We start from the raw sequence: 53,920 nt of genomic DNA, 5'->3' as shown, positions 1-53,920 counted from the left end.
CGACCCGAAGCTCGCCGCGGCCTTCGAGCCGCTCGCCAAGACCCTGGCGGAGTCCGAGGAGACCATCGTCCGCGAGCTCATCGCGGTCCAGGGCTCCCCGGCCGAGATCGGCGGCTACTACCAGCCCGACCCGGCCAAGGCGGCCGAGATCATGCGTCCCTCCGCGACGCTGAACAAGGCGCTCGGCCTCCTCGGCTGACGCCCCCGCGCTCCACGGCTGCGCCCCGGTCGGCTTCGTGCCCGGCCGGGGCGCGGCCGTGTCCGGGCACGCCCGGGCGGAAACCCGGTTGTGCCGGAGCCGGGACGGCACGTAGGAAGTCCCCGTGATCCAAGGACCCTCGACCGGGCTGCGCGCCCGGCTCCCCGAAGACGTGCCCGTGCTCCACGCGGAGCTCTACGACGACGTCGCCACGCGCTCGCGCGCCGACACCCGGCCCTGGGCCCCGATCGCCGCCGTCGGCGGGAACTCCCCGTACGAGCCGCAGGCGTCGGACGGCGCCGCGGCCTTCTTCTCCGTGGTCGACCGGGCCTCCGGCGAACTCGCGGGCGAAGCCCTGCTGTGGGGCATCGACACCCACAATCGCAACGCCCACCTCGGCCTGTCGCTGCGCCCCGCCTTCCGGGGCCGCGGCTTCGGCACGGAGGTGGTCCAGCTGCTCTGCTCCTACGGGTTCACCGTGCGCGGGCTGCACCGCCTCCAGCTGGAGACCCTCGCGGACAACGCCCCCATGATCGCCGCGGCCCGCCGGGCGGGCTTCGCCCCGGAGGGCACCCTGCGCGGATCGGCCTGGGTGATGGGGGAGTTCCTCGACGAGGTGATCCTCGGACTGCCGGCCGCCGAGTGGAAGCCGGCCGACTGGCAGCGCTGACCGGCAGCGCTGATCGGCCCCCCCCCGCACCCGCCCGGCGTCACCCGGTGCGGGGTCCGGCCGCCACCCGGAAGCCGATGTTGCCCGCCGAGCTGTCCGGGGTGTTGCGGGTGCGGGCGGCCACCCGGTAGCGGTTGCAGTACGAGTCGTGGCACATGTGGGAGCCGCCGCGCATCGACCGCTCGGGGCCGTCCGCCGCGAACCGGTCCGCGCTCCATTCCCACACGTTGCCCACGGCCTGGTAGAGCCCGTAGCCGTTGGGCCTGAAGGACCGGGCGGGTGCGGTGCCCGCGTGGCCGTCGGCGCGCGTGTTGTGCCGGGGGAAGTCCCCGTTCCAGATGTTGCACATGTACCGCCCGCCCGGCCGCAGTTCGTCGCCCCAGGGGTAGCGGCGCTGCTCCAGCCCGCCCCGCGCCGCGTACTCCCACTCGGCCTCCGTGGGCAGCCGGGTCCCGGACCAGGCGCAGTACGCCTGCGCGTCGTTCCAGGACACGTGCACCACGGGATGGTTCTGCCGGGTGCCCAGGGAAGAGGAACCGGGCCCCTCCGGACGGCGCCAGTCGGCGCCGGAGACCGCCCGCCACCAGGGCGTCCCGGCGACCGCCGGTGAGGCGGCGGCGACCTCGGGGGCGAGGAAGCCGCCGAAGACGAAGCTGAAGCCGAAGGACTCCGCCTCCGTGACGTGCCCGGTGGCCTTCACGAAGGAGGCGAACCGGGCGTTGGTGACGGTGGTCGGGGCGATGCGGAACGCCCCGACCACCGTCTCCCGGACCGGCCCCTCCCCGTCCGCCGGGAACCCGTCCGGGTCCTCGGTGCCCATCAGGAAGCGGCCCCCCGGCAGGTCCAGCAGGTCCCGGACGGCCCGCTCCGCCGCCGGGTCCGCCGCCCGCGGGGGCGGGGGAGGCGACAGGGTGAGCGGGGCGGATCCGCGGACGGGCGCGCAGCAGGACTTCGGTGCCATGGGTCTCTCCCGGAGGGGCCGGTGGGCGGATCAGCCGGTACGGTCGGCGGCCAGCCGGGCGGCGAGCGCCGGTATCCCGAGGGCCCGTTCCTGAGCGGGGGTGGCCTGGTACAGCAGGTTCTTCAGCTGGTACGGGTCCTCGACCAGGTCGTAGTACTCGCGGAAGGAGACCTGCCCGGTGCCGGAGACCGCTCCGCTCGCGTCGGTGTGCAGGTCGTAGTACTCCGTATATTGCTTGTCCTTGGCGACGTACGAGGCCCAGGTCTTGGGCCCCCCGCCGCCCGTGCCCTGCTTCCACCACTGGACCAGCAGGTGGTCCCGGTCGGCGGCGCCGAGGAGCGAGTGGCCGTCCTGCCCGGCGGGCTGCCCGACGCCGGCCGCTTCGAGGATGGTCGGCGCGATGTCGATGTTGGCGACGATCCGGTGGTCGGTGGTTCCGGCGGCGAGCCCGCGGGCGGGCCAGGACAGGTAGAACGGCACCTCGTGGGAGGGGGAGTAGGGCACCGACTTCTTCAGCCAGCCGTGGTCGGCCCAGGTGTAGCCGTTGTCCCCGGTGAAGATGACGAGGGTGTTCTCCAACTGGCCCAGCGCCACCAGCTTGTCGCGGATGGCCTGCACCGCGTCGTCGACGGACAGCAGGCTGCGCAGCTGACGGGTGCGCACCTCGCGGGCGTCGTCCAGGGTGGCCGTGGCGTCCTGGATGAAGGGCGGTTTGTCGGAGCGGTCGGCCTCGGGGACGGAAGGGCGCCCGTTCCACGCGGGGACGGGCGTCTCGGAGTACTTGGGCGCGGGGACGTTCGGCGCGTGCGAGGCGTACGGGGTGACGTAGGCGAACCACGGGCGGCTGTCGCCGGCGGCCTTGTCGAGGAAGGCGAGCGTCTTGTTGCGGACGATGTTGGTCGTGTAGCCGTCGATCGTCTGGACGGTCCCGTTCACGTTCCAGCGGGCGTCGTTGTAGGCGGGCTGGAGGAGCGCGAACTCCTCGAAGTGCGGCGGATTGTCCGCCAGGGTCCAGGAGTTGAGGTACTTGCCGAAGAGCCCGGTGCGGTATCCGGCCTCCTTGAGGTACCGCTGCACGGTGGTGGACTGGTCCAGGCTGCGGGAGGCCGCGTTGTTGCGGACGCCGTGGTGGTGCGCGTGGCGGCCGGAGAACACCGAGGAGCGCGAGGGCGCGCACAGCGGGGTCGCGGAGTGCCCGTGGGTGAAGGTGACTCCCTGGCCGCCGAGCCAGTCGACGGTCTTCGGGATGGCCCAGTCGGTGTGCTTGGGCTGGTCGTCGGTGACGATCAGCAGGATGTTGGGGCGTGCTCCGGCGGGGCCGGCGGCGGGCGCCGCCGCCCGGGCGAGGGCCGGGGTCGCGGCCGAGGCCGCGACGGCCGCCGCACCGGCGAGGAAGCCGCGGCGGGCGACCGAGGGTATGCGGGGCGTGCTGTCGTGCTCGCTCACGAGGGTCTCCTGTACGCGCGGGGGAAGGTGACGTACGTACCCGGGCCCGCGACCGGAACGCCAGGGCCGCCGGAACCCGCAGGTCAGACCCTAGGATTCGGGGCTCCCCCACTCAATGACTCCCGTATGGCAGTCGTGTGCCGCGCGTGTGAAGCGGCGGCCGCCGCGCTCAGAGCCGGTGCACCCGCCCCTGTCCCACGGCCAGCGGGTACGCCCCGGCGGCCAGGATCCGCAGGCCGGGCGCGAGGGTGAGCAGGGTGCGCAGCCAGGACAGCGCCGCGGGGCTCAGCCGGTCGCTGTCGTCGAGGACGAGCAGCATGTCCCGTTCCGCCAGCCAGGAGGCGGCGTTCGCCGTGCCGCCGGGCGGGAAGGGCGTGCCGGGTACGCGGCCCAGCGCGGCCACCAGTTCCCCCACGCTGCCGTCCCGGGCGACGGTGACCACCGCCGTCCCGTCGCAGAAGTTGGACGAGAGCCGGCGCGCGATGTCCCGTACGAGCAGGCTCCGCGGTGCGCGGAACCGGCCCGTGACGGTGAGCACCCGGCCCCGGCGCACGGCGGTGAGCAGCATCGACAGCTCGGCGGACGTGGTCGTCAGTGTGGTGGCCGCGCCGGGCGGCCGGGAGTCCCCCATCATCACGATGCCCCCCATTGCATGCGTGACCGAGCGCGGCCACAGGGATTCTTCGAGCCGCGTGACGACGATTATGCGCCAATTCCAGGGTATGACCAGGGGAATGTCGCATTCCGTCCTGCCGGGTCGGCGGGCCGGGCCCCGGCACCGCCGCTCAGCGTTCCCTCCGGGTGATCAGCCGGTACGGCCCACCAGTTCGGCCGCCGCGGCCGGCCCGGGAAGGGCCACGGCCAGGTGCTCCAGCGGGGCATCGGACCCCACGGAGGCCCCCTGCCGGGCCCCTGCCGGGGCGAGCCCGGGCGCCGGAGCGGCCGGGGCGGCGTCCCCCGTGGCCCGGCCGAAGGCGTCCAGCGCTGCCGTCACCCACGGCGCCGCGCCGCCGTGGATCCCGTCCAGCGCGCAGGCGAGACCGAACAGCGCCCCGGGCCCGGGAAGCGGTACGGCCCGACCGGCCGCGTGGCGTGCGGCCCGGGCCCCGCTCAGTTCGATCAGCCGGTCGCAGAGGACGGTGACGGCCTCCGGCCGGCCGGCCGGCGACGAGGCGGACGGCGAGCGCGGCCATCGGGTCGCCCGCGTCGCCCGCCCCGGTTGTCCCGAACACCGACCGGGTCGGAGGGCGACGACGCGCGGCCGGGGCGCGGCCGGTCACCCCCGCGTGCAACAGCGCGGCTGCGCCACCGTCCGCCCGTAGGACGCCGTGCCCGTGCCGTCACCTCCGCACGGCTCGCCGAACTCCAGCTGGACCGCGGCCACCTGGGGCGGGCCTGCGCCACCTGGCACGAACTGCTGGACACCGTGGGCCCGTTGGAGTCGTCCCGGGTCGCCGAGGCCGCGCGCGGACTACGGGCCCGCCTCCGGGCGGCCGGAGGCAACCGCACCACCCGCGCCCTCCTCACCCGCCTGGCCCCCCGTTCAGTGCCGTGACCGTCCAGTGCCGCAGCCGCCCCGTCCCCTGACCGGCCTGTGCCGTGACCGGCAGGCCGCGCCGGGCGACGGCACCGGGGTGGCCGGATCGCCGCAGGTCCGGTGCGCGGGAAGGCCGATGGGGGCGCGCGCCGTCGCGGCCCGCGTCCCCGGGAACGGTTGTCCGCGGGCCGGGAATCCGCTCTACTGCTGTGCAGCCCCGGCCCGGGGCGCGTTCCTGGGAGGGGCTGCGAGATGACGGCGGACGGGCGGTCCCACCGGCGGAAGGACGGCCCTTCGCGGCCCTCGTCCCATCGCCGCCGGCCACGGCCGCTCGGGAAGCGGCCCCTGCTCGCCCTCCTCGTAGCCTTCCTCCTCGCCGGAGCCTGCGTCGCCACCGGCGTGCTCTGGGAGCCCTTCCGGGCCGCCGCCGGCCAGGACCGTGCCGGGCCCGGCACCGGCGCGCCCCGGTCCACCGCCGTGCCCGACGCCCAGGATCCCACCACCCCCACCGCGGGCCCCGGGAGCACGGACCCGGCTCAGGACCCGTCCGCGCCCCCCGCCCCGTACGGGGCCGGGCCGACAGCGGAGGCGCCCGCCCCGCCGGAGCCCTCCCCTTCGACCTGCCCGCACCGGCCGCGCTGCGCACCGGAGCCGCCGCCGGGAAGCTGGTGTTCGCCCACTACTTCACCCCGTACCCGCTCTCCCTGGACAACGCGAGCGCCGACTCCGACTACTACACCCGCAACTACCTCCGGCCCGACGGGGAGAACGGCAAGCACGAGCGGTACGGCGGCCTGCTGCGCGACCGCCCCCTGCCCGTCGCCCCGAAGGACGGCGACTGGGAGTACGCCAACCTCCGCCAGGAGGTGCGCACCGCCCGCGGCGCCGGCATCGACGGCTTCACCCTCGACCTGCTCTCCCTGACCGGCAGGAACCGGGAGCGCGCCGACCTCCTGATGCGGGCGGCCCACGAGGTCGACCCGGCCTTCAAGGTCATGCTGATGCCGGACATGACCTCGCTGGACACCGACGACCCCGCGGTGCTCGCCGACGCCCTCGCCGCCCTGGCCCGGTACCCCGCCGCGCACCGGCTCGGCGACGGCCGCCTCGTCGTGTCCCCGTTCAAGGCGGAGGAGAAGAGCCCGGCCTGGTGGACCCGGATGATGGACACCCTCAGGGACCGGTACGGCGTCCGCACGGCCCTCGTCCCCCTCTTCCTCGACTTCGGCGCCCACAACGAGGCCTACGCGCCGATCAGTTACGGGTTCTCCGAGTGGGGCAGCCGCAGCTACGCCGGCCAGGAGGGCGCCACCGCCGACGTGGACCGGGCGCACGGCCTCGGCAAGATCTGGATGCAGCCGGTGTCCGTCCAGGACGCCCGGCCGAACCAGGGGATCTACGACGAGGCGGGCAACACCGCCACCCTGCGGACCACCTGGACGCACGCCATCGACGACGGGGCCGACTGGGTGCAGCTGACCACCTGGAACGACTACTCGGAGGGCAGCCAGTTCGCGCCCTCCCTGCACAACGGGTACGCGTACCTGGACCTGACCTCGTACTACCTGACCCGTTTCAAGACCGGGCAGTGGCCCCGGATCGTCCGCGACACCCTGTACCTCACCTCCCGCACCCAGTTCGCCGCCTCCGGCCCGACCGGCGGCCAGTCGCTGCTGATGTCGCCGCGCAAGGGCAGCGCCGCTCCCCGGGACACCGTGGAGGTGCTCAGCTTCCTGACGGAGCCGGCCACCGTCCGCACCACCGTCGGCCCCGCCCGGGACGAGCACGCCGCGCCGGCCGGGCCGCACGCCGAACTGCTTCCGCTGAAACCGGGCACCAGCTCCGCCGAGGTGGTGCGCGACGGGAGGACGGCGGCCTCGGTGGAGCTGCCGTACCGCGTCGACGGCACGGTGGCGGTGCAGGACCTCCAGTACTACGCGGCGACCAGCGGCCGGGACGAAGCACCGCGCTGACCTCCCGCGCCCGGCCCGCGGGCGGGCGCAGCGGAGGTAGGCCACTCTGGCGGAATCGGCCCTGTCGGAGGGTGCGGCGGGACTGCATGCTCCGGGGGACACGCCCGCGGGTCCCGTGCCGGGGCCCGGGGGAGACCCGCAGCCCCACCGTGCACCCGGAGGTACCCGTGCCCGAGCCGTCCGTCCCGCCCGTCCCGCCCGTCTTCCCCGGCGGTCCGGCCCTGTTCCGGCTCGCCCCCGACGTCGCCCACCTCAACCACGGCTCCTACGGGGCCGTCCCCCTGCTCGTGAACGAGGCCCAGGAGCTGCTGCGCGCCGAGGCCCACGCCGACCCGGACGCCTTCTTCAGCGCGGTCCCCGCGCGGGTCGCCGCAGCCCGCGGGCGGATCGCCGAACGGCTCGGGGCGGACCCCGACGGCATCGCCTTCATCGCCAACGCCACCGAGGGCGCCAACCTCGCCCTCGACGCCGTGGAACTGGCCGAGGGCGACGAGATCCTCGTCACCGACCACGGCTACGGCACCGTCGTCGCGGCCGCCGCCCGCCGGGCCCCCGTCACCACCGTCGCCCTCGACCCGCACCTGCCCGACGAGGACGCCGTGTGCGAGACCGTGCTGGCCGGGCTCACCCCCCGCACCAAGGTGGCCGTCCTCGACCACGTCAGCTCGCCGACCGCCCGACTGATCGCCGGACCCCGGCTCCTCGCCGAACTGTCCGCGCGCGGGATCACCACCATCGTGGACGGGGCCCACACCCCCGGCATGCTGGCCGAGCCGATCGCCGCCGGCGCCGACTTCTGGTTCGGGAACCTGCACAAGTGGGGGTACGCCCCCTCCGGCAGCGCCCTCCTGGCCGTGGCCCCCGCCCACCGCTCCCGGGTCCGCTCCCTCTCCCCGTCCTGGGAGGACGAGCGGGGCTTCCCGTGGTCCGTCGAGTACCGCGCCACCGCCGACTACACCGGCTGGCTCGCCGCGCCCGAGGGCCTCGATCTCCTCGAACGGCTCGACGCGGCCAAGGTCCGGGCCCACAACAGCGCCCTCGCCGCCTACGGCGCGGCCCTGCTCGCGCGGATCCCCGGGCTCACCCCCCTGCCGTACACCCCGGGCCTGGCGATGCGCTCCCTGCTGCTGCCCCCCGGCACCGTCGAGACCCAGGACGACGCCCGCGCCCTGCGCGAGGAGCTCGCGGCCAGGGCCGGCATCCGGGTCCTGATCTGGCCGAGCCGGGGCGGCGGCGGCATCCGCGTCTGCGGGCAGGTCTACAACCGCGCCGAGGAGTACGAGCGCCTCGCCGAGCTCCTGCCCGCCTTCCTCAAGCGCGCCTGAGCAGGTACGTGTCCATGATCCAGCCCTTGCGGGCCCGGGCCTCGGTACGCAGCTCCTCGATCCGCCCGGCCACCTCCGCCAGCTTCCCCGAGACCAGGATCTCGTCCGGCGTGCCGACGTAGGCACCCCAGTAGATGAAGAGGTCCTGGTCGAGGTGGGCCGTGAAGGCGTGCCGCGCGTCCAGCATCACCACCACGTCGTCCACGTCCTGCGGCCAGCCCTCCGCCAGCCGCCGGCCCGTGGTGATCTGCACCGGGCGCCCGACCCGGTTCAGGTTCGTACGGTGCCGGGCCAGCAGTGCCGAGACGCTGCTGATCCCGGGCACCACCTCGTGCTCGAACTCCACCCGGCCGTGCTCCAGCACCTCGTCGAGGATCGCCAGGGTGGAGTCGTAGAGCGACGGATCGCCCCAGACCAGGAAGGCCCCGGTCTCGCCCTCCGCGAGGTCCTCGGCGATGAACCGCTCGAAGATCTCGGCCCGCGCACTGCGCCAGCCGTCCACCGTCGGCGCGTACTCGGCCGGGGTGCGGTCCCGGTCCGGATCGCGCCCCTCCACCAGCCGGTGGCCCGGCCGGGCGTGCTGCTCCAGCATGGCCCGCCGCAGCCCCGTCAGGTCCGACTTCTCCTCCCCCTTCTCCAGGATGAGGAATGCGTCCGCCGCGCCGATCGCCCGGACCGCCTGGAGGGTCAGGTGGTCCGGGTCGCCCGCGCCTATGCCGATCACTGAGAACTTCTTCACCCGGCTATTCTGCCCGTCATGCGTGCCGCCCTGTTCGTCACCTGCGTCAACGACGCGCTCTACCCGCGCACCGGCATCGCCGTCGTCCGCCTCCTGGAGCGCCTCGGCGTCGAGGTGGACTTCCCGGCGGCCCAGAGCTGCTGCGGACAGCCGCAGTACAACACCGGCTACCGGCACGAGAGCGAACCGCTGCTGCGCCGCACCGCCGAGGCCTTCGCGGGCTACGACCACGTCGTCACCCCCTCCGGATCCTGCGCCGCGATGATCCGCGAGCAGTACCCGCGCATCGGCCGCAAGGCCGCCGAGGAAGGGCGCGGGAGCGCACTCGCCGCACTGGCGGACGATCTCGTACCGCGGGTGCGCGAGCTGACCGAGTTCCTGGTGGACGTACTCGGCGTGACCGACGTCGGCGCGTACTTCCCGCACACCGTCACCTACCACCCCTCCTGCCACGGCCTGCGCTCCCTCGGGCTGGGAGACCGCCCGCGCCGGCTGCTGGCCGCGGTGAAGGGCCTGGAACTGGTCGAACTGCCCGGAGCCGACGAATGCTGCGGATTCGGCGGCACCTTCGCCCTGAAGAACCCGGACGTGTCCGCCGCCATGGGCGCCGACAAGATCCGGGCCGCCCGGGCCACCGGAGCCGAGGTGCTGTGCGGTGCCGACAACTCCTGCCTCGCCCACCTCGAAGGCACCCTGCGCCGCGCGGGCGAGCCACTGCGCACCCTGCACCTCGCCGAGATCCTGGCCGCCACGGAGGAGGAACCGCTGCGATGACCGGCACCGACCTCGGCATGCCCGCCTTCCCGTCGTTCCCCGACGCGGCCCGCGAAGCCGTACGCAACGAGGTGCTGCGCGCCAACCTGCGCCACGCCACCCACACCATCCGCGACAAACGCGCCCGCGCCGTCGCCGAACTCGACGACTGGGACCGGCTGCGCTCCGCGGGGAAGGCCGTCAAGGACCACACGCTCCGCAACCTCGACCGGTACCTCCTTCAACTGGAGGCCGCCGTCACGGCGGCGGGCGGCACCGTCCACTGGGCCGTCGACGCCGCGGAGGCCAACCGGATCGTCACCGGCCTCGTCCTCGCCACCGGCGAACGCGAGGTGGTCAAGGTCAAGTCCATGGCCACCCAGGAGATCGGCCTCAACGAGGCCCTGGAAGCGGCCGGGATCGCCGCCTACGAGACCGACCTCGCCGAACTGATCGTCCAGCTCGGCCACGACCGGCCCTCCCACATCCTCGTCCCCGCCATCCACCGCAACCGAGGCGAGATCCGGGACCTCTTCCGCACCGAGATGGGCCGCTGGGGCCGCCCGGCCCCCCAAGACCTCGGCGACGACCCGCGCGAACTCGCCGAGGCCGCCCGCCTGCACCTGCGCGAGAAGTTCCTGCGCGCCAAGGTCGCCGTCTCCGGCGCCAACTTCATGGTCGCCGAGACCGGCACCATGGTCGTCCTGGAATCCGAGGGCAACGGCCGGATGTGCCTGACCCTGCCCGAGACCCTGATCTCGGTCGTCGGCATCGAGAAGGTGGTCCCGACCTTCCGCGACCTGGAGATCTTCCTCCAGACCCTGCCGCGCTCCTCGACCGCCGAGCGGATGAACCCGTACACCACCATGTGGACCGGTACGGGGCCCTCGAAAGGGGCCGACGGCGACGGCCCCACCGCCTTCCACCTCGTCCTCCTCGACAACGGCCGCACCGACACCCTCGCCGACCCGACCGGCCGCCAGGCCCTGCGCTGCATCCGCTGCTCCGCCTGCCTCAACGTCTGCCCCGTCTACGAACGCGCCGGCGGCCACGCCTACGGCTCCGTCTACCCCGGCCCCATCGGCGCCGTCCTCAGCCCCCAACTGCGCGGCACCGTCGCCCCGATCGACGCCACCCTGCCCTACGCCTCCACCCTCTGCGGAGCCTGCTACGACGTCTGCCCCGTCGCCATCGACATCCCCGAGATCCTCGTCCACCTGCGCGAACGGGTGGTCCAGGGCGGCCCCGTGACCCGCGGCGGCGTCCGCGTCCGGATCCGGCCCGCCCACGGCCACACCGCCGAACGGGCCGCGATGCGCGCCGCCCGCCTCCTCCTCGACCGCCCCGGCGCCCTGCGCGCGGGCGAACGGCTGCTCTCCCGGGCCCGGCGGCTGCGCCCGCGCCGCCTGCCCGGACCCGGCCGGGCCTGGACCGACACCCGCGCACTGCCCGACGTACCGGCGGAGTCCTTCCGCGACTGGTGGGCCCGAGAACGGAAGTCCCCGCAGACGTGAGCAGCAAGGACCGCATCCTCTCCCGCATCCGCCGCGCCGCCACCGGCCCCGACCCCGAGGTCCCCCGCGACTACCTCCGGGCCCACGCCTCCCGCACCCCCGCCGAGCGCGTCGACCTGCTCGCCGCCCACCTCACCGAGTACCGCGCGACCGTCCACCGCACCGACGCCGACGGACTGCCGGTGCTGCTGGCACGACTCCTGTCCGCGCACACCGGCATCCTCGTCCCGCCCGGCCTGCCCCCGTACTGGCTCTCCGCGGCCGACCCGACCCGGATCCACGACCGGGCCGCCTCCACCCCGGCCGACCTGGACCGCGTCGGCGGCGTGATCACCGGTTGCGCCCTGGCCATCGCCGAGACCGGCACGATCGTCCTCGACGGCGGCCCCGACCAGGGACGCCGGCGCATCACCCTGATCCCGGACCACCACGTCTGCGTGGTGCGCGTCCCCGGCCAGGTCGTGGACTCCGTACCGCAGGCACTGGAGCGGCTGGACCCGACCCGCCCCCTGACCTGGATCTCCGGCCCCTCGGCCACCAGCGACATCGAGCTCGACCGGGTGGAGGGCGTCCACGGTCCCCGGGTCCTGGACGTGGTCCTGCTCGACGCACAATGACCGCATGCCATCCCACATCGCCCTCACCGCCCTCGTGGTCAGCGACTACGACGAGGCCATCGACTTCTACACCCGCGCCCTCGGCTTCGACCTCGTCGAGGACACCGCCCGCCCCGACGGCTCCCGCTGGGTCGTGGTCCGCCCGCCCGGCGCCACCGAGTCGGCCCTGCTGCTCGCCCGCGCCAAGGACGACGCCCAGCGCGCCCGCGTCGGTGATCAGACCGGCGGCCGCGTCGGCTTCTTCCTCTACACCGCCGACTTCGCCGCCGACCACGCCCGGATGACCGCCGAGGGCGTCCGCTTCCTGGAGGAGCCCCGCCACGAGGCGTACGGCTCCGTCGCCGTCTTCGAGGACCTCTACGGCAACCGCTGGGACCTGCTACAGCCCGCCGCCGCGTAGCCTCGGGGCCTCCACGGCGGCGTCGACCACGGCGCCGCCCTCCACCCGGCGGGCCAGCTCCCCGGCCCACCGGGCCAGCCCCGGCAGATCCATCCCGTACGCCTCCCGCACCCCGCCCAGCTGCGCCGCACCGCGCCGCAGCAGCCGGGCCCCGCCCACCGCGTTCCCCCGCGCGGCGTGCGTCAGCCCCACCGCCAGCTGCGCCATCCCCCGCCACAGCGGGGCATCGGCCCCCGGCCCCGACTTCCAGGCGTCCTCGAACACCTCGTGCGCGTGGAAGGGCATCCCGGCGTCCAGCAGCCGCTGCGCCTCCTCCACGGTCCCGGCCGGCGTACGCACCACCCCCTCGGGCTGCCGCTCCACGCCCGCGGCCCCGTACGGCAGCGGCCGCCCCAGCCCGTCACGCGGCCGCGCACTGCGCGCCCGCCCCTCACCGTCCCGATCCCGTCCGTTCACCGGGCCATCCTCCCGCGCGCCGATCACCCGTGCACGCGCACCCCTCAACGTGCGGTAATGTTCTGCATGTGCCCGCCGCGAGGGGGAAAACCCCAGGTAGGCGGCACAACGGGACGTGGCGCAGCTTGGTAGCGCACTTGACTGGGGGTCAAGGGGTCGCAGGTTCAAATCCTGTCGTCCCGACCATGCGGAAACGCAGGTCGGAGGTCGTTCTCTCAATCATGAGAGGACGGCCTTTCGTGCGTCCGGGGCCAGGGTGGTCGCAGTGCGGTCGCACGTCCCGGGCGCCAAGGTGAGGCGGATATTGAGGGCGAGCGGCCCGGAACCGGGCCGCTCGCCCTCGCCCTCAGCGGGAGGACCGCGGACGCCGGGAGGCCGCCGCGGGCCCGGGCGTCGGGTGCGTGGCGGTGAGCGCGTCGAGCAGGTGCTCGGCGTCAACCGGCACGGGCAGGGCCCGGTCGCCGAGGTCGGCGGGGGTTTCGGGGTGCGTGGGGTTGACACGTACGAGGCGTGCTCGGGGGAAGCGGCGGACGAGCTGTTCTCCGGGCCACCGGATCACCCCGGGCGTGTTGAATCCGGCGCCGAACTCCAGGACGAGCAGACGGGTGCCCGAGGGGGCCGAGGCCAGCCAGTCCTGGAGCCCGCCGTGTGCGGCGCGGTAGGGGGCGTCGACGAACTCGGGGCCGACGCGGACGTTGATCTCCACCGCGCCGCCGCAGTTCGGGCACCGGGGCAGGGCCCCGGGGTCGGTGACGGCACCGGTGCCCGGGTCGTACGCGGCGAGGAGCCGTGCGACGAGGGGCTCGCTGTCCCAGACGGCGGCGGTGCAGGGGGCGGCGCACTGGTAGCGGCCGTAGTCGCCCTGCGGGGTGAAGATCCGTTCGGGCGCGAAGCCGTTGCGGGCGAAGAGGCCGTCGACGTTGGACGTCATGACCCAGTGGTCCTTGTCACCGACCAGCGTGCGCAACTGCTGGTAGAGGGGGTTGGGGGCGGGCGAGAAGCGGATGTCGCCGATGTGCACGGCCCAGTAGCCCCAGAGCAGTTCGGGCGGCAGGGGTACGCCGACCAGGTAGCGGGAGCGCAGGCCGAGGCCGTGCAGGGCGGGGAAGAGCTCGCGGAATCGGTCCTCGTCGCCGTAGTCGTATCCGGCGGCGGCGCTCAGTCCGGCCCCGGCCGTGATCAGGACGCGGTCGGCCTCGGCGAGCCGGCCGCGCAGCGTCGCGGCGGCGCCTTCCAGGTCGAGGGCGGAGTGGTTCATCGGGGCTGGCTCCCTTCGGTCAGCGCACTGACGTAGGCGGCGCGGTCGTCGTCCGTGTACGCGTTGAAGACCACGCGGTCGAGGCGTGCGGGGTGGCGGTCGAGCCAGTCGGCCACGGCGTCCAGGGCGGTGCGTGCGGCGGGCTCCCGGGGGTAGCCGAAGACGCCGGTGCTGATGCCGCAGAACGCCACGGTGCGCAGGCCGTCCACCTCGGCGGCGAGATCGAGACAGGCTCGGTACGAGGCCGCCAGGGCCTGCTCGTGCCGCGGGAGCAGGGGGCCGTCGACGGTCGGGCCGACGGTGTGCAGGACGTAGCGGGCGGGCAGGTGGTAGCCCCGGGTGATCTTGGCGGTGCCGGTCGGCTCCGGGTGACCCTGCAGGGACATGATCGTGTGGCAGTCGGCGCGCAGGCGGGGGCCGGCCGCGGCGTGGAGGGCGTTGTCGACGCACGGGTGCATCGGGACGAAGCAGCCGAGCAGGGCGCTGTTGGCGGCGTTGACGACGGCGTCCGCCGCGAGGGTGGTGAGGTCGCCCTGCCACAGCGCCGTACGGTCGGCGGCCGGGTACGCGGTGCCGGGAACCGTGTCGCGCAGCGTGGGGAGCGATGCCGCGCCGGTGGTGGCGCCGCGGGCCGGGCGCTCGCCGGCCAGGAGCGCGTCCAGCACCAGGGCGGCCCCGGCGGGCAGCGGGTCCGGCCCCCGTACGGTCAGCACGGCGCGCAGCAGACGCCGGGCGGCGGCGTCGTCGAGCCGGTCCGCCACTCCGGGCCGCAGACCGGCCCGCCCGGCGGTCGGGTCCCCGACCAGCAGGGCGAGTGCCTCGCGGACCGGGTCGGCGGGGCGGCCGGCCGGGGCGTGCCGGGTGGCGGGCCGGAAGGGTTCGGCCAGGGCGATGGCGGTGCCGTAGGCGTCGAGCGGCAGTGCGGTGGTGTGCACGGGGGTCTCCGGGCGGCGCGCCGGCGCGTCGGGGCGGCCGGGGATCGGGATTCGGGGCTCCGGGGGTTCGGTGCTCCGGGGGGTTCGGTGTGGGCCGCGGCGACGAGGCCGCGGCCCACACTGCCGCCGATCTCAGAACAGGCCGTTGGCGTGGGGGAGTTCGGCCGGGATCGGAGCGATGACGTCCCAGTGTTCGACGATCTTGCCGTCGGCCACGCGGAAGAGGTCGTAGTACGCCACCGGGACCCCGAACTCGCCCTCGGACTGCAGCAGGACGAACTCGCCCTCGGCGATGACCCTGTGGACGGTCTTGTAGTGGAGGTTCTTGCCCTGCCCTGCCCAGCTTGCGGCGGCGGCTCCGAAACCGTCCAGGCCGTCGGCGGCCTCCGGGTTGTGCTGGTGGTAGGTCTCGGTCGAGATGTAGTCGGTGAGCACCGAGTAGTCGGCGCCGACGAGGACCTTCTGCGCGAACTCGGCGACCAGGGCGCGGTTCGCCTCGGTCGTCTCCGGCGCGGTGACCTCGGCGGGACCGTCCGTCTGCGAGCGGCCGGAGGCGGTGTGCTCGACCAGCGGGGTCAGGGCGTCCCAGTGCTCGGCGAGCTTGCCGTCGGCGTCGACGCGGAAGACGTCGAAGGCGACCAGCGGCTCGGGGCCGAAGCCGTGGTACGTGCCGTGCAGGGCCACCAGATCGCCGTCGGCGATCACCCGGGCCCCCTCGTAACGGAAACCCTCCGGCAGACCGGAGACCAGTCGGCGCAGGGCCTCGGGGCCGTCGGCGGCCAGGGCGCTGTGCTGCCGGTAGTCGGCGGCGACCCAGCGGTCCACCGTACTCGGGTCCTGCCGGCCGAACAGCTCGCCGGCGGCGGACAGGACGGTGCTCTTGGCGGTGCTCTTGGCGTTGCTCATGGTGGATCGGCTCCCAGCGGGGTCGGGTCTTGGGCGGAGGGTCGGGGGACGGTCGTCTTCGGACGCCGGTCGAGTGCGGCCGCTGTCTGCTCTTGTTGCTTTCCGACATCGTCCGGAGGCCGGACGGGCTGACCTCTCCAACGTAGGGGCTCTCAACTGGTGGAATCGGATAGGCTGGCGACTCGTTATGGTCAAAAAGCGACACGATGTCGATCGCGGCATCTCGGAGATCTCCTTCGCCGCACCCGTCGGCACCCCGGCAGGCGTCGAAGTGCTGCCCCTGGCGGACCTGAGCCGGCGCGTTCCCGCGCAGCGGCTCACCGCTCCCCAGCGGCCGGACTTCCACCACCTGCTCACCCTCACCGGCGGAACCCTGTCGCACACGGTCGACTTCACCGCCTACGCCCTCGACCCCGGCTCGTGGCTCTGGGTGCGCCCCGGTCAGGTCCAGCAGTGGGGCGACCTCACGCACGCCGAAGGCACCCTGGTCCTGTTCCGACCGGACTTCCTCGACCCGGCCACCACCGAAGGCGCCCGCCTGGAAGACCCGCACGCACCGATCCTGCGCCGTCCCCTCCCTGACGACGTCGCGGCCCTGAGGCTGGCCACCGACCACCTCACTGCCGAGTTCCACGCACTCGGACGCCTGCCCCTGGAGGTCCACACCGCGGCCCTGCGCCACCTGCTGGCCGTCCTCGTCCTGCGCCTGGCCCACCTCACCGCGCCCGCCGGCAGTCCCGCACCCGAGCCCGATGCCACCTACCTGCGCTTCCGTGAAGCCGTGGAGAAGGACTTCACCCGCACCCGCCGGGTGGAGGACTACGCCGAGGCGCTCGGCTACTCGGCCCGCACCCTCTCCCGCGCCACCCTCGCCACCGCCGGCCTCGGCGCCAAGGAGTTCATCGACCGTCGCGTCGTCCTCGAAGCCAAGCGGCTCCTGGCCCACAGCGACCGGACGGCCGCCCGCATCGCCGACCACCTCGGCTTCTCCAGCGCGACCCACTTCAGCAAGTACTTCCATCAGCGCACCGGACAGACCCCGATCACCTTCCGCGACACGGTCCGCGGGCACTCCGGGAGCTGAAGCCCCGCCCCCTGGAAGCGGCCGCGTTCCTTCGGGGCCGACCAGGGGTGAAACGGGACTCCCTGACGGGATCCGGTCAGGAGGTTCCCGGCCGTGGTGCGCGGACCTGTTCGGCGATCCATGGTTCCGCGAACCTCGTCCACGCGGCGGCTTGGCCGGCACCCTCGGCCAGGCCGAGGCTGTGGGGGCCGTGGGGGAAGACGTGCACGGTGTGCGGCACTTCGTGCGCGGCCAGCGCCGATGCCAGGCGGTAGGTGTGCTCCGGTGGGACGTAGGCGTCCTCGGCGGTGTGCCAGAGGAAGAAGGGCGGAGCCTCCCTGGCCACCAGTGAGTCGAGGGAGGTTTCGCGGCGCCGGTGCGGTGGGGCGTCTTCGCCGAGCAGGATCAGCCGCGCGGGCCGGTAGGTCTCGGTCTCCATCGAGGTGATCGCGTAGCCGAGGACGGCGAACTGGACGGACTCACGCGGATCGTCGGCGGGTGTGAGTGCGGCGAGGCCCGCGAGATGCCCGCCGGCGGAGAAGCCGACCACGCCGATGCGGTCCGCTCCCCGTTCGCGCCTGCGGCGGATCTCGGCCCGCAGGGCCAGGAGGGGTTGGGGATGCCGAACGTGCAGGGGGTAGCGGAAGACGCTCGCGGACAGCCCCAGCGCGGAGAGCCAGGCAACGATCGGCTCCGCCTCGTGCGGGGCGTGCACGGCGTAGCCACCGCCCGGCAGGACGATGAGATGGGTCGTCGGGGTGTGCACGTGAGCGCTCCTAGAACCAGGCGCCCACGGCGGCGGCGACCGGGTCGGCCCCCGGCTCGCGCAGGGCGTAGATCCTCCTCGCGCCGACCCACAGGAGGGTCTTGCCGTAGGGGAGGCCCGGGTGGCGGTCGATCATCGTGTGGAAGAACTCCGTCGCGGAGGAGCACTCCTTCAGAGCAGCTTCGGCATCGTCGAGGTACCGGCGGGTCTCGGCGATGACGCGGATGGCGTCGTCGTCCAGGTCCTTGTTCTTGTGCCCGGCGACGATGGTGCGGGGCGCGAGGGCCTCGACCGTGCTGATGGCGCCCCGCCAGGCATCCAGGCCGCCTTCGGCCGACTCGCCGATGTACATGTGGGCGCCGTTGTAGAGCGCGTCACCGGCGATCACGAGGCCGAGGTCCGGGACGTGGACGACGCTGGTCTGCTCGGTGTCGGTGTGGCCGACCTCGACGAGGTGCAGGTCGTGCCCTTCGAGGGTGAGGGTGTTGCCGGGGACGGTGACGGCGGTGACCGCGGTGTCGGGGATCTGGCCGGGCCAGAGCTTGTCCCAGGCGAAGGGCCTCGCTTCCACGTTGCCGTGCATGACGGCGATGGTGCCGGCGGTGGCCACGACGGGCGCGTCGAACCGCTGGGCGAACTCCTCGTCGCCGAACCAGTGGTCGCCGTGGCCGTGGGTGGCGATGATCGCGATGATGTTCTTCCCGCTCGCGGCCACCCATGCGGCGACCTCCTCGATCTGGCCCGCGGTGAACGGCGGGTCGACGAGGACGGCGTCCCGCTCGCCGTGGACGAGGGTGGTCGAGATCGGCTGGAAGGTGCGCCGCTCGCCGTTCGGCAGGGGTTCGGTGACGCTGATCGGCATCGGGTCGGATACGTAGACGGAATAGCCGAGAGACTGCGTGTTCATGAGTGTTGACCCTTCTGCTGCGTCGGCGTCGGCGTCGGCGTCGGCGTTGAGCGGGCCGGTGGCCGGGCTCGGGCTGTGGTCGGTGCCGTGGATCGGCCGCCGGAGTCTTCGGTCCGCTGGTCGATCCGGCTGCCGCGGAGCGGCGTCGAGCCGGGCATGGGCGTATGACCGTGTCATGGGGATCTCCCCGCTTGACTCCGTCAAGGTATAGCGATCGCTTTACCTGATGCCGAGATTACGCCCCCCGGGAGTGGAAGTAAAGCGTTCGCTATACTTGAGGGTATGGGGGCAACGGTATCGACGAACGGAACCGCTCGCGGCGGGCGCGGCGCGCGTGAGCGCATCCTGCGGGCAGCGGAAGATCTCTTCTACGCCCGCGGCATCCACGCCACGGGCGTGGCGGCGCTGATCGAGGCCGCGCAGGTTTCGCCCCGCACCTTCTACGTGCATTTTCCGACCAAGAACGCGCTGGTGGAGGAGTACCTGCGCCGGTTCGAGTCGGAGAAGTCGATCGCGGCCGAAGCGGAGCTGGAGCGTGGCGATCTGCCCCCGGCCCAGCGGCTGTTGGCGATCTTCGCCCCCGTTGGCGGGGACCCGGCGCTGATCCGCGGATGCCCCTTCCACAACGCCGTCGTCGAGGGCGCCGGCGAGCTCCCCGAGGTGGCCCGCCTCGCGCAGCGGCACAAGCGGGCCTTCCGAGACCGCCTCGTGGCCACGGCCGCGGAAGCCGGAGCGGCCGACCCGGAAGCCCTCGGCGGGCAACTCGCGGTGCTCTTCGAAGGCGCCAACGCGCTGGCGGCCTCCTGCAACGACGCGCAGGCGTTCACGGACGCCCGGCGGGCCGCCGAGACGCTGCTGGGCGTTGCCCTGGATACCGCGCCCGAAGGATGAACGTCGCGACGAGGGCTGCTACGGCCGGAAGACCTCGGCCTCCGGCTCGGTATCGAACCCGGAGTCCGCGGCGACCCTCACGGGCTGGTGCCGCAGAGCGTGCCTCCTGCCCGTGCTCGGACCTCTAAGACGTCTGGCGGAACTCCGTGATGATCGTGTAGAGCTCGATGACGAGGCCCTGCCGGGTGCGGGCGATGTCCATGCCGCTGACCGCCGGCCGTCGGCCGTCGGCGGGGCCCCACCGGAAGCCGAGGTGGCCGATGTCGTCGAGTTCCGACGCGGGGCCCGCGGGTCGGAAGACCCAGTCCGGCTTCTCGGCGAGCAACTCCGCTGCGCGGTGGACGAATTCGGCGCGCCCGTGGTTGATGCGGTCCGGTTCGTGCCACACCACGTCTTCGGCGTAGTGCTCGGAGATGACCGCGGCCCGGCGGCCGGGGTCGGGTTCGTTGAAGACCTCGAGCAGGTTGATCCGCATCAGATCGGCGGGTGATCTGGTCATGGCGGGTCCGTTCGTAGCGGGGCGAGGGCCGAGGTCCAGGCGATGACCTGGTCGAGCATGGTGTCCAGCGAGCGCAGGTGGTGGTCGCCGGGCTTGAAGACGGTGAAGTCCTCGAAGTCGGTGTGCAGGGAGAGCGCGACCTGTTGCCGTACGTCGGCCATCTGGAGTTCGGCGGCGACCAGGCGCAGTTGTTCGGCGGAGCGCACGCCGCCCGCGGCGCCGTAGGAGACCAGGCCGAGGGCCTTGTTGTTCCATTCGGCGTAGAGGTGGTCCAGGGCGTTCTTCAGGACGCCGGGGATGCCGTGGTTGTACTCGGGGGTGACGATCACGAAGCCGTCGTACGCGGCGATGGTCGCGGCCCAGCGCCTGGTGTGCTCGTGCTGGTACCGCCCGAGGGAGGGCGGCAGCGGCTCGTCGAGGTGGGGGAGGGGGTGCTCGCGCAGGTCGAGCAGGTCGAAGGCGGCGTCGGTGCGGCGCGAGGCGTGGTCGTGGACCCAACGGGCCACCTGGTCGCCCACCCGGTTGGTCCGGGTACTGCCGAGGATGATGCCGATGGCGGACATGAGGGCCTGCCTCTTCGTGGTTCCTTGCGAGCGTGCCGCCCGGAGCGGTTCGTGCGGTTCGGTCAGCTCGGGACGGCGGCCGACGCGCTGACGGCGGAGGCGAAGTCGGGCCGTACACCGAGCTGGGCGAGCATGACGCTCAGGCCGACGTAGCAGTTGAACTCCTTGATCTTGCCGTTCTCGACGTACCAGAAGTCGGCGGTGGGGATGTCGAGCGTGGCGCCGGCGGGCCGGATGGTGCCGGCAGGCGTCTGGAAGGGGCCGGTGACGGTGCCCCGGATCGTCAGCTCGACGGCGACGACGTGGCCGATGACGTGGAAGCGGTGCAGTTCGCGGTGAACGTCGGGGGCGAGTGCCCCCATGAAGGCGACGAGGTCGCCCAGGTGCTCGCCGCGGTAGCTCTCACCGGCGACGACGTTGTTGAAGACGCCGTCCTCGGCGAACAGGTCCACGAAGCCCTGGATGTCCAGGACGCTGCCCTCGGCCGCTCGGTACGCCGCTCGGACCACGGTCTCCGCTTCGGTGCTCATGGTGCCCTCCCGTACGAGAGAATCCATTCAAACCTTTGATTGAAAGTGTGGACAGGTCGTGGCCACCTTGTCAAGCAAGTGATTGAATTCACTGCCGTGCAGTGTCGGCGCGACGTATTCGCCCACGTCAGACGATTAACGGGCTCCTCGGAGGGCGCCGGCCAGCACGGGAAGGAGCATGCGCTCCACCCGGTCGGCGGGCTCCGCGGCCAGCTCGGCCCCGATGGGTGCCAGTGCGAGCCAGTTCAGCATCCCGGCCGCACAGCGGACCCGGAAGTCGAGCTCCCGCTCGTCGATTTCGGGAAGGTTCGCCGCCAGGACCCGCACCGCCGTCCGCCGGGCCCGCTCGAACTTCCCGGCCAGCCTCTCCCACCCTTCGGGAGGGTCGATCCCGACCCGGGCGACGGTCCGTATCACGGCCAGGTCCCGCCCCCCGGCCGCGAGTGAGTCCATCATCGGCCGCGCGAACGCCTCTGCCAGCCCGGTCAGCGTGGCGGCGCCGTCCAGGGCGTCGAGTTCCCGGATCTGTGCGTCCAGGTACCGCTCCAGCGCGTGCTCGATCGCCACCTCGCACAGGGCCTTCAGCGATCCGAAGTGGTAACTCACCGCGGCGACGTTGGCTCCGGCGGACTGGGTGATCTCGCGGAGGGTCACGCCTTCCTGTCCCCGCTGTGCGAGCAGTTCGAGGGCGGCCGCCAGCAGATCGTCACGCGTCCGCTGGCCGGCCTCACGGCGCAGGTCTGTCTTCTCCGGCCTCACAACAGAACTCAAGCGGTTGCTTGACTTCATTGTCAAGCAGCCGCTTGACCGGATCTTCCGGTCCTCGGGCCGGAACCGTCCACGACGGTTGGCCGTTGACCTGCGCCACTGTGGCGGCCGAGCGGCTCCTCCCACACGGATCGCCCGCCCGCCCATGCGTCGGCTCTTCGACGCGCGCCTGCGCCCGGCACGCGAACGCCTCGTTTCACAGTGCGACCGCCCCGACGACGGACGCCGCCACCACGGCGAGCAGGCCCAGGATGTTGTAGACGATGTCCTGCTTGCAGGAACGGCGTTCTGCCGCGGGGTCCGGGCTGAAGACGGCCGGGTCGTCGGGCGCGTAGTGGATCGTGACGTCCCGGCCCCGCGAGCCGGCGGGGTCCGGCAGCCCCGAGTCGCAGTAGGCGGTGACGGCCGTACCGTCGCGGGTGCTGAAGGCCACGACCGGCACCAGGCGGGTGGAGACGTGGCCGTCGTCGTCGGCGACGCTGACGCTCTTGATCACGGCGACGACGCTGCCGGGGACGGTGGCCATGGAGTCCAGCGTGTCGAGACGACTGTTCACCTCGCGTATGTTCCCGGGCAGGTGGTACAGGCCGGAGACGGCCCACAGCCCGCCGAAGCCGAGCAGCGCCCATGGCCAGCCCCGGTCGACCGCGACGACGACCACCGCACCGGCGTAGATGAGGAAGACCGCGAAGTTCGGCCAGCCGAGGCCGTGTCCGCCTTCCCCGGGGCTGCCGGTGAACCGGAACTCCTGGGGGCTCCCGGGCGGGTAGTGGACGCCGATCTCCCGGCCCGTCCAGGCCGCGGTGATCCTGTCGCCCCGCTCACCGTCGTTGGTCACGGTGAATTCCCGTCCGGTGGCCGGGTCGCGGAAGGAGACGACCACCGGTATCCCCAGGCTCGGGGAGCTTCCGTGCTGCGGTTCCCCCACCCGCTCGATCCGCCCGACCGCCCGCACCATCCTCTGGACCCGGGTCATCCCGGCCAGCGACCGCCCGTAACCGATCAGCGCGACCACGCCGAACAGCCCGCACCACAGCGCCAGATATCCGTACCGGCCCATGCGTCTCCCTCCTGTCACCTCGGGGGCGGCCCACGACCACACCGCGAGCACACCGTTGCCGTCCGGGAGGACGCGGTCCCACGTCACCTCAGCTCGCCGGGATGCGCGACACCGCCCAGCCCCCTCCGTCCGCGGCGAGTGGATGCCGAGCGTAGCCGTGACCTCCTTCACCCGGGCGGGTAACGCCCTCGTCGGACACCTTGTCGGTGGTGGTGGAGATCGCCGGGCGGGAGCCCGCGGCGCCATGGACCTCGGCCGGGTGGGCCTGGACCTCGCCGGCCGGATGACCCGCGCCCGGCCGGGGGTTCCCCGGCGGGGTGGGGACCCCGGCCGCAGGTGGTGTCAGCGGGTGGCGCTCGCTCCGGCGAGGTGGAGTTCGTCGCAGGCCTCGACGTGGCGGTGACGCCAGCCGCCGGGCACCCGTTGCGCTCCGTCCAGGTGCGGGTGCCCGGTCTCCAGGCCGGTGTGGGTGTGCGGGGCGTCCTGGGAGTCCCGCGCGGGCCACAGGCGTACGGCGCCCACGGTGGCGATCAGCCCGATCGAGCCGAGGACGACGACGGCGTACAGCAGCCCGGCCTGCGCGCCCACCCACCCGGCCAGGGGGTAGGTGATCAGCCAGGCGGCGTGGGAGAGGGAGAACTGGGCGGCGAAGGCGGGCGCGCGCTCCTCGGGCGGCGCCGAACGGCGGATGAGCCGCCCGGTCGGGGTCAGGACCATCGAGCACGCCGCGCCGAACGCCGCCCACGTCCCCAGGAGCGCGGGCCAGCGCCAGGTACCGCCCGAGGCGGCGGTGATCAGGCCGACGGCCGTGAACACCGCGGGCAGCAGCAGGGCGCCCGACAGCATCACGGTCCGGTCGGCCACCTTGTCGAGGATCCTCGGCAGCAGCAGGGCGACCAGCATCGACCCGGCCCCGTACGCGCCGAGCGCGAAGGCCACATCGCCGACCGGGCGGCCGAGGTGGTTGCGGACGTAGACCACGGTGTTCACCGTGACCAGGGCACTCGCCGAGGCCGCCGCCAGGTTCAGGCACAGCAGGGCGCGCAGACGCGGCACCCGGAAGAACAGACGGCTCCCGGCCGTCGCCTTCGCGTACGCGCCCCCGCTGCGCTCGGGCGCCGGGGCGGCCTTCGGCAGCACCGCGGAGACCACCAGGGCCGCGGAGGCGAGGAAGCCTCCGACGGTGCCGAGGAACAGCCAGTTGTAGCTCATGAAGGTCAGCAGCGCCGCGGCCAGGGCCGGGCTGAACAGGCTCTCCAGGTCATAGGCGAGCCGGGACAGCGACAGCGCCTGCGTGTAGTCACGCTCCTTGGGCAGCACCTCGGGGATGACGGCCTGGAAGGTCGGCGTGAAAGCGGCGGAGGCGGCCTGCAGGGCGAAGATCAGGACGTAGACCTGCCAGACCTGGTCGACGAACGGCAGGGTCAGCGCCACCGCCGCGCGGGTGAGGTCGGAGCCCACCATCAGCGCTCGCCGGGGGATCCGGTGCGCGAACGCGCCGATCACCGGGGCGATGCCCACGTACGCGACCATCTTGATCGCCAGTGCCGTCCCGAGCACCGATCCGGCCCTGGCGCCGGCGAGGTCGTACGCGAGCAGGCCGAGGGCGACGGTGGCCAGGCCGGTGCCGACCAGGGCGATCACCTGGGCGGTGAAGAGGTGCCGGTAGGTGCGGTTGCGCAGCACGGTCAACATGACGACGTCCTTCGCGGGGCGGAGGGGCGAACACCTCCACCATACCTTCATGTGCGCAGCTGCGCACATGAAGGATGGATGCTCTGTGCCCGGAGCCTGACGCCCGGTGGCTGCGGGCGCGCGCCGGCCCCGCACTACCCTGGTCGCATGCCCGTGAGCGAGTCACTCCCAACTGCGACCACCGCGCATCTGCGCGCGCCCGACGATGCGCGCCTGGCCGAGGCCGCCGCGGTCTTCGCGCTCCTCTCCGACGCCACGCGGCTGCACCTGATCTGGCTCCTCGCCCAGGAGGAGTCGGACGTGGGCTCGCTCGCCGACCAGTGCTCCGCCTCCCGCACCGCCGTCAGCCAGCACCTGGCCAAGCTCCGGCTCGCCGGCCTGGTGGAGACCCGCCGGGAGGGGCGGCACGTGTTCTACCGACTGGGTGACGGACACCTGCGGCGGCTCGTGGTGGAGGCGCTCAGCCACGCCGACCACCGGATCACCGGCGAGGCGCCGCACGACTGACCCGGCCCGCCGTCCTGCCACGGCCACTGGGCCGCGAACGGCTCCGTGCTCGTCCAGCACACCAGAGGCGACAGCCGGGACTCTCTGGGATCCTGGCCGTGAAGCGCAGGCCGGGCGTACAGCGAGGAGCCGCAATGTCGGGAGAGTTCGAGGCCAGCGTCGAGGTCGACCGCCCGGTGGAGGAGGTCTTCGCCTACCTCGCCGACGGACGCAACGACCCCGAGTTCAGCCCCCGGGTCCTGGAGATCACGAAGACCCCGGACGGCCCGACCGCCGTCGGGACGGTCTTCCGCAGCACCGTGAAGGACGCCGGGATGAAGACCTCCCGCGAGTTCCGCATCACCGGCCTGGTGGCGCCGCGCACGATCCGCTGGAGCGAGCAGAGCAAGAACCTCATCACGGCCGAGGGCGGCTACGACCTCGAACCGCTGCCGGACGGCCGTACCCGGGTCCGCATCTTCAACGTGCTCGAAGGGCACGGACTCGGCCGAATCCTGCTCGGCCTGGCGCTTCGCGCGGCTCGCAAGGACGCTCCCGACTTCGGTCGCCGGATCAAGGCCGCCGTCGAGCGGTCCTGACCCGGCGGCGGCCCGCTCCTCACGCCTCCTTGGCGAGGACGTCGCCGACGTGGGCCGCGAGTGCGGACCGCAGGTCTTCGGCCGTCATCTTCCGATCGTCGACGAGATACACGACGAGGTCGGCCCTGATGGCGGCCAGCAGGGCGTGGGCGGTGAAGTCCGGGGCCCTGACTCCGGGCACCTGTTCCAGCGCCGAGCGGAGGATTTCGTGCCACCAGCCGTAGTGCTCGGCCTGGTAGGGGCTGCCGAGCCCGGCTTCCTCCGCGGCCGTCATCAGGTTCCGGTTCTCGATCTTGAAGCGCAGCGAGGCGTCGAGGAGGTCCAGCACCCGCTGCCGCGGCGAGGGTGCGGCGGTGTCCTGTGCCTCCTGTACGGCTTGCCGGAGGGGTTCGAGACGGGAGGCGATCACGGCACCGATCAGGCCGGCGCGGTCGCCGAAGCGGCGGAAGAGGGTGCCCTTGCCCACGCCGGCGGCCGCGGCGATGTCGTCCATCGACACGTTCTGGGGACTGCTGCTGGCGGCGAACAGGGCGTCGGCGGCGGCCAGGACCGCCTCCCGGTTGCGCACGGCGTCCGCGCGTTCGGTTCGCTGGGCCACGGGTCCTCCTCGGTCTTCGGCCTGTCCCGGCCCGGGGGAATGATATGCGGTGCGGCTCACCCGGGCGGCGGTTCCCGCCTGCCGCGCCTCGGGCCGGGGCGGAGCCGTGCGGTCTGCGCGACGTGCGGCGGGTCAGCGTGCGGCGGGTCGGAGTGCCGCGGGACCGGCCGTGTCGCCGAGCCGGTCGAACGACACCTCCCGTTCGACGAAGGCGCGGAAGGTGCCCGGCGGGCGGCCCGTGAGGCGCTCGACGGTGTCCGTGGTGCGGTCTTCGGCTCCTTCGGCGATGGCGCGGTCCATGTCGGCCAGCATGGTGGCGAACTCCATCGGGATCTCGGCCGCCCAGCGGTCGCGCAACTGCTCGAAGGTCAGCTGCCGGTGCACCACGGGCCGCCCGGTGGCCTCGCCGATGATCGCCGCGACCTCGCCGTAGCTGAGGGTCTGCGGTCCGGTCAGGACGAGGTCGGTGTCGGGGGCCCGGGTGTCGGTCAGAGCGCGTACGGCGACGGCGGCGATGTCCTCGGCGTCGATGAACCCGACGCGGCCCTCTCCCGAGGCCGACATGATGGCGCCCTCGTCGCGGATGCTGCGCGCGTGGGGGGTGGAGGCGGCGAAGTTCTGCATGAACCAGGAGGGCCGCAACACCGCCCACTGCTCGAACAGGCCGGGCAGGGCCTGGTGGACCTGGCCCACGGCCGGACCGCCCGCGGGGATCGCCGAGGAACTGAGCAACACCGCGCGGCGCACGCCTGAAGCGCGGGCCCGGCGGAGGAAGGGCAGCATGACCGAGGCCGGGTCCGAGGAGCCGATGGGCGGGACGAGGTAGGTGCGGTCGACGCCCTCCAGGGCCGCGTCCCAGGTCGCGGGCTCGTTCCAGTCGAAGCGGACGGCCTCGGCGCCCGTCACCGGGGTGGCGGTCCGGCCGGCGGCCTTGGCGTGGTGCCCCGCGGCGATCAGACCGGCGGTGACACGGCGGCCGGTGGTGCCGGTGGCCCCGATGACCAGGGTGGCGTTCGCGGCGTTCATCGGTCTGCTCCTACGAAGTCGGCGCCGGGCTGGGACGCGGCGAGGGGGTTCCAGTAGTCGCGGTAGGAAGTGATGAGCTCGTCCTTGACGGTGACCACCGCGATGTAACGCATGTCGTAGGGGGTATCGGTCTCCACCAGGCGGCCGACCCCGCGCATCTCCACCACGATCGTTTCGGGGTCGATGACCTGATGGATCGTCACCTCGGGGAAGTCGTGCAGGTCGACGTGGTCGGGGTAGTGGCGCATGTACGCGCCGACCGCCGCCTTGCCCTCCAGTCGCGCGGGCCAGCCCTCGGGTGCGAAGGGGAACTCCAGGACGCCGTCCTCGTGCCACAGCTCCACCCAGCCGGGGATGTCCTTCTTCACCAGCAGGTGCAGGCCGTGGCGGTACAGCTCCGCGGGTGTCATGGGCGTTGTCATGATGAGTGCTTCCGTTCCGCTCGGGGACGTGACGATCCCGGGCCGCCGGGTACGCCCGCTCGGCGCGGGCGCCCGGATGTAAACGGACCGTCGGTCCGTATGGATACGAGAATACGGACCATCGGTCCGCTTCGCAAGCCTCGGCAGGGCGCTACGGCCATCGCCCCGCCCGCGTGCGCCCGGCTGGACCTGCCGAGGCGGGGCGGGCTCGCAGGCCCCCGGCGGGTATCGCGATATCGGGAGCGGTCGCGCCGCGAGGGTCGGATACCGGTCGGCGGCATGGCGGAGGGTGAGGGCGTACGCCGACGCCCCCGTGGGCACTCGGGCTCGACGGGGGCGGCTGGGTGTGGGGGCTGCCGCGCGGGGTCGACGTGTGGGCGGACTCCGCGGGAACGTGCGCCGGACCGCCCCCCGTGCCGGTGGCCACGCGCCCGCGGCCACGGCCTTGAGCTGCGTGGGCGAGTCCCGGACGAGGTGCGGGAGATCCGGATGGTCGGGCTCGCCGAGCCGGCGTCCGGACGCGACGTTGAAGGCCGCGACCCCGGCTTCGGCCGTTCGTGTCGCCGCCGGGACGCCCGTGGAATCCGGGCGCGCGGCCACCGGGGGCGACGGGCACGGCCTCGATCCGGCCGCGCTCTCCGGGCGCAGGTCCGGGCCGTCGCGGCCGGGGGTGCGGGGAGTGCGTCCTGACCCGCGCGGAGTTCGTGGCCGGTCCGGCGGGGAGGTCCTACGGCCTCCGGCGTGCCGGGGTCTCGTTCCGGCTCCCCCCGGGCGCCCGGCTCAGCGCGGTTGGCGCAGTCCTGTGAGGAGGAGCGCGATCAGTCGGCGTGCGTCGTAGCGCGGGTCGGTGTCGGTGCCGATGCAGAGGTTTCCGATGCCGCGCATGAGGTGGTAGGCGTCGAGGTCGGGGCGGATCTCGCCGGCGTCGGCCGAGGCTTCGAGGAGCTGGGCGCACACCGGCAGCAGGCGTTCGAGGAAGTAGGCGTGCAGCGTCTCGAAGCCGGTGGTGTCGGCCTGCATCGCCGCGGCCAGGCCGTGTTTGGTGACCAGGAAGTCGACGAAGACGTCGACCCAGCCTTCGAGAGCGGCGAAGGGCGTCGGGCCGGCCGCCAGCAGGGCCGGTCCGGCTTCGGCGCAGGTGTCGACCTGGTGGCGGTAGACGGCGATGACGAGGTCCGCCCGGTTGGGGAAGTGCCGGTAGAACGTGCCGAGTCCGACCCCGGCCTTGGCGGCGATCTCGCGTACCGGCGCGTCGACGCCCGAAGTGACGAAGACCGCGGCGGCGGCGTCCAGCAGCGTCTGCTGATTGCGGCGGGCGTCCTTGCGTTTGGAGGCGGCCGAACTTCCCTGGCGCGGACTGCTCTCGTTCACCGCGGCACTCCTTCTCGTGACGGTCTTGCAAACCGGAACGGCGTTCCGTATCGTAAGTGGAACAAGGTTCCGTTTCCTTTGATGATGTCAGACCGAGGGGACGGTGGCCAACTCGTGGTGTCCGCGCTCCGCCGGGGGGTCGCAAGAACGCCCGAGTACCGCCGGCTCCCGCCACGGCGGGTCCCACGGCGCCGCCTGCTTCCTGCCGCCGGCTCACCGACAGTCGAAGACCCCGATCGAAAGGCACTTCCATGTCCTACTCGAACGCCCTGATCTCGCCGAATCCCGCGGATGCGACCGCCGCAGTGGTGTCCGTGAAGCCGGTCGTCCTGCCCACCCCGGGTGGCCGGGGAGAGGACCTCCACGTACGGGTGTCCGCGCCCGTGGCCGGCGACGATCTGCCCGTCGTGGTCTTCTCGCACGGATACGGCTGGTCGATGGACGGCTACGCCCCGCTGGCCGACCACTGGGCTGCGCACGGCTTCGTGGTCGTCCAGCCGACCCACCTGGACTCCCGGATCCTCGGCATTCCCGCCGAGGATCCCCGTACCCCGCAGATCTGGCGCCATCGCATCGAGGACGTCACGCGCGTACTGGATGGAATCGACGTCCTGGAGGCGGCCGTCCCCGGTCTCGCCGGGCGGGTCGACCCGAGCCGCGTCGCCGTCGCGGGCCACTCCTGGGGGGCCCAGACCGTCAGCACGTTGCTGGGTGCCCGCGTCCTCGACGCCGACGGAACGCCCGGCGAGGACATGTCCGACCCCCGCGTCAAGGCGGGGGTGCTCATGGCGCTGACCGGCCTGGGCGACGATCTGACCCCGTTCGCCGCCGAGCACTTCCCGTTCATGAAGCCGTCGTTCGACACCATGACCACCCCGGCGCTCATCGTCGCCGGCGACCACGACCAGTCCCACCTGTCCACCCGCGGACCGGACTGGTTCACCGACCCCTACACCCACAGCCCCGGCGACAAGAGCCTCCTCACCCTGTTCGGCGCGGAACACTCGCTCGGCGGCATCGTCGGCCACGAGGTCGCCGAGACCACCGACGAGAACCCGGCGCGCGTCGCCCTGATCCAGCACCTCACCACGGCCTTCCTGCGCAAGGCCCTGCTGGGCGACGACGCCGGCTGGAAGGCGGCAGCCACCGCCCTGGAGGAAGACCGCGCGGCACTGGGGGAGCTGCGGAGCAAGTGACCGGCCGCCCCACCGCCCCACCGCCGTCGTTCGTCACCGATACGCATAAGGACACCTGATGATCCTCGTCACCGGAGGCCTCGGCTTCATCGGATCCCACACCGTGCGCGCCCTGCTCGACCTGGGTGAAGACTGCGTCGTGCTCCAGCGCCGCGCCCACCGGCTGCCGCCCGTACTCGCCGGAGAACGGGTGCGGGTCGAGCAGGCGGACGTCACCGACCGCGAAGCCCTCCTCGCCGTCGGCCGCCGCCACGACATCACCGGCATCGTCCATCTGGCCGGTTCCTACCCCTGGCCGCCCGTCCCCGACGCGCCCGTCGAGGCGACGCGGCAGGCGCTCGGCGGACTGCTGAACATCGCCGAGGCCGCACAGGAGTGGGACGTGCGGCGCCTCGGCATCGCCAGCACGATCGGCGTCTACTTCGGCGCAGCGAACGACGGACCGCTGCGCGAGGACGCCCCCCTGTCGATGACCGCGGCCGTCTCGATCCCGACCTTCAAGAAGGTCGGAGAAATGCTCGGCGGCTTCCTCGCCGACACCACCGGCCTCGACATCGTCAACTACCGCATCTCCGGCACCTGGGGGCCCCTCGGCCACCCGGACCCCTTCTTCGCCGCGCCCGCCCTGGTCCACGCCGCCGCCCGCGGCACCGCACCGGACCTGACCCATCTCGCCCACCCGGCCTTCGCCGACGACGGGCTCGACCTCACCTACGTCAAGGACACCGGACGGGCGATCGCCCTCCTCCAACTCGCTGACACTCTGAACCACCGCACCTACAACGTCGGATCCGGCCGCGCCACCACCAACGCCCAGATCGGCCGGGCCATCAGGAAGGTGGTCCCCGACGCCCAAGTCGACCTCTCCGCCGGAGGCGGGGCACCACACCTGGTACTCGACATCAGCCGCCTCACGGAAGACACCGGCTACCGACCCGAGTACGACACCGACCGAGCCGCCGCCGACTACGTCGCCTGGCTGCGCGCGGGAAACGACAACTGAGACCGATCGGTTCCTGACGGCCCCTGACACCGTGAGGGCCGAGGGGGCACGGGTTCGATCCCCATGCGGTGTTCCCCGCGAAGAGTGCCCGCCCGAGTCGAAGGCAATGCTGGACCGCCTGCTCCGTTGAGCACGCTGCCGTCAGGCCGGCTGGACGACGCCGAGCTCGACCTGCCCCCGGCCGGCGGCGGCCATCGCCGGGTGCTCGCCGTGCTCGCCGTGCTCGCGCGCCTGCGGGGCCGAGCGGACCGGAGGCTCCCGGTTCCGGCAGAGCCGGCCCGCCGGCCGGAGTCGTGCGCGGCGCTGGGCGCGCGGTCAGCCGCCGTCCGTCCCGGGTGCGCTCCGGGCCTGGTCCCAGACCGCGAGGAAGGCCAGCCTCAAGCAGGCTGCCAGCGCGGGGTGTTCGATGTACAGGGCGGTGGTGGCCCGGGTTCCGGCCACCGGATCGGGCATGTCGCACAGCACCAGCGAGGCATCGGCGACGACGAGCTTGAGCGGGAGGCCCGGGGCGAAGCGGGACTCCTCGCCCGCCTCGGCGAACCGGCGTACGTTCTCCAGCACTTCCGCGTCGTCGAGGGCGTCGTGGGTGTAGATCGCGCGGGCCGTGCCCCCGGCCTGACGCAGCCGGCGGACGGCCTTGATGCCCTCGTTGTTGGCCGCGGGAGCGACGAACGGCGGCTTGCAGAAGCTGAGGAGCTCCCGGGAGGCCTGCTCCTGGATGCTGTCGAACCGCTCGGCTATCGCCCGGGGGTCGCGCAGCACCTCGATGTAGTCGAGCGGATCGGTGTGCGTCCGCCCGTCGGCCCAGACCGGGAGCAGCGCCGTGGCGAGCGCGGCCGACACCTCGTCCAGCCGTTCCAGGGACTCCCGCTGGAGGGCCATCAGCCGGGCCAGCGCCGGTTCGGGGGCCACCGCGGAGAAGGTCGCGACCCGGCCGGGGCGCAGGACGGCCAGGCGCCGCCGGACGAGGGCGTCGAGTACGTCGTAGACGCGCTGGCGGGGGACGTCCGCGGCGCGGGCCGCCTCGGCGGCGGTGTACGACTCCCGCCTGACCAGAGCGAGATACACCCGGGCCTCGTACCGGGAGAGTCCCAGGGACACCAGGTCGTTGACCGCGCCGTCGTCCAACTCCATGGCAGGACACGGTATACGCGAACATCACTGACCGAAAGCAAGCCTTTGCATTCGCCGGGTAGTCCCTTGGCCCGGCGCTTCAATACCTTCGGCGTTGGCCACCACTGCACGTGGTGACAGTCCGCACCGTTGAACACGTGCCACTCGCATCCCGCGTCGACCCTCCGCTCAGGCATGCCCTGACGTGCGCACGAATGTCATGGGATATGTCATGGACCTGCCAGATATAGAGGGGTCCCCCGGCGCGGCACATCAACCCCCCATGGAGGGCAGTTCATTGCGCAACGCCCTGTCCCGGCGCGCCGCACGGCCGAGCCGTCGCGGCGCGACCGCCTTACTCTCGACGATCGCCCTGATCTCCGGCGGCATGCTCGCCTTCGCCGCCCCGTCCGTGGCCTCGGCCGGCACCGGCGCCCCGGCCGCCGCCGTGCACACCCAACGGCTCTGCTCCGAGCCCGCCCGGGCCGGCCGGATGGCCTGCCACGCCCTGGCCCGCACCGACGTACAGCAGCACGTCGGCCTCGCACCCGGCGTCCTGCCCTCCGGCTACGGCCCCGCCGACCTGCAGGGCGCGTACGCCCTGTCGGCCTCGGCCGGCGCCGGCGCGACGGTCGCCATCATCGACGCGTACGACGACCCGAACGCCGAGTCCGACCTGGCGGCCTACCGCTCCCAGTACGGACTGCCCCCCTGCACCACGGCCAACGGCTGCTTCCGCAAGGCCGACCAGAACGGCGGCACCAGCTACCCCACCGCCGACGCCGGCTGGGCCGGCGAGATCTCCCTCGACGTGGACATGGTCAGTGCCGTCTGCCCGCAGTGCCACATCCTGCTCGTCGAGGCGAACCAGCCCTCCATGGAGGACCTCGGCGCCGCCGTGAACCGCGCCGTGACCATGGGCGCCAAGTACGTCTCCAACAGCTACGGCGGCGGCGAGGACTCCACCGACCCCGCCTCCGACGCCTCGTACTTCGACCACCCGGGCGTCGCCATCACCGTCAGCTCCGGTGACAGCGGCTACGGAGTCGAGTACCCGGCGGCCTCGCAGTACGTCACCGCCGTCGGCGGCACCTCCCTCAGCCGTGCGAGCGGTACCCCCCGCGGCTGGTCCGAGAGCGTCTGGGGCACGAGCTCCGGCGGCAACGGCGCCGGTTCGGGCTGCTCCGGCTTCACCACCAAGCCGTCCTGGCAGACCGACGGAGGCTGCGCCAAGCGCACCGTCGCCGACGTCTCCGCCGTCGCCGACCCGGCCACCGGGCTCGCGGTGTACGACAGCTACCAGGCCGGCGGCTGGAACGTCTACGGCGGCACCAGCGCCTCGGCCCCGATCATCGCCTCCGTCTACGCCCTGGCGGGCACCCCGGCCGCAGGCACCTACCCGTCGTCGTACCCGTACGCCCACACCGCCTCGCTCAACGACGTGACCAGCGGCGCCAACGGCTCCTGCTCCGGCGGCTACCTCTGCACGGCCAAGACCGGCTACGACGGCCCGACCGGACTCGGCACGCCCAAGGGCACCGCCGCCTTCGCGGGCGGCTCCACCGGCGGCAACACCGTCACCGTCACCAGCCCCGGCAGCCGCACCAGTGTCGTCAACACGGCCACCTCGCTGCAGATCCAGGCCACCGACTCGGCGAGCGGGCAGACCCTCACCTACGGCGCCACCGGGCTCCCGCCCGGTCTGTCCGTCGACGCCTCCACCGGCCTGATCAGCGGAACCCCGACCACCGCGGGCGCCTACAACGTCACGGTCACGGCCAAGGACACCACCAACGCGAGCGGCAGTACCACTTTCACCTGGACCGTCACCACGGTCGACGGCGGCTGCACCGTGACCCAGCTCCTCGGCAACCCGGGCTTCGAGACCGGCACCGCCCCCTGGACCGCCAGCACCGGAGTGGTCGACAACGGCAGCGGTGAGGCCGCGCACTCCGGCTCCTGGAAGGCCTGGCTGGACGGCTACGGCTCCACCCACACCGACTCGCTCTCGCAGTCGGTGACCATCCCGGTCCGCTGCCACGCCACCCTCAGTTACTACCTGCACGTCGACACCGCGGAGACGACCACCACCACGGCCTACGACAAGCTGACGGTGACGGCCAACTCCACCACCCTGGCCGCCTACTCCAACCTCGACAAGAACACCGGCTACGTGCAGAAGACCTTCGACCTGTCCTCCTTCGCGGGCCAGACGGTCACGGTCAAGTTCAGCGGTACCGAGGACTCCAGCCTGCAGACCTCGTTCGTGATCGACGACACGGCGCTCAGCATCAGCTGACCCGGACCCGAGGGCGCACGCGGGACCGGCGGGTCACCGCACCTCGACGGCCGCGGACGGGCACCCCGCCCGCGGATCGGGGCGTGGTGTCCCGCCGCGGCCCGTGTGCGTCACCCGGGCGGGATCACCAGGAGGACTTCGTCACGCCGGGGAGGAACCCGGCGTGCGCCTGTTGCCTGGCCCGTACCCGGGAGAGGCCGAACCTGCGCAGGTAGCCGCGGGGACGGCCGTCGACGCTGTCGCGGTTGCGGACGCGGGTGCTGCTGGCGTCGCGCGGCTGCCGGCGCAGCTCCGCCAGTGCGGCCCGGCGTTCCTCCGCCGTGGACGAGGGGCGGCGGATGAGCTCCTTGAGTTCCGCCCGCCGGGCGGCGTAGCGCCCCACGATCTGCTTGCGCTTCTCGTTCCGCGCGATCTTGCTCTTCTTCGCCATCAGACCTTCCCCCCGCGGGCCCGGATCCGGGCCACGGCGGCCTCGATGCCGATCGCGTCCACGGTCTTGATCGCCCTGGCGCTCAGGGTCAGGCGGACGGTGCGGCCCTCGCCGGGCAGCCAATAGCGCTTGTGCTGGACGTTCGGGTCGAAGCGGCGCGAGGTGCGCCGGTGGGAGTGGGAGACGTTGTTGCCGAAGCCCGGCTCGGCGCCGGTCAGTTGGCAGTGGGCGGACATGGGTGTGTTACCTGCCTCTCGGTGCGGCCATCACGCTATTGGTAATGGAAACCATTCCCATATACTAGCCTCATGGCACGCAACGAACTCCGCCCGATCATCAAGCTGCGCTCCACCGAGGGCACCGGCTTCACCTACGTCACCCGCAAGAACCGGCGCAACGACCCGGACCGGATGGTGCTGCGCAAGTACGACCCCGTCGCCCGCCGGCACGTCGACTTCCGCGAAGAGCGCTGACCGAACCCCCGCCCAGACCCAGAAGGACACCCCCATGAAGCCCGGCATCCACCCCGCCTACGGCCCCGTCGTCTTCCGCGACAGCGCCAGTGGCACCGCGTTCCTCACCCGCTCCACCATGACCAGTCAGAAGACGATCGAGTGGGAGGACGGCCACACCTACCCGGTGGTCGACGTGGAGATCTCCTCGGCGAGCCACCCCTTCTACACCGGCACCGCCCGCGTCATGGACACGGCCGGCCGTGTCGAGCGCTTCGAGCGCCGCTACGGGGCGCGCCGATGACGCGGACCCCCCGGCTGCCCGTCGTGATCGTCGCCGGGATCCACGCCGACGCCCGCAAGGAGGTCGTCGAGCGGCTCCTGCGCGCCGTCCCCGGCAGCGTCGCCCTGCACCACGACCTGACCGGAGCGGCGCAGGGGTCGGTGCGCCGCTCGATCCGCGACGCCACCGCACTCCTGTCGCAGGACGGGGCGCCGCTGGTCAACGACTGCGCGTGCTGCGCGCTGCGCGAGGACCTCGTACCCGAGCTGGTGCGGCTGGCCGGCGCGGGCCTGACCCGGCTCGCCGTGGTCGAGTTGTGGGACTCGGTCGAGCCGAGGGCGATGGCCGAGGTCGTCGCGGCGCACGGCGGAGACGACCTGGTCCTCACCAACGTGATCACCGCCGTGGACCCCGCCCTCGTGCTGCCGTACCTCGCCAACGGCGACGACCTCGCCGAAGCCGGCCTGGCGGCGGCGCCGACCGACCGGCGGACCGTCGGGGACACCTGGGCCCGCCAGTTGGAGTACGCACCCGTCCTCGCCCTCGTCGGCGACGAGGAGGCCGACGACGAGGACCGCGCGCTCCTCGCCCAGTTGCACCCCACCGCCCGCCGGGTGGCGGCCGATTCGGGTGAACTCGCCGAAGCGGCCCTCGCGGGCTTCGACGTCGAGGCCGCCGCTGCGGCGCAGCACCCCGCGTGCGCGCTGCTGCCCCAGGACGCCGACGACGCCGGTGTCACCACGTTCGTGTGGCACCGCCGGAGGCCCTTCCACCCCGAGCGCCTGTACGAAGCGCTGGAGGACCTGTGCTGCGCGGCCGCGCGCAGCCGGGGCAGGTTCTGGCTCGCCGACCGCCCCGACACCCTCCTCGCGTGGGACGCGGCGGGCGGCGCGCTGTGTGTGGAGAACGCGGGCCCCTGGCTGGCGTCACTGCCCGACGCGGCCTGGGAGATGGTCCCGCCGGTGCGGCGGGCCGCCGCGGCCCTGGACTGGCACCCCGAGCACGGCGACTGCTGCCAGCACCTCGTCTTCACCTCACCCGGCCTGGACCGCGACCGACTGGAGCGGCTCCTGGAGTCCTGCCTTCTCACGGACGCGGAGTACGCGGGAGGACGGGACGGCTGGAAGCGCCTCCCCGCCGCCTTCGACTCCCTCCTCGACCCCGTCTGACCCGCCCCCCGTCGCCGCGCCGCCCGGGTGACGGCCCGGCAGCGGCGGGCCTCGCCAACCCCGTCGGGTCAGTGGCGCCTCAGCGAGGACGGCGGCATGGCGAAAGCGCGCGTGAACGCGTAGGAGAAGGCCACGGGGGAGGCGTAGCCGAGCAGGGTCGCGACTTCGGTCACGGTCTTGTGGCGCAGGAGGGGGATCGATGCCAGCAGGCGGGCCCGGGACCGCCAGGCCGCAGGGCTCGTCCCCGTCAGGAGCCGGAAGCGCCGGGTGAACATGCGTTCGCTCATCGCCGCGGCGCGCGCCCAGTCGGTATTGCTCACCGTCACGTCGGGATCGGCGAGATAGGCGCGGCACAGCCCGGAGAACGGCGCTTCGTGCGGGAGGGCCACGTGCAGCGGAACCTCGGAGAGCGCGGCCGTCTCCAGGAGGATCAATGCGATCACCGCGCTGTCGCGGTCGTCCGCGGCGTAGTCCGCGTCCAGGTCGGCGGCGGCGAGCAGCAGCTCCCGCAGCAGCGGTGGGACCTCCACGACCCGGCAGGCGGTGGGCCACCAGGGAACGGCCGACGGCTCGATGTACAGGCTCGAGGTCCGCACGTCCAGCATCCGCACCCGGTGGCGGATCCGGGGCGGGATGAGCACCGCCCGTTCTCCCGGAACGGTCCACGCCCCGTCGTCGGTCTCCACGAGCATCGTGCCGGTCGCGGCGTACAGGAACTGCGCCCGGCGGTGCTCGTGCCAGGCGAGGAGGGAATCCGGCGGGTAGTCGGTCGCGATCGGCAGCACCTCGGCGGGGAGGTGATCGAGTCGCGCGAGGGGCACGTTGCGCATGACGGGAGGGTAGGGCCGAAACTCGAAAGGACGTGATCGACGGTCGATCGTCGGCGGGCGGTTTCTCGACTGGACTGGGGCCATGAGTGCTGTCGTTCTTGTCGTCGTCGGGATCCTCACCGGTCTGACCACCGTGCTGTTCGGCTTCGGGGGAGGATTCGTCACGGTCCCCGTCATCGTCTGGGTGGACGCCGCCGCGGGGCCGGCCGCGGCGACCGTCGCGGTGGCGACCTCGTCGCTGGTCATGGCCGTCAACGCGGTGGTGGCCACCGCGGCCACCCCGCGGCCGGTTCTGCGCCGTCTGCGGGGTGCCGCCCCCCTGATGGTCCTGCTCGGCCTCGGGGGGCTCGGCGGTGCGGTCGTGGCGGGCTCCGCGCCGGCCCGGCTGATCCACTGGGGGTTCGTGGCCTATCTGGCGATGACCGTCGCCGACGTGCTCGCGCGGCCGGGGTTCCTGAGGCCTGCCGCCGGTGCCGGTGCCGGTGCGGCTTCCAGTGTCGCCGGCGGGCCCGGGGCGTTCGCGATCCCGGCCGGGCTCGGGGTCCCCATCGGCGCCGCCGCCTCGTTCCTCGGTGTCGGGGGGAGCGTCATGACCGTACCGCTGCTGCGGCGCTCGGGACTCCCGATGGGTACCGCGGCGGCGCTGGCCAACCCCCTCACCGCCTGCATCAGTGCCCCGGCGTGCGCGGTCTTCCTCGCGGTCGCCCACGGGACGGACGGCGCGGCGCTGGTGTCGGCCGTCGGGTCCGTCGATTTCGGTGCCGCCGCCCTGCTCCTCCTCGGGGCCCTGCCGGTCGTCGTCCTCATGCGCCGAAGGCCCCCGCGGATCGGGGACCGTCTCCACGCCTCGGGGTACGTCGCCCTCCTGTGCCTGGTGCTGGTCGCCATGGTGGTCCGGACGCCGTGAGGGCGGGCTCAGACGAGATCGAGCAGTTCCGTGTGCACGCCGGCGTTGCCGTGGCGGTGGTCGACGAGGTGGATCTCCAGGATCCAGTGGGCCCGCCACCCCTCCTCCAGCGTGCGGCGCAGCGGCCGGTCGTTGTCCGGGCCGATGAACGCCTCCGGCCGGGTCGTCTCCGCATGCGTGGCGGGAGGGGTGCCGGTCAGCCTGCCGACGTGCCAGGACCCCAGGGTCAGGCCGGTCTCGGCCGCCAAGGTCCTCATCTCCGTGTGCAGTCGCCGCCCGGTGATGGTCTCGTCCGAGCGGAAGGCCGCCCGCGCGGCGTCGGCCACCACGGCCAGGTCGCTCACGAGACGACGGCGCTCCGGACCGTCCCCGACGGCCACGGTGCGGGCGAAGCCCGTCTCGTACGGTGCCAGCAACGACTCGAAGTCCAACACGACCACGTCCTGCCCGCCGATGACGCGGTTCGGCCACCGGCCCCCGACCAGGGTGTTCGGCCCGGACCGCACGAAGCGGCGCCCGACCAGACCGGCCCGCACGCCGAACACCTCCTGCGCGATCAGGGCGATCCGGTCGTCGACCTCCCTTTCGCTACGGCCCGGTGTGATCACCCGGGCGGAGATCACATGGGCGAACAGGCGCTGCGCCATGCGTTGGCCCTCCAGCAGGTGCAGGGATCGCAGCCGTAGGTCCATCCGGTCCAGCGTCGCCATGGTGCGTCCTTGCCGTCAGTCGTCGTCCGTTCCGCCCCGCCGGTACGGGAGGGGGCCCTTGGGCGGCCAGCCGAAGCTAACAGCGCTCACGGGCGCGGCATCACCGGACGATCCTCCAGGGCTCGACCGGTACCGGACGCCGGCGCTGGTCGGCCCTACGAGAGCGCCCGCCGCGGCGCCGGCTCCGGCCCGTGGGGAGCGTCCGTCGTGCGGCGGGGGAGCAGCAGGGGAGTCGCCAGCAGGACCGCCCCGGCCAGGCCGATGGCCGTGCGCGGCCCGAGCAGGGTGCCCAGTACGCCCCAGAGGGCCGTCAGGAGCGCGGTCGAAGCCTTGGTCGTCACCGCCCAGGCGGACAGCGTGCGGGCGACCCGGTCGGTCGCGGTGCGCCGGAGGCGGTAGGTGGCCTGGACGGGGTTGAAGACCCCGCAGCAGAAGATGAGGCCGAGTTCGACGCCGATCACCAGCAGCAGCCCTCCGGTGCCCGGCCCCAGGAAGGCCAGCCCCACGGGCCAGAGCGCGCGCAGGGTCCCGGACACCGCCAGGACCCGGTGCTGCCCGAACCGGGTGACGAGCGGTCGGGCCAGCCGCGAACCGAGCAGCCCGCCGATCGAGGGCGCGGCGAAGGCGAGGCCGTACTGCCACGGTGCGAATCCGAGCGGGCCGAGCATCAGGACGGCCAGGAGCGGCTGGGTGGCCATCACGAGGCCGTTGAACAGGGAGGTGTTGAAGAACAGCGGCCGCAGCGCCCGGTCGGAGAGGATGAACCGCCAGCCGTCGAGCAGGTCCCCGGCCCGCATGCGCCCGGCCTCCTCCCGGAGTACGGGCCGGGGCTCGTGCCCGCCCATCGCGCGGATGCCCAGGGCCGAGAGCAGGTAGCTGACCGCGTCGGCCACCACCGTCGCCACCGGACCCAGGAGCCCGATCGCCGCGCCGCCCAGCGGCGGTCCGACGATCGTGGTCGTCCAGGCCGTGGACTCGAACCGGGCGTTGGCGACGAGCAGGTCCTCGGCCGGCAGCAGCGTCTTCAGGTACGCGCCGGAGGCGGCGCGGAAGCCGATGTCGGCCGCCGCGACGACGGCCGAGACCAGCAGGAGCTGCAGGAGGGTGAGCACGCCGAGCGCGAAGGCGGCGGGGACCGTCAGCAGCGCGGCGCACCGCACCAGGTCCATCGCGATCAGCACCGGCCGCTTGCGGCGGAACTCCACCCACGGGCCGAGCGGCACCGCCACCACCGCGCCCACCGCGGCCCCCGCGCAGGAGAGCGCGGCGACCTCCGCGGGACCGGCGTGCAGCTCCCGGACGGCGATCAGCGGGAAGGCGCCGAAGGCGAGCCAGGTGCCGAGCGCGCTCGTCCCGTACGCCCCCCAGAGCCACCCGAACCGCCGTCCCAGACGGTGACCGCTCCCCATGCCCGACCCCTCCCCGCGCTCCACCCGTACAACCGATCCGGGATCGGAAGCATCAAAGGCCAGGGCCGCACACGGGGTCAAACAACCACGGGGCCACCAGCCCACAACCAATGGTTGTGGGCGTAGGGTCTCGGCATGGACCTCGACACCATCCGGACCTTCGTCGCCGCCGCCGAGGCGGGGCGGTTCCAGGAGGCTGCCGCCGGCCTGGCGGTCACCCAGCAGGCGGTCTCCAAGCGGATCGCCGCGCTGGAGCGCGACCTCGGCGTACGACTGTTCACCCGCACCGCGCGCGGTGCGGAGCTCACCATCGACGGGCAGGCGTTCCTGCCCCACGCGCGCGAGCTGCTGCGCGTCGCCGATCGCGCGGTCGCGTCCGTGCGACCCGGCCGGCGTCCGCTGCGCGTCGACGTGATCGCCTCACGGGTCGCGCCGTCGGGCATGATGCGCGACTTCCACCGGGCGCACCCCGACGTCGAGCTCGACGTGGTGATGCTGTTCGACATCGAGAAGGCCGTCGCCGCCCTGCGTTCCGGTGCCATCGACGCGTCCTTCCGCGCCGTCGGGGTGCCCGGCCGGCCCCTCCCCGAGGGCATCGAGTCGGTCCGGGTGCTCGACGAGCCGCTCCAGCTGCTCACCGGCCCCGCCCACGCCCTGGCGGGTGCCCGGTCTGTGGCCCTCGCGCAGCTCGCCGGGCACCGGATCTGGATGCCCGGCATCGTCCCCGGTACCGAGTGGGGCGCCTACTACGACGACCTCGCCGCCGGGTTCGGCCTCACCATCGAGGCGACCGGCCCCAACTTCGGCTCCGACGCGCTCCTCGACACGGTCGCCGACACCCCGGCCCTGGCCACCTTCATGGGCGAGCACACCCGCGTCGTCTGGCCCGCCGGCCACGGCCTGCGCCGCGTCCCGGTGACCGACCCGACCCCCGTCTACCCGCACTCGCTCCTCTGGCACCGCGACAACCCCCACCCGGCACTGACCGCCCTCCGCGCCCACCTCGCCGCCACGCGCCCCGGCCGTGACACCGCCGGGACCTGGGTGCCGAGCTGGGTGGTCGCGCGCTGATCCACGAGGTACGGAAGGGCTGCGGCCGGACTGCTCGGAACGCTTGCCCGATCGGGCAAGCGTTCATCTGACGTCAAGCCCGTCATCAGTGAAACCCACCCTTTCCGTTAACATGTTCGAGCTCACAACGACGGCGTTGGAAAACATATAAATCGGTTGAAAATTGATATCTACGACAGCGCGAGCGTTTTCGCGAACGGACGGCGACGACCCTAGGCCCGCATGGCGTCGACCACGCGTCATGCTGTGGGCCGCGGTCGGTGTGGTGGCCCTGGGATTCCTCATCGCCCTGGAGATCGCCGCGCGCCACTACGGCGAGCCGGGACCGATCACCACCCAGGCGCAAGAGGTGATCTTCGCCCCCAGATCGGGGACGGTGCTCTACGTCAGCATGGCGTTGATGATGGTGGTGCTCACCTGGCGGGAACGATTCATCGCGCTCGGCGCCGCGGTCGGCATCGACCTCGTCTTCTGGATCGTGCGCAGCATGGTCGGCGCCCAGATGATGTTCGGCAACGGCGCGTTGTGGGTGACCCTGGGCTGTGCCGTCATCGCCGTCACGCGCCGCACCGGCCGGGAGCGGGCCCTGCTGCTGAAGGGCGTCGGACTGGCCCTGCTGCTGGTGGCCGGCCGCAAGACCGGCTACACCTGGCTGCTGATCACGACCAAGACCCGCCCGATGGTGCTCGACCAGTACGTGGCGACCGCCGATCACGCGCTGGGCAACCCGTCGTGGGTGGCGGGCCGGATCGTGGAGGCCACCGGCTCGGTGGGCCACCACGTCCTCGACTGGGTCTACATCCAGCTCGCGGTGGCCGCGGTCGGCGTCGCGCTGTACCAGCTGCGCCACGTGGCCGCCGAGCGCCGCTTCCCCGGCCACCACCTGGTGCGCACGTTCCTGGTCATAGGCCTGCTCGGCCCGGGCATCTACATGATCTTCCCGGTGGTCGGGCCGATCCTCGCCTACGGCGCCGACGGCGGGCACTGGGCGCTGGCCGACCTGTGGCCGAACACGCCGCCGCCGCTCGGTACCCCGGTCCCGATGCCCTTCGACGAGATCACCCCGCGGAACTGCATGCCCAGTCTGCACACGGCGTGGGCCACCGCGATCTTCATCCACTCCCGCAGGGGCCCCCGGGCGCTGCGCTGGGCGGGCACGTTCTGGCTGATCGCCACCCTCGGAGCGACCCTGGGCTTCGGCTACCACTACGGTGCGGACATCGTCGCCGGCGTGGTCTTCACGCTCACCATCGAGGCGGCGCTGCGTGCGATCGACCACGGCTGGGACCGGTCGGCGACCCGGCTGGTGGTCTACGGCACCGCGGTCTTCGCCGCGCTCCTGGCCTCGTACCGCTACCTGTCGGTGGAGATGGCCGGGCTTCCCTGGCTCTTCGGGCCGCTGGTCATCCTGTCGATGGCCTCGGTGATCTACGGCTACGTACGGACCACCGGGCTCTGGGAGCGCGAGGCCGCCTCAGTGCGCCTTCCGCAACCGCGGCGCGAGACGCAGCCCGAACTGGTGTGAGCCGGTCCGGCCGCTTGAGGCGTGTTGATTCAGTGACCTGCCGTCCCTCCCTGCACGGATAAAGGTCGCGCGTGTCGGCGTCCTCCCTTTTCGGGGTGTGCCGGATATCAGGCCGCAGGGCGGAATGGAAGAGGCCAAAGGCCTGGTCGAGGCGGGCGGAGGGCCCGGCATTTCCGGGACGTGAGTCCTTGGTTTCTCTTCGCGGAAGAGAGGGCCGAAATGCCGGTGGGCGAATCCCGGCTCCGGGCGGGTGCATTCCCGGTCGAGCGGGTTCGGCGGCCGACGCCGGCCGTGTCACGATGCCCTTGCCAGGGCGCCCGCCCGGGGGCGCCGGTGCAGCGGTCGTCCGCAGCCGTGCATGGATCGGCCGGACCCGGGCAGGCGCAGGTCCAGCAGGACGGAAGGTGATGCCGGATGGTGCCGGAAACGGAGGACGGGCGGTTCGCCGTCGCGGTGGGCGCGGTGGACGGGGTGACCGTCCTCACGCTCACCGGTGAGCTCGACCACGACACGGCCGCGCCCCTGCGCGAGGCCCTGGAGGCGGCGGTCGCGCCGGGCGGCCGGATGGTCGTCGACATGGCGCGGCTGGACTTCTGCGACTCCACCGGACTGAACGCCCTGCTGCACGCCCGGCTCTCGGTCCAGGAGGCCGGGGGCAGGCTGGAACTGGCCGGGCTGAGCGGGCCGGTGGCCCGGATGTTCCGCATCACCGGCGCCGACGGGGTCTTCCCGGTCCACGCGGACGTGGCGCGGGCGTTGCGGGCGGATCATTCTTAGCGAGAGGGAGCGAAGGGTCATGGGGCAGCGCGGGTCGGCGGACCGGAACTGGCTCCTGGTCCTCGACGGGCTCCCGGACCCCGTCAGCCGCAGCCGTGAGTTCACCCGTCGGGCGCTGACCGCCTGGCAGTGGCTGCCGGCCGAGGGCGAGGCCGTACGGGAGGCGGCGGAGGACGTCCTCCTGCTGGTCTCGGAAGTGGTGGCCAACGCCTGCCTGCACGGCGGGGGGCCCGGGGCGCTGGTGCTGGACCGTACGGACGAGCGGCTGCGCATCGAGGTGACCGACACCAATCCGGCACCGCCGGAGCCCGGTGGGCACGGACTCCCGTCGGACCCGGCCCGGCCGGGCGGCCACGGGCTGCTGATCGTGGAGCGGCTGGCCCGGGCCTGGGGTTCGCGGCCCGGAGCGCTCGGCAAGTGCGTATGGCTGGAGGTGCCCTGGCCGACGGCCGGGCTCAGCCCAGAGCGTCCAGGGCCGTGATGATCTCGCCGGTGGAGCTGACCCGGCCCAGGCGGGGGAAGATCTTGCCGAAGGAGTGGGCGTGCGAGGCCGCGTCCAGGTCGGCGGTGGCGTCCTCCGCGAAGACCAGCCCGTAGCTGTGCTCCCAGGCCGTGCGGGCGGTGGACTCGACGCCGATGCTGGTCGAGATGCCCGCCAGCACGATCCGGTGGATGCCGCGGCGGCGCAGCTGGAGGTCGAGCTCCGTCCCGGTGAAGGCGCCCCAGTGGCGCTTGGTGACGCGTACGTCGCCCAGCGCGGCCAGCTCGTCCGGGATCTCGGAGAACGCCGGGGGCGGGGCGGTGGCCGGGCCGGGGGTGTCGACGTCGGTGGTGGGCAGGTCGCCGCCGTCGGGCGACCAGGCGACGTTGACCAGGACCACCGGCAGCCGGTGGGCGCGGAAGGCCTCGGCGAGCGCGATGCCGTTCTTGAGGATCTCGGAGCCGGGGCGGACGGTCGGCATGCCCAGGATGCCCCGCTGGAGGTCGATCAGCACCAGCGCGGTGCCGGAGTCCAGGGTCAGGGTGGTGGGGGTGGGAGAGGTGGTCATGCTCGGGCTCCTCGGTCGGTGTGCGCAGGCGTACGGGCAAGGGCGGGCGGTGCGGCTCCGCCAGGGGGCGGGGTCAGTCCTCCGCCAGGCGGCGCAGCAGCGGCACGGCCTCGGCCAGCAGCCGCAGCTCCTCGGCGGTCAGCCGCCCCGCCATCAGCTCGGCGATCCGGCCGTGGCCGGCCTCGCGGCGCTCGCGCACCAGGGCGCGCCCCCGGTCGGTCAGGGAGACGAGCAGCCGGCGCCCGTCGGTGGGGTGCGGGGCCCGGGTGACGTACCCCTCGGCCCGCAGGGAGTTCACGGTGGCGATGAGGGACTGCGGGCGGATCTTCTCGGCCCGTGCGAGATCGGCCGCGGTGGCCGAGCCCAGCCGGTCGAGCCGCTTGAGGACGGACATCTGGGACAGGCTGATGCCCCCTCCCGTCGCCGCCCGCACCTGGCGCACCAGCATGCCCACGGCCATCTGGAGTTCCTCGGCGATGTCGTGCACCCCGTCGTGCGGCTCCGGTCGCGATGTCATACCCCGACCCTAGGGAACGACAGGGAAACTTGCAAGGAAGACTGATGATCTGCCTCGCCCTAAGATGGGAACATGAGTGCGAATGATCGAGGTGTGGGGGAGGTCCGGCCCGCGCCGGGCCCGGAGCTGACCGGGGCCGAACTGCTGCGCTGGTACTGGACCCTCGAAGAACTGTCCGCGCTGGCCCGGCGGCTGGGCGTCCCGGCCGGCGGCGGCAAGGCCGCGCTCACGCGACGGCTCGCCGCCGCGCTCGACGGGCATGAGCCCCCGCCGCCGGAGGTCACCGCCCGGCGTGCCGGCCGTCAGCTGGCCGCCCCCGTCGACGCGGACACCGTGATCCCCGAGGGGCAGCGGTGCAGCCAGGTGCTGCGGGAGTTCTTCGTGCGGGAGGTCGGCCCCGGCTTCCACTTCGACGCCTTCATGAGGGAGTACGTGGCCCAGGGCGCGGGCCGCACCCTGGGCGAGGCCGCCGCCCACTGGCGCGCCACCCGCCGACGGGCCGCCGAACCCCAGCCGGTCGGCGCCCAGTTCGAGTTCAACCGGTTCCTGCGCGACTGGCACGCCCGCCACCCCGACGGCTCCCGCACCGAGGCCCTCACCGCCTGGCGGGACCACCGCTCCAGGCCCCGCGACTGAACCCCGGGCGGCCGGGACGCTCGGGCGGCGGCCGGGTGATTGGCGGCCGTACGGCGCCCGGGGCTCCATTCCGGGCGGAGGAACGGGGGAAGGTCGGTCCGTATTCACTGGATCGACTGACTTCGTTCACTGGATCGAACGACTTCGCCCACCGGTGAACCGCCGGGTGGCGCGGAAGGACCGCCGGGCCGGAAACAGCCGGTGCGCGGCCCGGTGCGACCGGTGAGCCCGGCGAGCCACCGGGCGGGGGAGCGGGGGCGGGGGCGGACCCCGGGCGGGCCGCCGCGCGCCGAGCCGGGCGTGATCTTCCCGTAGGCGCACACCCAGCTGGGGCGGCATCGGACACCGCGGCCGCCGGCCGCGGGCGCGCCCCCGGCGGCGGACGCGCACCGCCGCGGCCGGTCCTCGGCGAGCGCCTTCGCCGGTGTCTCCCGGCGCTCCTTCGGGCGTACGCCCAAAGCCCACCCGTCGTGCGCGGGGTGGCCCGAACCGGACGCACACCCCCCAGATCGCCGCACATCCCGAAAGATCATCGAGATCATCGGAAATGATCTTCTCTGTACTGTCGAAGACGACATACTGACCGGTGTGATGATCCAAGACGACGCCGTTGTGATCGAGACCCAGGGCCGCGCGGGGGTGGTCACCCTCAATCGCCCCAAGGCCCTCAACGCCCTCACCCACCCCATGGTGCTGCGGATCGCGGAGGCGCTCACGGCCTGGGAGCAGGACCCCGCAGTGGACCACGTCATGATCCGCGGCGCCGGGGAGCGCGGCCTGTGCGCGGGCGGTGACATCCGGGCCATCCACGCGGACGCGAAGGCGGGGACCACGGGCTCCCTCGACTTCTGGCGCGACGAGTACCGGCTCAACGCCCGCATCGCCCGCTACCCCAAGCCCTACGTGGCCCTCATGGACGGCATCGTGATGGGCGGCGGCGTCGGGCTCTCGGCCCACGGCAGCGTCCGCGTCGTCACCGAGCGCTCCCGGGTGGCCATGCCCGAGACCGGCATCGGCTTCGTCCCCGACGTCGGCGGGACCTACCTGCTCTCCCGGGCCCCCGGCGAACTCGGCACCCACCTCGCCCTGACCGGCACCGCGGTCGGCGCGGCCGACGCCCTGCTGTGCGGGCTCGCCGACCGGTACGTGCCCTCGGACTTCCTGGAGGAACTCGTCCGGGACCTCACGGAGGGCACCGACGGCGCCCCCGCCGACAAGGTCGTGGACCGCTACGCCCTCCCCGCCCCCTGCTCGGACGGACTCGTCGCCGACCGGGAGTGGATCGACCGGTGTTACGCCGCCGACACCGTCGAGGAGATCCACTCCCGCCTGCTCGGCACCGGCCTGCCGGCGGCCCGTGAGGCCTCCCGGACCCTGCACGCCAAGTCCCCCACCGCCCTCAAGGCCACCCTCGCGGCGCTGCGCCGGGCCCGTGCGCTGGACTCCCTGGAGCGGGTCCTGGAGCAGGAGTACCGGGTTTCCAGTGCCGCCCTGTCCGTGCCGGACCTGGTGGAGGGCATCCGCGCGCAGGTGATCGACAAGGACCGTCGCCCCCGCTGGTCGCCGGCGGCGCTGGTCCAGGTGCGGCCGGCCGCGGTGGAGCGGTTCTTCGCCCCGCTCGGCGAGGGCCGCGAACTGACCTTCTGACCTTCCCGCAGGGGCGCACCGGCCGAGGACCGGGGGCCGGACCGGGCGCGGACCGTACGCCCGGACCGGCCGCGGACCCGGCGTCCGGTCGCCCGCGTCGCCCGGTCAGTCGCGGTCGATCCGGGTCGCCAGGCCGTCGAGGACCCGCTGGAGCCCGTAGTCGAAGTTGTCCTCGCGCAGCCGCGCCGGGTCCTGTTCCCGCTGGGTGGCGTAGTGGTCCTGCGTCAGCGGGTGCTCGTCGGGGGCGTGCCGGCCGGTCGGCGCCAGGGACCGGAGCCAGTCGGCCTCGCTCATGCCGCTGCGGGCGAGCAGCGAGAGGTAGGAGGCCTCGCTGGTCGTGGCGCCGATGACATAGGAGATGACCGCCTTCATGGCGAGGTCGGCCTCGCCGGGCGGGAAGCCGGCCGTCCGGGCCAGCCGCAGCATCCGCTCGGACATCCGCATCAGGTTCGGGCCCAGGTGGGCCAGCCCCACCTGGCCGAGGACCGAGGCCACCCAGGGGTGGCGCAGGATCATGTCGCGCAGGCTGTGCCCGCTGTGGGAGAGGGAGGCGCGCCAGCCGTCCGGACCGCCGGGCTCGGGGAGCTCCAGCTCGCCGTACACCTCGTCCACGACCAGCTCGATCAGCTCGTCCTTGTTGGCCACGTGCCGGTAGAGGGAGGTGGCGGCCGTGCCCATCTCGGCGCCGAGCTTGCGCATGCTCAGCGCCTCGATGCCCTCGGCGTCGAGCAGTCGCACCGCCGCCGCGACGATCTGCTCCTGGCTGAGCGGGGCCTGCTCCTTCTGGCGGCGCGGCCGGGCCCAGACGGAGGGAACGGGGGCGGAGGACTGCTGTTCTGATGGGGACATGCCCCCACCCTAGCCGTCTGCGGACGCTGTACGCGGCATGCGTACAGCGGAATCGCGGGAGCGGGTCGCCGGCCGGCGCCACCGCCCCGGGCCCTCGCGGGACGGCTTCCCGGGGAGGGCGGAGTGCGGGACCCCCGTCGGCGCGTCGCGCCGGTCCCCCTCCCGGACGAACCGGTCGCACCGCTTGAACAACGGGCCCTTCAGGCCGCACTGTTGGCCGGTAGTCGTCCAGCTGACCAGGAGACCGCCTTGTCGCCGCACACCTCCCCCCGGCACGTCATCGACCCCGCCGGCGGCTGCCCGCACGCGCTCAACGCCCGGCTGCGCGCCGAGGGCGCCGTGGCGGAGGTCGTCCTCCCGGGCGGGGTGCCCGGCGCCGTCGTCCTGGGACACGAGGCGCTCAAGGAGTTCCTCGCTCACCCCGACGTGGCCAAGGACGCCCGGCACTTCCCCGCCCTGCACGACGGCAGCATCCCCGCCGACTGGCCCCTGCGGGTCTTCGCCAACGCCCAGGGCATGCACACCGCCGACGACGCCGACCACCGGCGCCTGCGCTCCCTCGTCGGCAACGCCTTCACGGCCCGTCAGGTGGAGCGGCTGCGCCCGCGCGTCGAGGAACTGGCCGACGGCCTCCTCGACGACCTCGCCGCGGCCGCCGCCGGATCCGCCGACGGGGTCGCCGACCTGCGCACGCACTTCGCACTGCCGCTGCCGATGAGCGTCATCTGCGAACTGCTCGGCGTGGACCCCGAGCACCGAGGCCGCCTGCACCACCTCTCCAACACCGTCATCGTCTCCACCGACACCACCCCGGCCGAGGTGATGGCCGCCGTGCGCGAGCTGGTCGAGCTGATCGCCGCCATCGCGGCCGCCCGCCGGGCCGCCCCCGGCGAGGACCTCACCAGCGCCCTGATCGCCGCGCGCGACGAGGACGGGGACCGGCTCAGCGAGGCCGAACTCATCGGCACCATGCGGCTGATGCTCGTCGCGGGCCACGAGACCACCCTCAACCTCATCAGCAACGCCGTCCGCGCCCTGTGCGCCCACCGCGACCAGCTCGCCCTGGTCATGGAGGGCAAGGCGAGCTGGTCGGACGTGGTGGACGAGACCCTGCGCTGGGACGGGCCCGTCAGCTGGTTCCCCTTCCGGTACCCCACCCGCGACCTCACCGTCGCCGGCACCGTCATCCCGCGGGGCACCCCCGTCCTCGCCGGATACACTGCGGCCGGCCGCGACCCGTCCTTCCACGGCCCGGACGCCGACCGCTTCGACCTGACCCGGCCCACCGCCGCCCGCAACCTCTCCTTCGGTCACGGCGCGCACTACTGCGTCGGCGCGCCCCTCGCCCGGCTGGAGGCAACCATCGCCCTGGAACGCCTCTTCACCCGCTTCCCCGGCCTCGACGTGGCGGTGCCCGAGGCCGGGCTCCCGCACCAGCGCAGCTTCATCGGCAACAGCGTCGAGGCGCTCCCGGTCCGCCTGGCCTGACCCGGGCCGGCTCGGTCCCGTACCGCCCTACGGGGCGGGCGCGGGCGCGGAGAGTTCCGTGCTGAGCCACCCCAGCGCGTCGGGGTACATCGCGCTCCACGTCTGGAAGTTGTGTCCGCCGGCCGGGCGCACGAGCGTCTTCACCCGTACCCCGGTGCCCTTCGCCGCGCGGGCGAACTCCGCCAGCTGCCGCGGCGGGCTCTCCCTGTCCTGGGCGGAGGTGGCCAGGAACAGCCCGACGTCCGCCCCCTTCGTGTGCCCGAGCAGCCACGCCGGGCTGTTGCGTTCGCGCAGCCCGGGATCGGCCAGCACCCCCGCGTCCCCGGTCAGCGGATCGGGGTCCAGGGCCGCGCCCGCCCGGAACACCTTCGGGTACTGCAACGGCAGCTTCGCCGCGCAGAAGGCCCCGGTCGAGACGCCCATCAGCCCCCACCCCTTCGGCTCGGGCAGCGTACGGAAGTTCTTCGCGACCAGGTCCGGCACGTCCCGGGCGAGCCAGGTCGCGATCTTGCGCTGCGGGGTGTCGCTGCAGTCGGTGTTCACCCCGCCCGGATAGATCTCCGGCATCACCAGGATGAACGGGCGTGCCTCGCCGAGCTGGACCAGCCGCTCCAGCGCCCCGGGCATGGAGCCCAGGTCCATCCAGGAACGCGGCGTACCCGGATAGCCGTGCAGCAGCATCACGACCGGGAACCGGGTCCGGTCCGCCCCCGGGGCGTCGTAGGCCGGGGGAGTCCACACGATCACCTGCCCGGCGAGCTTCGAGTGACTGCCCCGGACGTACGTGCTGAGCGTGCCGTCCCCGCCCTGGGTGAACTTGGCCCGGCCGACCGGCGGCCCCGTCATCGCGGAGGCGTCCTGCCCGTTCCCGGTGCCCAGCAGGTCGTCCCAGGAGGCGTACAGCCCGAAGCTGCCGTTGATCCACGCGGCGACCACGCAGATCGCCGTCAGCTGGCACAGCCCGATCATCAGCACCCGCGCCGTCCACCGCACCGGGGCGGGCCCCGGGACCCGGTTCCACAGCAGCAGCGCCAGGAGCACGGCCAGCACCGTGACCACGATCAGCGTGACGAGGAACGCGGTACTGGTCAGCTCCACGGCGTCGGCTCCTGAGGTGCGGGAGGGCGGGACGGCAGGCGGGTGACGTCCTGACGGGGCCCTCAATGTACGGCGCCCGCGGGCCCGCGGGCGCGGGCCCGGGTCGTGTCGCCGCGGGCGCCGGGGCGGACCCGCCGCCGCCCCGGCCCGCCGCCGATCACGGCGGGCGGACGTCCACGGTGACCGTGTGCCAGCCCGTCGCCCCGTCCGGGAGGGTGCCGGAGCGCGTGCCCGTCTGGGTCCGTCCCGAGCCGTCCGTGGCCCGGACCTGGAGCGTGTGCCCGCCGGGAACGGCGTCCCAGGGCCACACCCACTGCCGCCAGGTGTCGACGCCGTCGGCCGCCGCCAGCCGGGCCGCGAGCCACGGGCCGTCGTCGACCCGCACCTCCACCCGGGAGATGCCCCGGTGCTGCGCCCACGCCACCCCGGCCACCATCACCCGCCCGGGTGACACCCGGCCGAAGGGACGCGGGGTGTCGATCCGCGACTGCGTCTTGACGGCGGCCTGCTGCGCCCAGGAACGCCGGACCCAGTACGCGTCGTAGGCGGCGAAGGTGGTCAGGCGCAGCTCGGTCAGCCACTTGCAGGCCGACACGTACCCGTACAGGCCCGGTACGACCATCCGGACCGGGAATCCGTGGGCGAAGGGCAGCGGCGCGCCGTTCATCCCGACGGCGAGCAGCGCGTCCCGGCCGTCCATGACGGTCTCGACGGGCGTTCCGATGGTCATCCCGTCGACCGAGCGGGCCACCAGCTGGTCGGCGGGGCCGCCCTCGGAGGGCGGGCGCACCCCCGCCTCGCGCAGCACGTCGGACAGGCGGACGCCGAGCCAGCGGGCGTTGCCCGCGTACGGGCCGCCCACCTCGTTCGAGACGCAGGTCAGGGTCACGTCGTGCTCGACGAGCGGCCGGGCGAGCAGGGCCCGCAGGTCCAGGTCCAGCGGCTTGGCGACCCCGTCCCCGCGCAGCGTCAGCCGCCAGGTGCCGGCGTCCACGCGCGGGACGACCAGGGCGGTGTCCACGCGGTAGAAGTCCCCGGTGGGGGTGATGAACGGGGACAGGCCCGGGATCCGCAGGTCCGCCCCGGCGGGTACGGGCGGCGCGGGGACGGCCGGCGGCGGCAGGGCGAGGTCCGCCCGGGACGCGGTGGCCCGCGCCGAGCCGTGGGCCCCGAGACGGCGCCCGGCGAGTCCGGCCACCGCCGAGGCCGTGACCGTGGCCGCCACGATCCTGCCGAAGCCCCGCCGGTCCATGGGCCAGGTGCCACCCGGCCGCCCCGGCGCGGGGCGGGGCCGCCGCAGGGTGGTGACCAGCAGGTACAGCACCCCGGCCGCGACCGCCCCGCCCGCCAGCGACGGCAGGGCGTCCCGCCAGCCGGCCTCGGGCCGGCCGAGCGCCGCCACCGCCCCGAGCACGCCCACCGCACCGGCGAGCGCCAGGCCCGTACGGAGCCGGTGTACGGCGAGGACTCCCGTCGCGGCGGCGAGGGCCGCCAGCACCAGAGTGATCCCGAGCGTCAGCACCGGTTTGTCGGCGGTGCCGAAGGTACGGATGGCCCATTCCTTGACCGCGGCGGGCGTACGGTCCACCACGGCCCCGCCGACCGCGGTGAGCGGGGCCGCCTCGGGCCGGACGGCCACCGCCGCCAGCGATGCCACCGCCAGTCCGGCGAACGCCGACACGAGCCCTGCTACGGCCCCGGCCGGCCACAGCCGGCGGGCGTCGCGCGTCCGCCCCACGGGTCCCATCGGCGTTCACCTCCGCCCGTAGGCGCATCGCCGTGCGCACGGTCCGGTCCACGCGCTCCCGGCGAGCGGGTGCCGCCGCGCGGAGCCGGTACCCCTCCACCCTTCCACGGTCGCGCGACGGACGTCGCGGCGGCCGCGGCCGGCGGAGCCGGCTACGCGGTCCGGGTGCCGGGCAGGGCCAGCAGGACCAGGGGGTTCGTCGTCGGGGCGGCGGAACCGCCCTCGGGCTCCACGGTGACGCCGACCCCGGTGGCCCCGCGCACCGGGCCCGCCAGGAGGGCCGGGGCGTCGGGCCGCGCGGGATCCATCAGGCCCGCGGGGCGCATGCCGCCGTCCGGACCGGCGAACCACAGCTGGTAGACCCGCCCCGCCGGGGGCGCCGCCATCCCGGAGGGCACGAACACCGCACGGTCCCGCTCGCGGGAGAGCACCACCGTCCCCGTACCGCCGGCCGCGATCCGGCCGGACGCCAGCCGGGCGTCGGGGGCGGACAGCACCCCGGCCAGTGCCGCCTCCCGGGCCTCGGCCGCCCGGGCCTGCTGCCGTGCGGAGTCCGCCCGCTGGTACTGCCAGGCCGCGACCCCGCCCAGCCCGGCCGCCACCGCCACGCAGGCGGCCAGGGCCCACCGGGCCCACGCCCGGCGCCGCGGAGCCCGGTGCCGGGCCGCCCCGGGCGCCGGCTCCGTGCCGGGCGCCCGCTCCGTGCCGAGCAGCCGCTCCGCGCCGGGCTCCCGCTCTGCCCTGGGCGCCCGTTCCGCGCCGGGCTGCCGCTCCGTGCCGGG

Annotated in this window: 60 protein-coding genes and 1 tRNA gene (1 of these 61 cut by a window edge); 28 read left to right on the top strand and 33 right to left on the bottom strand. The window is 73.5% G+C overall.

What is annotated here, in order from left to right; translation table 11 throughout:
* Positions 1–199, top strand: partial view of an NADP-dependent isocitrate dehydrogenase gene (locus ABZW32_RS20605; protein WP_356217824.1) — the end only. It extends 2,021 nt beyond the left edge of the window; 199 of the gene's 2,220 nt are visible here — the last part of the coding sequence; its start codon lies off the left edge, out of view; its stop codon occupies positions 197–199.
* A 124-nt stretch (positions 200–323) separates the two neighbouring features.
* Entirely contained in the window at positions 324–869 is a 546-nt protein-coding gene (locus tag ABZW32_RS20600) for a GNAT family protein (RefSeq protein WP_356217822.1), read from the top strand.
* 40 nt (positions 870–909) lie between these two features.
* Here ABZW32_RS20600 and ABZW32_RS20595 read toward each other — a convergent pair whose 3' ends face one another.
* From ABZW32_RS20595 to ABZW32_RS20580, 4 genes are all read right to left on the bottom strand, one after another.
* A complete protein-coding gene (locus tag ABZW32_RS20595) occupies positions 910–1,830 on the bottom strand; it encodes a formylglycine-generating enzyme family protein (RefSeq protein ID WP_356217820.1) in 921 nt (306 codons plus the stop codon).
* Positions 1,831–1,860: 30 nt separating this feature from the next.
* A complete protein-coding gene (locus tag ABZW32_RS20590; RefSeq protein WP_356217818.1) occupies positions 1,861–3,276 on the bottom strand; it encodes a sulfatase in 1,416 nt (471 codons plus the stop codon).
* Positions 3,277–3,445: 169 nt separating this feature from the next.
* On the bottom strand, positions 3,446–3,925 hold the full coding sequence (locus ABZW32_RS20585) for a hypothetical protein (RefSeq protein ID WP_356217816.1): 480 nt from the start codon (positions 3,923–3,925) through the stop codon (positions 3,446–3,448).
* 156 nt (positions 3,926–4,081) lie between these two features.
* Positions 4,082–4,270 (bottom strand): hypothetical protein, encoded by a 189-nt coding sequence (locus tag ABZW32_RS20580; RefSeq protein WP_356217814.1) that lies wholly within the window; start codon positions 4,268–4,270, stop codon positions 4,082–4,084.
* A 225-nt stretch (positions 4,271–4,495) separates the two neighbouring features.
* On the opposite strand from ABZW32_RS20580, the gene ABZW32_RS20575 reads away from it, so the two are divergent.
* From ABZW32_RS20575 to ABZW32_RS20565, 3 genes are all read left to right on the top strand, one after another.
* Entirely contained in the window at positions 4,496–4,831 is a 336-nt protein-coding gene (locus tag ABZW32_RS20575; protein WP_356217812.1) for a hypothetical protein, read from the top strand.
* A 650-nt stretch (positions 4,832–5,481) separates the two neighbouring features.
* Positions 5,482–6,786: a glycoside hydrolase family 71 protein gene (locus ABZW32_RS20570; protein WP_356217810.1), complete on the top strand. Its 1,305-nt coding sequence runs from the start codon at positions 5,482–5,484 to the stop codon at positions 6,784–6,786.
* Positions 6,787–6,953: 167 nt separating this feature from the next.
* Complete coding sequence (locus tag ABZW32_RS20565; RefSeq protein ID WP_356217808.1) at positions 6,954–8,111, top strand: aminotransferase class V-fold PLP-dependent enzyme; 1,158 nt, start codon at positions 6,954–6,956, stop codon at positions 8,109–8,111.
* On the opposite strand, the gene cobF is transcribed toward ABZW32_RS20565, so the two are convergent.
* Entirely contained in the window at positions 8,098–8,850 is a 753-nt protein-coding gene (gene cobF, locus ABZW32_RS20560; RefSeq protein ID WP_266843950.1) for a precorrin-6A synthase (deacetylating), read from the bottom strand. The genes ABZW32_RS20565 and cobF overlap by 14 nt on opposite strands.
* Before the next feature lie 18 nt (positions 8,851–8,868).
* Between cobF and ABZW32_RS20555 the strand changes: the two genes are divergently transcribed.
* The 4 genes from ABZW32_RS20555 to ABZW32_RS20540 are packed head-to-tail and all read left to right on the top strand — an operon-like array spanning position 8,869 to position 12,134.
* On the top strand, positions 8,869–9,624 hold the full coding sequence (locus tag ABZW32_RS20555) for a (Fe-S)-binding protein (protein WP_356217807.1): 756 nt from the start codon (positions 8,869–8,871) through the stop codon (positions 9,622–9,624).
* Entirely contained in the window at positions 9,621–11,117 is a 1,497-nt protein-coding gene (locus ABZW32_RS20550) for a lactate utilization protein B (protein ID WP_356217805.1), read from the top strand. Before ABZW32_RS20555 ends, ABZW32_RS20550 begins: the two co-directional genes overlap by 4 nt.
* Entirely contained in the window at positions 11,114–11,734 is a 621-nt protein-coding gene (locus ABZW32_RS20545) for an LUD domain-containing protein (protein ID WP_356217803.1), read from the top strand. The genes ABZW32_RS20550 and ABZW32_RS20545 overlap by 4 nt, the downstream gene beginning before the upstream one ends.
* A gap of 4 nt (positions 11,735–11,738) precedes the next feature.
* Positions 11,739–12,134: a VOC family protein gene (locus ABZW32_RS20540; RefSeq protein ID WP_266843956.1), complete on the top strand. Its 396-nt coding sequence runs from the start codon at positions 11,739–11,741 to the stop codon at positions 12,132–12,134.
* Here the strand turns inward: ABZW32_RS20540 and ABZW32_RS20535 are convergent.
* Positions 12,114–12,590 carry a DUF309 domain-containing protein gene (locus ABZW32_RS20535; RefSeq protein ID WP_356217801.1) on the bottom strand — a complete coding sequence of 159 codons (477 nt, stop codon included), beginning with the start codon at positions 12,588–12,590 and terminating at the stop codon, positions 12,114–12,116. The two genes, ABZW32_RS20540 and ABZW32_RS20535, sit on opposite strands and share 21 nt — an antisense overlap.
* 109 nt (positions 12,591–12,699) lie before the next feature.
* Between ABZW32_RS20535 and ABZW32_RS20530 the strand changes: the two genes are divergently transcribed.
* Positions 12,700–12,776 (top strand) — tRNA-Pro (locus tag ABZW32_RS20530).
* Positions 12,777–12,936: 160 nt separating this feature from the next.
* Here ABZW32_RS20530 and ABZW32_RS20525 read toward each other — a convergent pair.
* The 3 genes from ABZW32_RS20525 to ABZW32_RS20515 form a co-directional block, all read right to left on the bottom strand.
* Positions 12,937–13,848: an NAD-dependent protein deacetylase of SIR2 family gene (locus ABZW32_RS20525; RefSeq protein ID WP_356217799.1), complete on the bottom strand. Its 912-nt coding sequence runs from the start codon at positions 13,846–13,848 to the stop codon at positions 12,937–12,939.
* The gene (locus ABZW32_RS20520; RefSeq protein ID WP_356217797.1) at positions 13,845–14,783 is read right to left on the bottom strand and encodes a macro domain-containing protein; all 939 of its coding nucleotides are present in this window, start codon (positions 14,781–14,783) and stop codon (positions 13,845–13,847) included. Before ABZW32_RS20520 ends, ABZW32_RS20525 begins: the two co-directional genes overlap by 4 nt.
* 132 nt (positions 14,784–14,915) lie before the next feature.
* Positions 14,916–15,689 (bottom strand): nuclear transport factor 2 family protein, encoded by a 774-nt coding sequence (locus ABZW32_RS20515; RefSeq protein ID WP_356217795.1) that lies wholly within the window; start codon positions 15,687–15,689, stop codon positions 14,916–14,918.
* Between the two features lie 187 nt (positions 15,690–15,876).
* On the opposite strand from ABZW32_RS20515, the gene ABZW32_RS20510 reads away from it, so the two are divergent.
* Complete coding sequence (locus ABZW32_RS20510; RefSeq protein WP_356217793.1) at positions 15,877–16,773, top strand: helix-turn-helix transcriptional regulator; 897 nt, start codon at positions 15,877–15,879, stop codon at positions 16,771–16,773.
* A gap of 76 nt (positions 16,774–16,849) precedes the next feature.
* Here ABZW32_RS20510 and ABZW32_RS20505 read toward each other — a convergent pair whose 3' ends face one another.
* Positions 16,850–17,518, bottom strand: coding sequence for a prolyl oligopeptidase family serine peptidase (locus ABZW32_RS20505; protein ID WP_356217791.1), 669 nt, complete (start codon positions 17,516–17,518; stop codon positions 16,850–16,852).
* Positions 17,519–17,528: 10 nt separating this feature from the next.
* On the bottom strand, positions 17,529–18,425 hold the full coding sequence (locus ABZW32_RS20500) for an MBL fold metallo-hydrolase (RefSeq protein WP_356217789.1): 897 nt from the start codon (positions 18,423–18,425) through the stop codon (positions 17,529–17,531).
* Positions 18,426–18,707: 282 nt separating this feature from the next.
* Between ABZW32_RS20500 and ABZW32_RS20495 the strand changes: the two genes are divergently transcribed.
* Positions 18,708–19,316, top strand: a complete 609-nt coding sequence (locus tag ABZW32_RS20495) for a TetR/AcrR family transcriptional regulator (protein ID WP_356217787.1) — start codon at positions 18,708–18,710, stop codon at positions 19,314–19,316.
* 124 nt (positions 19,317–19,440) lie between these two features.
* Here the strand turns inward: ABZW32_RS20495 and ABZW32_RS20490 are convergent, their stop codons facing one another.
* The 6 genes from ABZW32_RS20490 to ABZW32_RS20465 form a co-directional block, all read right to left on the bottom strand.
* Complete coding sequence (locus ABZW32_RS20490; RefSeq protein ID WP_356217785.1) at positions 19,441–19,815, bottom strand: nuclear transport factor 2 family protein; 375 nt, start codon at positions 19,813–19,815, stop codon at positions 19,441–19,443.
* Positions 19,812–20,378 (bottom strand): NAD(P)H-dependent oxidoreductase, encoded by a 567-nt coding sequence (locus tag ABZW32_RS20485; protein WP_356217783.1) that lies wholly within the window; start codon positions 20,376–20,378, stop codon positions 19,812–19,814. The genes ABZW32_RS20490 and ABZW32_RS20485 overlap by 4 nt, the downstream gene beginning before the upstream one ends.
* A gap of 62 nt (positions 20,379–20,440) precedes the next feature.
* The gene (locus ABZW32_RS20480; protein ID WP_356217781.1) at positions 20,441–20,908 is read right to left on the bottom strand and encodes a nuclear transport factor 2 family protein; all 468 of its coding nucleotides are present in this window, start codon (positions 20,906–20,908) and stop codon (positions 20,441–20,443) included.
* Positions 20,909–21,043: 135 nt separating this feature from the next.
* Complete coding sequence (locus ABZW32_RS20475) at positions 21,044–21,667, bottom strand: TetR family transcriptional regulator (RefSeq protein ID WP_356217779.1); 624 nt, start codon at positions 21,665–21,667, stop codon at positions 21,044–21,046.
* 205 nt (positions 21,668–21,872) lie between these two features.
* Positions 21,873–22,736, bottom strand: a complete 864-nt coding sequence (locus ABZW32_RS20470; protein ID WP_356217777.1) for a DUF3592 domain-containing protein — start codon at positions 22,734–22,736, stop codon at positions 21,873–21,875.
* 342 nt (positions 22,737–23,078) lie between these two features.
* Positions 23,079–24,431, bottom strand: coding sequence for an MFS transporter (locus tag ABZW32_RS20465; protein WP_356217775.1), 1,353 nt, complete (start codon positions 24,429–24,431; stop codon positions 23,079–23,081).
* A 147-nt stretch (positions 24,432–24,578) separates the two neighbouring features.
* Here ABZW32_RS20465 and ABZW32_RS20460 point away from each other — a divergent pair, with 147 nt between their 5' ends.
* A complete protein-coding gene (locus ABZW32_RS20460) occupies positions 24,579–24,938 on the top strand; it encodes a metalloregulator ArsR/SmtB family transcription factor (RefSeq protein WP_356217773.1) in 360 nt (119 codons plus the stop codon).
* A 134-nt stretch (positions 24,939–25,072) separates the two neighbouring features.
* Complete coding sequence (locus tag ABZW32_RS20455; protein WP_356217771.1) at positions 25,073–25,516, top strand: SRPBCC family protein; 444 nt, start codon at positions 25,073–25,075, stop codon at positions 25,514–25,516.
* Between the two features lie 19 nt (positions 25,517–25,535).
* Here the strand turns inward: ABZW32_RS20455 and ABZW32_RS20450 are convergent, their stop codons facing one another.
* The 4 genes from ABZW32_RS20450 to ABZW32_RS20435 all read right to left on the bottom strand — a co-directional run bounded on the left by ABZW32_RS20450 (position 25,536) and on the right by ABZW32_RS20435 (position 28,933).
* Positions 25,536–26,114 carry a TetR/AcrR family transcriptional regulator gene (locus ABZW32_RS20450; protein ID WP_356217769.1) on the bottom strand — a complete coding sequence of 193 codons (579 nt, stop codon included), beginning with the start codon at positions 26,112–26,114 and terminating at the stop codon, positions 25,536–25,538.
* 132 nt (positions 26,115–26,246) lie between these two features.
* Positions 26,247–27,140: an NAD(P)H-binding protein gene (locus ABZW32_RS20445; RefSeq protein ID WP_356217768.1), complete on the bottom strand. Its 894-nt coding sequence runs from the start codon at positions 27,138–27,140 to the stop codon at positions 26,247–26,249.
* Entirely contained in the window at positions 27,137–27,562 is a 426-nt protein-coding gene (locus ABZW32_RS20440) for a nuclear transport factor 2 family protein (protein ID WP_356217767.1), read from the bottom strand. Before ABZW32_RS20440 ends, ABZW32_RS20445 begins: the two co-directional genes overlap by 4 nt.
* 780 nt (positions 27,563–28,342) lie before the next feature.
* The gene (locus ABZW32_RS20435) at positions 28,343–28,933 is read right to left on the bottom strand and encodes a TetR/AcrR family transcriptional regulator (protein WP_356217766.1); all 591 of its coding nucleotides are present in this window, start codon (positions 28,931–28,933) and stop codon (positions 28,343–28,345) included.
* Positions 28,934–29,184: 251 nt separating this feature from the next.
* Here ABZW32_RS20435 and ABZW32_RS20430 point away from each other — a divergent pair, with 251 nt between their 5' ends.
* Positions 29,185–30,129 carry a chlorophyllase gene (locus ABZW32_RS20430; protein WP_356217765.1) on the top strand — a complete coding sequence of 315 codons (945 nt, stop codon included), beginning with the start codon at positions 29,185–29,187 and terminating at the stop codon, positions 30,127–30,129.
* 58 nt (positions 30,130–30,187) lie between these two features.
* Positions 30,188–31,132, top strand: coding sequence for an NAD(P)-dependent oxidoreductase (locus ABZW32_RS20425; protein ID WP_356217763.1), 945 nt, complete (start codon positions 30,188–30,190; stop codon positions 31,130–31,132).
* A gap of 315 nt (positions 31,133–31,447) precedes the next feature.
* Here the strand turns inward: ABZW32_RS20425 and ABZW32_RS20420 are convergent, their stop codons facing one another.
* Positions 31,448–32,266: a helix-turn-helix domain-containing protein gene (locus tag ABZW32_RS20420; protein WP_356217761.1), complete on the bottom strand. Its 819-nt coding sequence runs from the start codon at positions 32,264–32,266 to the stop codon at positions 31,448–31,450.
* 367 nt (positions 32,267–32,633) lie between these two features.
* On the opposite strand from ABZW32_RS20420, the gene ABZW32_RS20415 reads away from it, so the two are divergent.
* Positions 32,634–34,544 (top strand): putative Ig domain-containing protein, encoded by a 1,911-nt coding sequence (locus tag ABZW32_RS20415; protein WP_356217863.1) that lies wholly within the window; start codon positions 32,634–32,636, stop codon positions 34,542–34,544.
* Between the two features lie 124 nt (positions 34,545–34,668).
* Here the strand turns inward: ABZW32_RS20415 and rpsN are convergent, their stop codons facing one another.
* Together rpsN and rpmB are read right to left on the bottom strand one after the other, a co-directional pair.
* A complete protein-coding gene (gene rpsN / locus ABZW32_RS20410) occupies positions 34,669–34,974 on the bottom strand; it encodes a 30S ribosomal protein S14 (RefSeq protein ID WP_356217759.1) in 306 nt (101 codons plus the stop codon).
* A complete protein-coding gene (gene rpmB, locus ABZW32_RS20405) occupies positions 34,974–35,210 on the bottom strand; it encodes a 50S ribosomal protein L28 (protein WP_356217757.1) in 237 nt (78 codons plus the stop codon). Before rpmB ends, rpsN begins: the two co-directional genes overlap by 1 nt.
* 72 nt (positions 35,211–35,282) lie before the next feature.
* On the opposite strand from rpmB, the gene rpmG reads away from it, so the two are divergent.
* Genes rpmG through ABZW32_RS20390 form a run of 3 tightly spaced genes read left to right on the top strand, consistent with a single transcriptional unit; the run spans position 35,283 to position 36,878 of the window.
* A complete protein-coding gene (gene rpmG, locus ABZW32_RS20400; protein ID WP_356217755.1) occupies positions 35,283–35,447 on the top strand; it encodes a 50S ribosomal protein L33 in 165 nt (54 codons plus the stop codon).
* Positions 35,448–35,481: 34 nt separating this feature from the next.
* Positions 35,482–35,730: a type B 50S ribosomal protein L31 gene (locus ABZW32_RS20395; RefSeq protein ID WP_356217754.1), complete on the top strand. Its 249-nt coding sequence runs from the start codon at positions 35,482–35,484 to the stop codon at positions 35,728–35,730.
* Positions 35,727–36,878: a GTP-binding protein gene (locus ABZW32_RS20390; protein WP_356217752.1), complete on the top strand. Its 1,152-nt coding sequence runs from the start codon at positions 35,727–35,729 to the stop codon at positions 36,876–36,878. The genes ABZW32_RS20395 and ABZW32_RS20390 overlap by 4 nt, the downstream gene beginning before the upstream one ends.
* A gap of 68 nt (positions 36,879–36,946) precedes the next feature.
* Here the strand turns inward: ABZW32_RS20390 and ABZW32_RS20385 are convergent, their stop codons facing one another.
* Positions 36,947–37,708, bottom strand: coding sequence for a helix-turn-helix transcriptional regulator (locus tag ABZW32_RS20385; protein WP_356217750.1), 762 nt, complete (start codon positions 37,706–37,708; stop codon positions 36,947–36,949).
* Between the two features lie 82 nt (positions 37,709–37,790).
* Between ABZW32_RS20385 and ABZW32_RS20380 the strand changes: the two genes are divergently transcribed.
* Positions 37,791–38,615, top strand: a complete 825-nt coding sequence (locus ABZW32_RS20380) for a TSUP family transporter (protein ID WP_356217749.1) — start codon at positions 37,791–37,793, stop codon at positions 38,613–38,615.
* 8 nt (positions 38,616–38,623) lie between these two features.
* Here the strand turns inward: ABZW32_RS20380 and ABZW32_RS20375 are convergent, their stop codons facing one another.
* Both ABZW32_RS20375 and ABZW32_RS20370 read right to left on the bottom strand, forming a co-directional pair.
* Positions 38,624–39,325 carry a M24 family metallopeptidase gene (locus ABZW32_RS20375; protein WP_356217747.1) on the bottom strand — a complete coding sequence of 234 codons (702 nt, stop codon included), beginning with the start codon at positions 39,323–39,325 and terminating at the stop codon, positions 38,624–38,626.
* 155 nt (positions 39,326–39,480) lie between these two features.
* Positions 39,481–40,734, bottom strand: a complete 1,254-nt coding sequence (locus ABZW32_RS20370; RefSeq protein WP_356217745.1) for an MFS transporter — start codon at positions 40,732–40,734, stop codon at positions 39,481–39,483.
* Between the two features lie 135 nt (positions 40,735–40,869).
* Here ABZW32_RS20370 and ABZW32_RS20365 point away from each other — a divergent pair, with 135 nt between their 5' ends.
* The 4 genes from ABZW32_RS20365 to ABZW32_RS20350 all read left to right on the top strand — a co-directional run bounded on the left by ABZW32_RS20365 (position 40,870) and on the right by ABZW32_RS20350 (position 44,588).
* Positions 40,870–41,805: a LysR family transcriptional regulator gene (locus tag ABZW32_RS20365; protein WP_356217744.1), complete on the top strand. Its 936-nt coding sequence runs from the start codon at positions 40,870–40,872 to the stop codon at positions 41,803–41,805.
* A 241-nt stretch (positions 41,806–42,046) separates the two neighbouring features.
* Complete coding sequence (locus ABZW32_RS20360) at positions 42,047–43,330, top strand: phosphatase PAP2 family protein (protein WP_356217742.1); 1,284 nt, start codon at positions 42,047–42,049, stop codon at positions 43,328–43,330.
* Positions 43,331–43,744: 414 nt separating this feature from the next.
* Entirely contained in the window at positions 43,745–44,107 is a 363-nt protein-coding gene (locus tag ABZW32_RS20355) for an STAS domain-containing protein (RefSeq protein ID WP_356217741.1), read from the top strand.
* 19 nt (positions 44,108–44,126) lie between these two features.
* On the top strand, positions 44,127–44,588 hold the full coding sequence (locus ABZW32_RS20350) for an ATP-binding protein (protein ID WP_356217739.1): 462 nt from the start codon (positions 44,127–44,129) through the stop codon (positions 44,586–44,588).
* Here the strand turns inward: ABZW32_RS20350 and ABZW32_RS20345 are convergent.
* Positions 44,563–45,156 (bottom strand): hydrolase, encoded by a 594-nt coding sequence (locus tag ABZW32_RS20345; RefSeq protein ID WP_356217737.1) that lies wholly within the window; start codon positions 45,154–45,156, stop codon positions 44,563–44,565. The two genes, ABZW32_RS20350 and ABZW32_RS20345, sit on opposite strands and share 26 nt — an antisense overlap.
* Before the next feature lie 73 nt (positions 45,157–45,229).
* Complete coding sequence (locus ABZW32_RS20340; RefSeq protein ID WP_356217736.1) at positions 45,230–45,673, bottom strand: MarR family transcriptional regulator; 444 nt, start codon at positions 45,671–45,673, stop codon at positions 45,230–45,232.
* A 72-nt stretch (positions 45,674–45,745) separates the two neighbouring features.
* Between ABZW32_RS20340 and ABZW32_RS20335 the strand changes: the two genes are divergently transcribed.
* Together ABZW32_RS20335 and ABZW32_RS20330 are read left to right on the top strand one after the other, a co-directional pair.
* Entirely contained in the window at positions 45,746–46,309 is a 564-nt protein-coding gene (locus tag ABZW32_RS20335; protein ID WP_356217734.1) for a DUF6434 domain-containing protein, read from the top strand.
* 591 nt (positions 46,310–46,900) lie between these two features.
* A complete protein-coding gene (locus tag ABZW32_RS20330; protein WP_356217861.1) occupies positions 46,901–47,956 on the top strand; it encodes an enoyl-CoA hydratase/isomerase family protein in 1,056 nt (351 codons plus the stop codon).
* 105 nt (positions 47,957–48,061) lie between these two features.
* Here ABZW32_RS20330 and ABZW32_RS20325 read toward each other — a convergent pair whose 3' ends face one another.
* Positions 48,062–48,805, bottom strand: coding sequence for a TetR/AcrR family transcriptional regulator (locus tag ABZW32_RS20325; protein WP_356217732.1), 744 nt, complete (start codon positions 48,803–48,805; stop codon positions 48,062–48,064).
* 249 nt (positions 48,806–49,054) lie between these two features.
* Between ABZW32_RS20325 and ABZW32_RS20320 the strand changes: the two genes are divergently transcribed.
* Entirely contained in the window at positions 49,055–50,293 is a 1,239-nt protein-coding gene (locus tag ABZW32_RS20320; RefSeq protein ID WP_356217730.1) for a cytochrome P450, read from the top strand.
* Between the two features lie 27 nt (positions 50,294–50,320).
* On the opposite strand, the gene ABZW32_RS20315 is transcribed toward ABZW32_RS20320, so the two are convergent.
* The 3 genes from ABZW32_RS20315 to ABZW32_RS20305 form a co-directional block, all read right to left on the bottom strand.
* A complete protein-coding gene (locus ABZW32_RS20315; RefSeq protein ID WP_356217728.1) occupies positions 50,321–51,391 on the bottom strand; it encodes an alpha/beta hydrolase-fold protein in 1,071 nt (356 codons plus the stop codon).
* Positions 51,392–51,548: 157 nt separating this feature from the next.
* A complete protein-coding gene (locus tag ABZW32_RS20310; protein ID WP_356217726.1) occupies positions 51,549–53,138 on the bottom strand; it encodes a molybdopterin-dependent oxidoreductase in 1,590 nt (529 codons plus the stop codon).
* Between the two features lie 152 nt (positions 53,139–53,290).
* Positions 53,291–53,920 (bottom strand): anti-sigma factor (locus ABZW32_RS20305; protein WP_356217724.1); only part of this gene is annotated, 630 nt, incomplete at its 5' end.

Source organism: Streptomyces sp. NPDC004667 (assembly GCF_040609475.1).
Classification (GTDB): domain Bacteria; phylum Actinomycetota; class Actinomycetes; order Streptomycetales; family Streptomycetaceae; genus Streptomyces.
The sequence above is the reverse complement of the archived record's forward strand: the minus strand, read 5'-3'. Positions and strand labels throughout refer to the sequence as shown.

Bases quoted from the DNA above. Each gene is read 5' to 3' on its own strand.
- ABZW32_RS20595 (WP_356217820.1), bottom strand. From the start codon at position 1,830: ATGGCACCGAAGTCCTGCTGCGCGCCCGTCCGCGGATCCGCCCCGCTC.
- ABZW32_RS20585 (WP_356217816.1), bottom strand. From the start codon at position 3,925: ATGGGGGGCATCGTGATGATGGGGGACTCCCGGCCGCCCGGCGCGGCC.
- ABZW32_RS20555 (WP_356217807.1), top strand. From the start codon at position 8,869: ATGCGTGCCGCCCTGTTCGTCACCTGCGTCAACGACGCGCTCTACCCG.
- ABZW32_RS20550 (WP_356217805.1), top strand. From the start codon at position 9,621: ATGACCGGCACCGACCTCGGCATGCCCGCCTTCCCGTCGTTCCCCGAC.
- ABZW32_RS20540 (WP_266843956.1), top strand. From the start codon at position 11,739: ATGCCATCCCACATCGCCCTCACCGCCCTCGTGGTCAGCGACTACGAC.
- ABZW32_RS20525 (WP_356217799.1), bottom strand. From the start codon at position 13,848: ATGAACCACTCCGCCCTCGACCTGGAAGGCGCCGCCGCGACGCTGCGC.
- ABZW32_RS20515 (WP_356217795.1), bottom strand. From the start codon at position 15,689: ATGAGCAACGCCAAGAGCACCGCCAAGAGCACCGTCCTGTCCGCCGCC.
- ABZW32_RS20510 (WP_356217793.1), top strand. From the start codon at position 15,877: ATGGTCAAAAAGCGACACGATGTCGATCGCGGCATCTCGGAGATCTCC.
- ABZW32_RS20500 (WP_356217789.1), bottom strand. From the start codon at position 18,425: ATGAACACGCAGTCTCTCGGCTATTCCGTCTACGTATCCGACCCGATG.
- ABZW32_RS20495 (WP_356217787.1), top strand. From the start codon at position 18,708: ATGGGGGCAACGGTATCGACGAACGGAACCGCTCGCGGCGGGCGCGGC.
- ABZW32_RS20490 (WP_356217785.1), bottom strand. From the start codon at position 19,815: ATGACCAGATCACCCGCCGATCTGATGCGGATCAACCTGCTCGAGGTC.
- ABZW32_RS20485 (WP_356217783.1), bottom strand. From the start codon at position 20,378: ATGTCCGCCATCGGCATCATCCTCGGCAGTACCCGGACCAACCGGGTG.
- ABZW32_RS20480 (WP_356217781.1), bottom strand. From the start codon at position 20,908: ATGAGCACCGAAGCGGAGACCGTGGTCCGAGCGGCGTACCGAGCGGCC.
- ABZW32_RS20470 (WP_356217777.1), bottom strand. From the start codon at position 22,736: ATGGGCCGGTACGGATATCTGGCGCTGTGGTGCGGGCTGTTCGGCGTG.
- ABZW32_RS20465 (WP_356217775.1), bottom strand. From the start codon at position 24,431: ATGTTGACCGTGCTGCGCAACCGCACCTACCGGCACCTCTTCACCGCC.
- ABZW32_RS20460 (WP_356217773.1), top strand. From the start codon at position 24,579: ATGCCCGTGAGCGAGTCACTCCCAACTGCGACCACCGCGCATCTGCGC.
- ABZW32_RS20455 (WP_356217771.1), top strand. From the start codon at position 25,073: ATGTCGGGAGAGTTCGAGGCCAGCGTCGAGGTCGACCGCCCGGTGGAG.
- ABZW32_RS20445 (WP_356217768.1), bottom strand. From the start codon at position 27,140: ATGAACGCCGCGAACGCCACCCTGGTCATCGGGGCCACCGGCACCACC.
- ABZW32_RS20440 (WP_356217767.1), bottom strand. From the start codon at position 27,562: ATGACAACGCCCATGACACCCGCGGAGCTGTACCGCCACGGCCTGCAC.
- ABZW32_RS20430 (WP_356217765.1), top strand. From the start codon at position 29,185: ATGTCCTACTCGAACGCCCTGATCTCGCCGAATCCCGCGGATGCGACC.
- ABZW32_RS20425 (WP_356217763.1), top strand. From the start codon at position 30,188: ATGATCCTCGTCACCGGAGGCCTCGGCTTCATCGGATCCCACACCGTG.
- ABZW32_RS20420 (WP_356217761.1), bottom strand. From the start codon at position 32,266: ATGGAGTTGGACGACGGCGCGGTCAACGACCTGGTGTCCCTGGGACTC.
- ABZW32_RS20415 (WP_356217863.1), top strand. From the start codon at position 32,634: ATGCTCGCCTTCGCCGCCCCGTCCGTGGCCTCGGCCGGCACCGGCGCC.
- rpsN (WP_356217759.1), bottom strand. From the start codon at position 34,974: ATGGCGAAGAAGAGCAAGATCGCGCGGAACGAGAAGCGCAAGCAGATC.
- rpmB (WP_356217757.1), bottom strand. From the start codon at position 35,210: ATGTCCGCCCACTGCCAACTGACCGGCGCCGAGCCGGGCTTCGGCAAC.
- rpmG (WP_356217755.1), top strand. From the start codon at position 35,283: ATGGCACGCAACGAACTCCGCCCGATCATCAAGCTGCGCTCCACCGAG.
- ABZW32_RS20395 (WP_356217754.1), top strand. From the start codon at position 35,482: ATGAAGCCCGGCATCCACCCCGCCTACGGCCCCGTCGTCTTCCGCGAC.
- ABZW32_RS20390 (WP_356217752.1), top strand. From the start codon at position 35,727: ATGACGCGGACCCCCCGGCTGCCCGTCGTGATCGTCGCCGGGATCCAC.
- ABZW32_RS20385 (WP_356217750.1), bottom strand. From the start codon at position 37,708: ATGCGCAACGTGCCCCTCGCGCGACTCGATCACCTCCCCGCCGAGGTG.
- ABZW32_RS20380 (WP_356217749.1), top strand. From the start codon at position 37,791: ATGAGTGCTGTCGTTCTTGTCGTCGTCGGGATCCTCACCGGTCTGACC.
- ABZW32_RS20375 (WP_356217747.1), bottom strand. From the start codon at position 39,325: ATGGCGACGCTGGACCGGATGGACCTACGGCTGCGATCCCTGCACCTG.
- ABZW32_RS20370 (WP_356217745.1), bottom strand. From the start codon at position 40,734: ATGGGGAGCGGTCACCGTCTGGGACGGCGGTTCGGGTGGCTCTGGGGG.
- ABZW32_RS20365 (WP_356217744.1), top strand. From the start codon at position 40,870: ATGGACCTCGACACCATCCGGACCTTCGTCGCCGCCGCCGAGGCGGGG.
- ABZW32_RS20360 (WP_356217742.1), top strand. From the start codon at position 42,047: ATGCTGTGGGCCGCGGTCGGTGTGGTGGCCCTGGGATTCCTCATCGCC.
- ABZW32_RS20355 (WP_356217741.1), top strand. From the start codon at position 43,745: ATGGTGCCGGAAACGGAGGACGGGCGGTTCGCCGTCGCGGTGGGCGCG.
- ABZW32_RS20350 (WP_356217739.1), top strand. From the start codon at position 44,127: ATGGGGCAGCGCGGGTCGGCGGACCGGAACTGGCTCCTGGTCCTCGAC.
- ABZW32_RS20345 (WP_356217737.1), bottom strand. From the start codon at position 45,156: ATGACCACCTCTCCCACCCCCACCACCCTGACCCTGGACTCCGGCACC.
- ABZW32_RS20340 (WP_356217736.1), bottom strand. From the start codon at position 45,673: ATGACATCGCGACCGGAGCCGCACGACGGGGTGCACGACATCGCCGAG.
- ABZW32_RS20335 (WP_356217734.1), top strand. From the start codon at position 45,746: ATGAGTGCGAATGATCGAGGTGTGGGGGAGGTCCGGCCCGCGCCGGGC.
- ABZW32_RS20330 (WP_356217861.1), top strand. From the start codon at position 46,901: ATGATCCAAGACGACGCCGTTGTGATCGAGACCCAGGGCCGCGCGGGG.
- ABZW32_RS20325 (WP_356217732.1), bottom strand. From the start codon at position 48,805: ATGTCCCCATCAGAACAGCAGTCCTCCGCCCCCGTTCCCTCCGTCTGG.
- ABZW32_RS20310 (WP_356217726.1), bottom strand. From the start codon at position 53,138: ATGGGACCCGTGGGGCGGACGCGCGACGCCCGCCGGCTGTGGCCGGCC.